This is a genomic window from Streptomyces sp. NPDC018693, from assembly GCF_044391385.1.
In the GTDB taxonomy this organism is placed as follows: Bacteria; Actinomycetota; Actinomycetes; order Streptomycetales; family Streptomycetaceae; genus Streptomyces.
On record NZ_JBIRZZ010000004.1, the window covers coordinates 485941 to 541947 of the forward strand.

Sequence of the window (56007 nt, forward strand, 5' to 3'; positions counted from 1 at the left end):
CCCCGCCGGGGGGGGGTTAGGCCCGGGGGCGGGGGGGGGGGTTGCGGGGGCGCCAGCGGGTCCGGTGGGGGGGGGGGGGCGCGCCCCCCCGGGGGGGCCCCCGCCCCCGGGCGGTCCCGCACCGGCCCCCCGGACGTTCAGACCCCGCAGCCGGCCAGGATCTCCCGCTCCAGCCGGGTCGCCAGGGCCAGGTAGCGGGGCCGGCGGGTCACCGGCACCAGCCCTCTGATGAGGACGTACCACATCTCCGCCATTCTGCGCGGCAGCCGGGTCGCCGGTTCGCGGGAGCGGCCGACGACCCGGGTGCCGACGAAGAAGCAGACGAGGGAGTGGGCGACGGCGTCGACGTCGATGTCCGGATGGATGTCGGCCTCGCGGACCGCGCCCATGAGCCCTCGGGAGATCAACTCCAGCCATTCGGTGAAGGGATGCCGCAGCGGCGGCCTTATCGGCACTCCCCCGGTGGCCAGTCGCAGGCCCGCGCGGGTGATGGGCCCCTCGACGGACAGCCGGGTGATGCCGAACGTGAGCCGCATCAGCGCCTCGAGCGACGAGTAGCCCCGGTCGTCGATCTCGCCGGCCACCCGGCGCGATGCCTGGGACTGCAGTTCCAGGATCGCGTGGGCCAGGTCCTCCTTGGCCGCGAAGTGGAAGTACAGGGCGCCTTTGGTGACGTGGGCGTGCTCGACGATGTCACTCAGGCTGGTCGACTCGTAGCCGCGCCGGTCGAACAGGTCGGCCGCGGCCCTGATGATCGTCGCGCGGGTCTGTTCGGCGCGTAATTGCCTCGCCATCGAGTGAACTCTCCTGGGCCAGTAAAGAACGGGTCATGCCGTTTGTTTCTTACCCCCCGCACACCATAGCTCACGCCCCGACGGTCCCGACGCGGCACTCGAAAACAGCCGACTCGCCCTGCGTCCCGACGACTTGAACATCCTCCTCGCCAACGCCCTTGGCCTCGACCCAGATAGGTTCGTCCAGCTCGGCGTAGCGATGGAAGAGCGCTTGATACGACGCCGGGGAGCGGTTCGGGTCGGTTCGCCGCCGGGTCGCCTGGCGGGCCGCCTCCAGCAGGAGCATGCCCGGAACATGGTCGAGGGGATGGTCGAAGAAAACGGGGTGTGCGGTATGTACTCGGAGCTGCCAGCGGCCCGAGGAATCGGGTCGCCCCAGGACGACGTCCGTGGGCAGCGCTCGGCCCACGGCGGCCGGGGGCAGCCCGGGCGGCACGGGGACGGCGGTCACCGTCTCCGGGGTGCGTCCGCCGCGCAGCCGCCCGTAGACGGCCGGGCTCACACAGGTGAACGCGACGTCGGCGGTGGCGACCTGGACGCCGTCGCGGGTCACCCGCGCGGTGTAGCGGGCGGCGGCAGGGCGCCTGCCGCGGTACTGGACGTGGGTGAAGACGAGTTCGATCTCCGGCTCGGCCGGCAGCGCCCCCACCGCCAACTCCGCGGGTACAGTGCTTACTTGGAATTCCTGGAGGACGAACTGGTAATCCAACGGCACGTGGTACTCGGCATGCGAGATCAGGGTGCCGCCCTGCCTGATGGTCTCCACGACGAGCAGCGGATCGTACGCCGACCAGTCCGGCGACACGTGTAACCCGTGGGCGCGCGGCCACTGGGCGGACACGGTGAAACGGTCGGCGCCGGTCCGGCGCCAGCCGGTGGGGAGGGTCTCCGCGACCGCCGCGCGATGGACCAGTTGGCGGGGGACGGCTGCCGTCATGGACGGGGTGTCGGCAAGCTGCCGCGGTCGAGTCATCTCTCTCCCTACGGTCCCCCGGAAGGCCACGGCGGACAGCGAACCGTCCGCTCCGGTGAGCGCTAGAGTACGAGGCGACCGGTTTGTTTTCAATGAGATCAGTCGACGGCATCCTATGATCGGCCCGGACCCCGCACGCGATCGCGGGAGAAGGCCGACTCGGCGCCGTGAAGGGGCTCTTATGGCGAAACAGGAGCGCGCGATCAGAACGCGCAGGGCGATCCTGGAAGCGGCCGGCGCGGTCTTCGACGAACACGGCTACACCTCCACCACCATCGCCATGGTCCTGGAACGGGCCGAAGTCACCAAGGGCGCCCTGTACTTCCACTTCAACTCCAAGGAGTCGCTCGCCCAGGCGGTACTGGAGGCGCAGGTCCCCTTCGGCGCCGTACCGCCGCAGCCGTGCAAGCTCCAGGAGATCATCGACATCACGTTCGTGGTCGGCGAGCGGCTGCTGACCAACTCCCTGCTGCGGGGCGGTGTGCGGCTCGCGGTGGACCAGGAGACACCGACCGTCGTCGATCACGGCGAGCCGTTCCGGCAGTGGGCGGACCGGCTGGAACCGTTGCTCGAACTGGCCCGGGAGCGCGGTGAGTTGCTCCCTACGGTGCGGCCACGGGAGACGGTGGAGCTGCTCGTCGGGTCCTTCACCGGCATACAGCTGATGGCTCGTGCGATGTCCGGCCGCGCGGACATCGCCGAGCGGCTGGCGGTGATGTGGGCCCATCTTCTGCCGAGCGTCGCGGTGCCCGGTCTGCTCCCCGGGCTGGACACCCGGGCCGACCGGGGCACCCGGGTCCTCGCCACCCTGGAGCGCACGGACCTGGCCGCTTCCTGACAACGCGAAGGCGGGCCGGCCGGTGTCCATCCACACCGGCCGGCCCGCCCGCTTCACGGGACTCGTCTGTCAGTCGGGGTTTCTGTCAGTCGAGACCTGTCAGAAGGTCAGCTTCCAGCTGTTGAGCGTGCCCGTGTCCTGCGCGTACACGTCCTGCACCCGCAGCTTCCAGGTGCCGTTGGCGACCTCGCTGGAGGCGTTCACCGTGTAGGTGGTGTTGACGTTGTCCGCGGAGTCCGAGGAGCTGGACGCCTTCAGACGGTAGGCGGTGCCGTCCGGTGCGATCAGGTCGATGACCAGGTCGCCGCGGTAGGTGTGGGTGATGTTCACGCCGACCTGGAGGCTGGACGGGGCGTTGCCGCTGATGCCGCTGACGGTGATCGGGGACTCGATGGCCGAGCCGGCGTCCGGGATGGCGACGGCCGAGGAGCTGGAGAAGGTGGTGCCGCCGGTGGAGCCGCCGGAGCCGCTCACCGCCTGCACCGTCTTGGCCGCGTCGGCGAGACCGGCGCCGCAGCCGCCCGAGCAGGAGCCGGGCAGCGGACGGGCGTTGGCCTTGATGGCCGACTCGATCTGCGCGGGGGTCAGCGAGGAGTTCACCGACTTCATCAGCGCGACCAGGCCCGCGATGTGCGGGGTGGCCATGCTGGTGCCCTGGTAGTAGGTGTAGTTCTCGCTGGACGGCGTCCGGGTGCCGGAGTTCAGCGTGGACAGGATGCCGTTGGCGGTGCCGGTGCTGGTCTGGCCGCCGGGGGCCGAGATGTCCACCAGGGAGCCGTAGTTGGAGTAGGACGCCTTGGCGCCGGTGCGGCTGGTGGCGGCGACCGAGATGATGTTGCTGCAGTTGCCCGGCGAGTGGCCGGACACGTTCTCGTTGTCGTTGCCGGCGGCCACCACGATGGTGGTGCCGCGGTTCACGGCCGCGTTGATGGCGCTCTGGGTCGCCGAGGTGCAGGCGCCGTCGCCGCCGAGGCTCATGTTGATGACCTTGGCGACGTTCTGGTTGGCCGGGACGCCGGAGACGGAGCCGCCGGACGCCCAGGTGATGGCGTCGATGATGTCTGAGTCGTAGCCACCGCACTTGCCGAGGACGCGGATCGGGGAGATCTTCGCGCCGTAGGCGATACCGGCGACACCCTTGTTGTTGTTGGTGACGGCGGCGATCGTGCCGGCCACGTGGGTGCCGTGCCAGGAGGAGTTGGAGGCCGGGATGCCGGAGCCGCACTCGTTGGCGTTGTACCAGTCACCCGGGTCCGACGGGTCGCTGTCGCGGCCGTTGCCGTCGACGGAGACGAAGGTGTCGGCGATGAAGTCGTAGCCGCCGACGATGTTCGCGGCGAGGTCCGAGTGGGCGACGTAGCCGGTGTCGATGACGGCGACGGTGACGCCGGAGCCGTTGGTGATGTCCCAGGCGCCCGGCACACGCATGCCGGCGGTCTCCTCGAACAGGTCCCACTGCTTGCTGTACTCGGTGTCGTTCGGCGTGGCCTTCGCCTGGTTCAGGCGGTCCGGCACGACGTAGGCGACGTTCGGGTCGGCCTTGTACTCGGCGACGACCTCCGCGACGTCCGCCGAGGTGCGCACGTCACCGAGGTCGACGAGGGCGGCGCCGGTGCCGAGGCGGCGCTGGAAGTCGACGTCCGCGCCGGCCTCCTTGCCCTTGGCGACGGCGTCGGCCTCGGCGGCCTGGTTCGACGTGGCCTCCTCGGCGCCGGACTTGTAGCCGACGATGAGGCGCTCGGCCGGGATGCCCGGGGCGGCCTCGGTCTGGGCCGTGGGGACGGCGGCGGCCGGATCGGGGGTGGGCTGCTGGGCGACGGCGGCCGAGGCGGTCGTCGCGGCGGTCAGCAGGGCCGCGGAGACCGCGGCGACGGATATCAGCTTCCGTCGGATGTGGGGTGAGGTGCGCAAGGCGTGCCTTTCGTGGCCCGCTCCGGGCAGGGCGGAGCAGCGGTCGATTCGCTTCGTCGTCGAAGCGGCGGGGGGTGAATCGAGGAGCAGCGCGTTGGCCGGCCAGGCGTTGGTCGCCGACCGTCTCAGGGGTTACCTGCCGGTCAGCTGTGCACGAACGATAGGCAAAGCGAAGGTCATCGGGATACAGGGGAAACCCTTGATCCGGCCGGAAACACACCCTCGACGACAGTGACTCGACCGCAAATACCCCACTTCGCCCCGGGTCCGGGGAGCAACGGCGGTGGCGCAGACGAGGGCATGCGAGGGCGGCGTCGCCACCGCGCCGTTGCGCGGCGGGCGACGCCGTCCGAACTGGGCAGCTACGACACTCAGTTGACGAAGACCGCGGCGCCGCCCGAGGTCACCGGTGCGTACTTCGCCGTGAAGTAGCCGTTGGCGAAGCACAGGGACGAGCCGGAAACGCGGGCGAACTCCTCGTTGACGAAGCTGATGCTGTTGTCGGCGTTGTCGGAGACACCGGTCAGGCTGGGCGCCTCGTAGACGCAGTTGATGGTGCCCAGCAGGGTGCGCAGCACGACCGTCGTGCGGATGGTGGAGCCCGCGGCCGGGGTCACGGTGAGGGTGCCGTCGGAGTCCGCGGTGGCGGCGTAGGGCAGGTTGTTGACCGTGATGCTGTTGACTCCGAGGACACCGAAGACGTTCGAGGTGCAGCTGCCGAAGCTGTGCGCGGTGAGCGACTCGGTGGCCGCGCCGGGGGCGGTGGGGTTGTCGGTGACGGTGGCCGTGAACTCCGACGCCGAGCAGGTGACACCGCTGGTGCCGGTGGGGCTGGAGTAGAGGGTGGCGGTGGTGCCGGCGGCCAGGGACGCGTTGAGGACGTCACCGACGGCGACGGCGTCACCGCCGGCGGCGCCGGTGGTCAGCACGGTGTCGGCGGCGCCGGCCGGCGTGATCGCCGGGATCGAGAGGGCGGCGACGGTACCGGCGACGGCGAGAACGGAGCGAGCGCGCATGCGGGTGCCTCTTTCGTGGTGGGGAGTGATGCGACGTACCGAGAGGTGAAGGACGTACGTCTTGGGGAGTGGAGCGTGGGGGTGGGGTCGTGAGTGGGGGGGTGGGGTCGTGAGTGGGGGGTGGGGGGTGGCGAGTGGGGGGTGACGGCCGTCGCCGGCCCGTGACGCCTTCTCCGTACGTGACGGACCGGCGACGGCGGTCGGCCGGTCTCCGGCCGAGGGAACTGGAGGGGATCGCCTGCGGCCGGGCCGGGCGGAGGGGTGCACGCCGATCAGGGCGGTTGCGCCCATGGTGATGAAGGGCCCGGGAGAGCGCGCGGCGTCTCGCCGCACGACGGATCCGGCGCCACGGATCCGGGCGGAGCCACGGCCCGTTGTAGACCTGATGCTCAGTCAACGTCAAGGCGTCGTAGGTAAGTTGATGGTGGCGGCCACACAACGGACACCGTTTTTCCACACCTCCCTTGACCCCCCGCTGTAACCATCGGTAACTTCCGAATTGGCTACTGCCGCGTAACGAGAAAGCCCTTGCGATTTCCGGGAGGTCGCCAGGAGTCGTGCGCGGCAGCCGCTGTCCGCGCCAGGACAACGTGCCACGGAAGCCCAACCGCATGACTATGCCCATGGGAGCAGACATGGCCTCGTCCGCCGACAACCACCCCGAGACCGCCGGGGAGCCAGTGAGCGGTTCCGAAGACAGACGCGGCCGGGTCCGGCTGCGCCGGGCCGCGATCATGGCGGTGCCCGCCACCGCGATCACCGCGGGCCTCGCGATCCTGACCGCCCAGGGAGCCCTGGGTGTGCAGTTCGCGATCTCCGGCATGCCGTTCGTGGTCACCGCCGACAAACTCGAAGGCAACGGCTTCGCCCAGTTCGGCTCGCTGGACCACATGATCGAGAACAGCCCCAACGAGGGCGACACCGGCGGCCAGGTCCTGGTCGTCACCTCGGTGGTGAAGGACGGCAAGCTGACCAACCTGTGCCAGAGCGTCGACCTCGGCGGCATCCAGCTCGTCCTCACCGCCGGCAACAAGGGCACCAAGGTGAGCGTGAAGAACCTCGCCATCGACTCCGACGACATCACCGGCAACGCCGACTTCAACAACATCGAGATCGGCCGCGACGCCAGCACGCTCGACAAGGTCGACCAGAAGGGCTTCCCGGGCGTCTACAGCCAGCAGGCGGACAAGGTCGTCATCACCGACCTGTACCAGCGCAACTACGCCGCCACCGCGGCCGTCTTCAAACTTCCCGATCTGCACATGCGGTTCGGGGGCAAGGGCTGCCCGCAGTGAGGCTCCGCTTCCGGCGGTGGCGGGGGCAGCGGCCCTTCGTGGGCGGGCTGCTGCTCGTCCTGGGCGGCGGGGAGATCCTGCTGACCATGAAGGCACCGCTCGGAGTCATGCTGCACATCGGCATCCAGGGTGTGGCGGGTTACCTCCTGCCCACCCTGATGGTGGTGCTCGGGCTGCTGATCCTCTTCAACCCGTCCCAGCGCCTCTTCTACTCCATCGTCGCGGTGATGGTCTCCCTGGGCACCTGGGTCACCTCGAACCTGGGAGGCTTCCTCGTCGGTCTGCTCCTCGGGGTCACGGGCAGTTGTATGGCCTTCGGCTGGCTGCCGGACCAGGAGTCCCGCCGCAGCCGCCGCCGGCGCCGCAAGGCGGAAAGGGCGGCGAAGGCGCTGCGGCCGTCCCCTGCTCTGCCGGAGGCGGGCGAACCGGCCTGACCCCAGGGCGCGTCGAAGGGGCGAACCCCCCTCGGCGCGCCCTTCCTTTTCTCTACGTCAGTGCCTTATCGGGCCTCAGTGCCTTCTCTACGTCGGCGCCCGCCGCGAGCAGCGCGTCGATCGTGTCGGGGTACGGGCCGGTGCGGGCCCACTCCAGCGGGGTGAGGCCGGTGCCGCCGTCCTCCCGCAGCCCTGGGTCGGCGCCATGGGCGAGGAGGACGCGGACCGTCCCGGTGTGCCCCCAGCAGGACGCCGCGCACAGGGGCAGGCCGTCGGATCCCATGCCGCCGCTCTCCGCGTCGGGGGGCGCGCCCGCCTCCAGCAGCAGCCGGGCGGCGTCCGCGTTGCCGTTGACCGACGCGGCGTACAGGGGTGTCTCGCCGTCCCCGTCCGCCGCCGCCGGGTCGGCGCCGGCGCGCAGCAGCGCCTTGATCGCGGGACCGTCGCCGCACATCGCCGCCCCGACGAGACGCCTTGCCAGTTTCTTTTGCCGCCGTCTGTTCACGGGCGCCGAGCGTATCCGTTCCTTCCCCGGCTCAGCCCAGGCCGACCGACTTCAGCCAGGACTTGGCGACGTCGAGCGGGTCCTTGTTCTCCAACTGGACCTGGGAGTCCAGCTCGAGGAGGGTCTTGGTGTCGAGCTTGGCGGAGACGGCGTTGAGCGCGTCGACGCCCTCCTGGGACAGGCCGCTCTTGTAGACCAGCGGGGTCACGTTGGCGAAGCCGAAGAGGTTCTCCGGGTCCTTCAGGACGACGAACTTCTCCTTGGTGATGGTCGGGTCGGTGGTGAAGATGTCCGCGGCCTGCACCGTGTTCTTCTTGAGCGCGGCCTGGGTCAGCGGGCCACCGGCGTCAAGTGCCTTGAAGGACTTGAACTTCAGGCCGTACACCTTCTCCAGACCGACCATGCCCTGCTGCCGGGTCTGGAACTCGGGCGACCCGCCGAGTATCAGTTCGGGCGCGATGTCCTTGAGGTCGGCGAGCGTGGACTCGGAGGTGAGGTTGTACTTCTTCGCGGTCTCCGCGTTGATCGAGACGGAGTCCTTGTCCTCGGCCGGCGACGACTCCAGAAGCGTCAGCTTGGGGTCGAGCTTTGCCTTCGCGGCAGCGTTCACGGTCTCGACGGAGGTCTGCTCGGCGTCCGGGTCGAGGTAGGCGAGCAGGGACCCGTTGTACTCCGGCAGGACGGTGATGGAGCCGTTCTTGAGCAGGCCGTACGTGGTCTCGCGGCTGCCGATGTTCGGCTTGTAGGACACCTTGATGCCCTTGGCCTTCAGTGCCTCGCCGTAGATGTCGGCGAGGAGGATGCTCTCCGCGAAGTTGTTGGAGCCGACGACGACCGTGCCGCCGTCCGCCGCCTTGCCCTCGTCGAGCGGGTTGTCCGAGGTGCCGTCGGAGGAGCCGCAACCCGCCAGCAGGGCAGCCGCCGCGGCGAGCGCGAGGGCCGTCGCGACGGGGTGTCTCCGGATGGACCTGCTGCTGTGCGCTTTGGAAGTCACAATTCCGTTCCGAGCTCTGGGGGTCGGTGAAGCACGCTGGCCCCGATCCAATCCAGCCGCTTCTCGATCAGTCAAGGGCGGCCGTGTTAACGATTCTCTTCGTACCAGGGGTGATCGACGACCGAAGAGCGGCGAAGGCGCTTCGTAATTGATTCTTGACGTAGGGCGACTGCTCGCCTGTTCGAAGAGGCGATAGTGTCGCGGCAGTTGGCGGCGGTCACGTGACCCACTGAAACCGCACGACGTCGCACACCACGAAGGAGGCCCGGTGTCCACGACAGAGGTGGACGCGCCAGCCCGGCCGGCACCCTCGTCCGAACACCCGGGGCTGCGGGGCTTCGCCGACCGGTGGCCCTTCCAGCGCAAGCTCACCCTCCTCGTCGGCGTGCCGCTCACGGTGATCCTGATGCTGCTGGCGTACCTCGTCACCGACCTCGTCCAGGAGTCCGAGCGGGCCGAGAGCGCCGCCGAACTGGTACGGAACAGCGCCGAGGTCGCCAAGCTGGTCTCCCTCGTGGAGGCCGAGCACCAGCAGGCCATCCTGCTGTCGGTGCGCCACCAGGCGTCCTTCGACGGCGGCACCCCGCCCTCCAGCGCCTACCGGGTCGCCCAGGTCACCGTCGACGACCAGGTCCGCGCCGTGCGTGAGGCATTCGGCGACCGGCTGCCGGCCGGTGAGGCGCAGGCGCTCAAGGAGATCGAGGGACTGGCCGCCCTGCGCCACACCGTCGAGCAGGGCTATCTGCCCGCCGACAACATCGACCCGGCGTACGCCGGCGCCGCCCGGGGCCTGATCGACGGCCTCGGCCTGGACCGCGACTCCGGGCTCGCCACCACCTTCACCGGCAACCTGCTCGACTCGCTGCTGCGCGCCGACGCCGCGCACGGCGCTTATGAGACGGCCGTGTTCTCGGCGCTCACCGGGGACTCCAACGCGCTGATCCAGTTCACCGGCGCGATCGGCGCCCAGAAGCTGTACACCTACCAGGCGGATCGTTTCGCCCGGTTCGCCACCGAGGCGCAGGCCGACGAGCTCGGCGGGGTCGAGCACAACCCCGCGCAGGCGGTGATCGGCCGGCACTTCGCCGAGCTGGCGGTCGAACCCGGGGCGCTGCAGGCCGAGTCCACCGACGACATCCGCGTGGCGCTGCGCGACGCGCTCGCCGCCTACGGCGACTACCAGCAACAGGCGGAGACCCGGCTGGAGATCACCGGATCGCTCATCGACCAGATCGCCGACCGGGCCGAGGACGCCGCCAGCAGCGCGCAGTGGCGGGTCGGGGTGCTGCTCAGCCTGGCGCTGCTCGGCTTCGCCCTGTGGATCGGCTTCTCCGTCCTGGTGCGCCGCTCCGTGATCCGGCCCGTGCTGGCCCTCACCGGGGCCGCGCAGGAGGTGGCCGACGTGGCGGGGCGGGAGCTGGCGCGGGTCGCCGACGACGACGCGGAGGAGAGCGGGCCGCCGCGGCTGCGGGAGCTGCCGGTCACCGCGGACGACGAGATCGGTGAGCTCGCCGAGGCGTTCAACAACGTACAGACCACGGCGGCCGCGCTGCTCGAACGCCAGGTGCTCAGCCGGCGCAACACCGCCGAGATGTTCGGCAACGTCGGGCGCCGCGTCAGCAACTTGACGACACGTCAGCTTGCCTTGATCGACGCGGTGGAGCGGGGCGAGACCGACCCGGCCCTGTTGGAGCGGCTCTACTCCATCGACCACATCGCGGTACGCCTGCGGCGCAACGCCGACAGTCTGATGCTGCTGGCCGGCATCCGTGAGACGGTCCTGAACGCGGGGCCGACGGCCCTCACGAACGTCGTACGGGCCGCGCTCGGGCAGATCGAGGGGTACCAGCGGGTGCGGCTGCATGCCGGGACCGAGGTCATGGTCGAGCCCGACATGATCGGCGACCTCACGCTGATGGTGGCCGAACTCCTGGAGAACGCCGTGTCGTTCTCCCCCGCGGGCAGCCCCGTGGAGGTCACCGTCAGCTCCGGGGCCGACGGCGCGTCGATCATCATCGCCGACCACGGCCTCGGCATGAGCGCGGAGCGCCTCGCGGAGGAGAACGCCCGTCTGGTCCGCCGCGAACGCCTCGACCTCGTCCCCACCAAGGTCCTCGGCCTCTTCGTGGTCGGCGCCCTGGCCCGCCGCTGGGACGTCACCGTCACCCTGACGCGTACGCCGGGGGGCGGGGTGACGGCGGAGGTGGCCCTGCCGTCCTCGCTGCTACTGACGCTGAGTGCAGTGGAGACGGGCCCGGGGGCCAGGGCGGCCACCGGATCAGGGGGTACTGCCGGAGCGGGGGCCGCCGCCGGATCGGAGGGTGTTGCCGGACCGGGGACCACCGCCGGGCCGGGAACCCCCTCTGGATCCGGGGTCGCAGCCGGATCGGGAACCACCACCGAGTCCGGGGCCACCACCGAGTCCGGGGCCGCCACCGAAGCCGGCACCACCGCCGGGCCGGGGATCACTGCCGCATCGGGAACCCCCACCCCATCCGGGACCACCGCCGGGCCGGGAACCACCGCCAGGCCGGGAACCCCCTCTGGATCCCAGGTCGCAGCCGGATCGGGAACCGCCGCCGAAGCCGGGGCCGCCACCGAAGCCGGGACCACCGCCGGGTCGGGGGTGACTGCCGCATCGGGAACCCCCACCCCATCCGGGACCGCCACCCGAACCGGGACCACCGCCGGGCCGGGAACCACCGCCGGGCCGGGGGTCACTGCCGGGAGGACCGCTGCCGGTTCAGGGGCTGCTACGGGCTCGGACTCAGGTCCCGACTCAAGCTCCAGCCTTGGTCCCGATTCGGGCTCCAGCACCGACCGCAGCTCCGACACTGGTCCCGGCTCAGGCTCCAGCCTCGGAAAGAACCTCAGCACCGACCCGATTCACGAGCCCGACTTCAGGTCCGGCCTCGACTCAGGCAACGGCGCCCGCTCCAGCTCCGGCACGCGCTCCGGCTCCAGCACCCGCTCCGGCACCGACTCCAGCACCCGCTCCGGCACCCCCGCCGGCGCACCCAGGGGGGCTCAAGAACCCGAAGGTTCCCCCGTACCCCCCGCTCCCGTGACCGGCCCGACGCCTTCCGAGCCCGCCGTGGCCGGGGACCCGGGTGCCCTTCCCCGTCGTACGCCCCGTCGGCAGGCCGCCGTCCAGGACGCGGCTGGTCCCATCCCCCGGGCTCGCGCCGAGGAGCGGCCCGCCTCGGCGGACGGCGTCGGGGGGCGGCCGCTGCGGCGGCGGGTGCGCGGGGCGACCCTTCGTACGACCGTCGACGCGGGCGCCCAGCAGGCCGACCGGCAGACCGTGCGGCCCGCCGACGCCGAGGCAGTGCGCCGTGCGCTGGAGGAGTTCGAGGCGGCGGTGGAGCGCGCGCACCGCGACACGGCGGAGATCCCCATCGGCAGGCTGCGCGACCTCGACGACACCGGCGCACTCCCGGACCCGGCGGGCCCCCACCCGACCGACACGGACGGCGCCCACCACCGCCCCCACACACCCCCGGACCCGGCTGACGTCCACCCCACCGGCACCGACGGCGCCCACCACCACACCCGTACACCACGGGACCCGGCCGACCCCTGCCCGACCGACACGGACGCCCACCACCGCCCCCACACACCCCAGGATCCGACCGACCCCCACCCCACCGGCACCGACGGCGCCCACCACCACACCCGTACACCACGGGACCCGGCCGACCCCCACCCCACCGGCGCGAACAGCGCCCACACACCCCCGGACCCGGCGGGCCCCCACCCCACTGCCCCCGGCACTCGTACCGGCGCCGGCCCGGCGGAGGCCGACGGGGGCGGCGTGCCGAGGTGCGGTCCTGTGGTGGGCGCCCGCGAGCCGCAGTCCGCGCAGTACCAGAACCACCTTCCGGAAGGAGCCGAGCAGTGAGTACGTCGACAGGTGGCAGCCCGACGGGCGACGCCACGCCGACCGATCTGCGGGCCGCCGCAGCCGACTTCACCTGGCTGCTCAACCGTTTCGCCACCGAGACCGCGGGCGTCGTGGACGCCATCGCGGTCTCCTCCGACGGTCTGCTGATCGCCGTGTCGGAGCTGCGTGAGCACGCCGACTCGGAGCGGCTGGCCGCGATCGTCTCCGGCATCACCAGCCTCGCGGCCGGCGCCTCCGGCAACTACGGTCTGGGCGGCCTGAACAAGGTCATCATCGATCTGGAGGGCGGCCATGTGCTGGTCTCCGCGATCGGCAGCGGCGCCGTCCTCGGTGTGGTCACCGACAAGGAGGCCAAGCTGGGCAACATCGCCTACGAGATGACCGTGTTCGCCAACCGCGCCGGCGCCGCCCTCAGCCCCCAGCTGGTGCTGGAGCTGAAGAACTCCGTCAGCGCCGCCCAGCACCAGGCCAAGAGCAAGAGCAGACTGCGCTGACCGGCCGCCGGCCCGACGAGCGAGCAGAGGAAGAGGACCACCGATGGCGGACGGCCGTACTCCGCGCGACGCCGGCGAGGACGGCCCCGCCCCCGCCGTACGGCCCTTCCTGGTGACCGCCGGCCGGGTGGCGGGCGCGGACCGTGCCGCGGCCGGCCGGCCGATGCCCGTGGAGACCCAGGTGGTGACGACCGCGGAGGGGCTCGCCGCGCTCGACCGGCTCTCCTTCGAGCAGCACGACATCGTCGCCGCCTGCCGTCGCCCGCAGTCCATCGCGGAGATCGCGGCCCGGCTGCGGCTCCACCTGAACGTGGTGCGGGTCCTCGCCGAGGATCTGCGCGCGGCCGGGCATCTGACGGTGCATGTGCCCGACTCCGGCGCCACCCATGACGCCTCCGTCCTGCGCAGGGTTATCGATGGCCTGCGGGCCATCCCCGACTCCCGAGGGGTACTCCGTGACACCGACTGACCCGACCGCCGGCGCCGCGGCCGCGCAGAGCGCCGTACGGCCGCCGCTGCCGGTGAAGCTGGTCATCGCGGGCGGTTTCGGCGTGGGCAAGACCACCGCCGTGGGGTCGATCTCCGAGATCGAGCCGCTGACCACGGAGGCGGCCATCACCGAGGTGGCGGCGGGTGTCGACGACCTCACACACACCCCGCGCAAGACGACGACCACGGTGGCGATGGACTTCGGCTGCATCACCATCGACCCGACGCTGAAGCTGTATCTGTTCGGCACGCCCGGGCAGGAGCGGTTCGGGTTCATGTGGGACGACATCGTGGAGGGGGCGGTCGGCGGGCTGGTCATCGTCGACACCCGGCGCCTGGACGACTGCTACGCGGCCGTCGACTACTTCGAGCACAAGGGCCTGCCGTTCGCCGTCGCGATCAACGCCTTCGACGGCAAGGTCGAGCACGGCCTGGACGATGTCCGCTGGGCGCTGGACGTCTCCGACGGCGTCCCGGTCCTCGTGTTCGACGCCCGGGAGCGCGGCTCGGTGCGGGACGCGCTGCTCGTCGTACTGGAACAGGCCCTGCACCGCGCGGAGAGCTGACGGCGGCCGGCGACCGCTACGCCCCGCGCCGCACCCCCGGCGACACCGCGAGCCTCCCCACCGCCCAGAACACGCCGAGGGTGACCAGGGCGAGGGCGGCGACCAGGGTGGCGCCGCCGACGACCTTCTCGTAGTCGCGCTGGTAGAGACCGTCGACGATGTAGCGGCCGAGGCCGCCGAGCGCGACGTACGCGGCGATGGTGGCCGTGGAGACGATCTGGATGGCCGCCGAGCGCAGACCGCTGAGGATCAGCGGCAGGGCCGCCGGCAGCTCCACCTGGAGCAGTACCCCGGCCTCGCTCATGCCCATGCCCCGCGCGGCGTCCACCGGGGAGGGGTCGACGGAGCGCATCGCCTCGTACGTCGTCACCAGGATCGGCGGGACCGCGAGCACGACCAGCGGGACCATCACGGGCAGCATGCCGAACCCGAACAGCATGACCATCAGCACCAGCAGTCCGAAGCTGGGCAGCGCCCGCCCGGCCGTGGCGATCAGTGCGAGCGCGTTGCCGCCGCGCCCGTAGTGGCCGGTGACCAGCCCGATCGGCAGCCCGATCGCGGCCGCGATCGCCAGCGCCTGGAGGGTGTAGCGGATGTGCTCGGCGAGGCGGGTGGGGATGCCGTTGTAGCCGTGCCAGTGGGCGCTGTCGCTGAAGAAGGCGTGGGCGAAGTCGAGTACGTTCACCGGGCCGGCTCCTTGTGGTGCGTACCGCTCGGCATCCAGGGCGTCAGCAGCCGGCGTACGAGGACGAGCAGGGCGTCCGCGAGGACGGCGAGGGCGGCCGTGGTGAGCACGGAGTTCCAGGCGAGTTCGGGCCGGTTGTAGATCTGCGCGTCGTGCAGCAGGTTGCCCAGCGCGCCCTGGTTGCCGATGAGCATGCCGACGCTGACCAGGCTGATGCTGGAGACGGTGGCGATCCTGAGCCCGGCCACGATGGCGGGCACGGCGATCGGCAACTGCACCTGGACGTACCGGCGTACGGGCCCGAAGCCCATCGCGGTGGCCGCGGCGAGCGTCTCCTGCGACACCGACCGCACCCCGTCGACGATCGCCGGGACGAGCACCACCAGGCTGTACACGGTCAGCGGGATCATCACGGTGAGTTCGGTCTGGCCGGTGTAGTCGATGAGCACGACGAAGAAGGCCAGCGAGGGGATGGCGTACAAGACGGTGGTCACACCCAGCACCGGCGGGTACAACCAGCGGACACGCGCGCACAGTTGGGCGATCGGCAGTGACAGCAGCAGCCCGGCCAGCACCGGCAGCAGGGCCAGCCGCAGATGCAGTCCGATCAGGCCGAGCCAGCTGTGCTGGAGGTCGCTCGGGATGTCGAAGAAGCGGTTCATCCGGCGACCTTCGCGTCGGTGCGTCCCTCCGCGTGGGCGCCGCGGATCGCCTCGGCGATGGTCTGCTGCGAGACGACACCTGCGGCCCGTCCCTCGTCGTCCACGGCGACGGCCCAGCCGGTGGGCGAGAGCACCGCGCAGTCCAGCGCGGCGCGCAGCGAGTCGGTGCGGGTGTCGAAGGGCCGCCCGCACGGCAGCAATTGCTCCGGCGTGAGGTCCCCGGCGGTCAGGTCTCGCGGCGCCGCCCACCCAAGTGGCCTGCCGTCCACGTCCGTTACGAGGAGATGGGGGACGTCTCCGGTGTCGCGCGCGGCGATCTGTTCGGCGGTGGCGTCGATCGCGACGATCGGCGCGGTCAGCAACTCCAGTCCGGCGGCGGGGAAGAAGGACAGCCGGCGGATGCCGCGGTCGGCGCCGAGGAAGTCCTCGACGAAGGCGTCGGCGGGCCGGGTCAGCAGCTCGGCGGGCGGCGCGTACTGGGCGAGCCGACCGCCGGTGCGCATCACGGCGACCATGGTGCCGAGCTTGACGGCCTCGTCGATGTCATGGGTGACGAAGACGATGGTCTTGCCCAACTCCTCCTGGATGCGAAGGAGTTCGTCCTGGAGTCCCTTGCGGACGACGGGGTCGACGGCGGAGAACGGCTCGTCCATGAGCAGCACGGGCGGGTCGGCGGCGAGCGCCCGGGCCACGCCGACGCGCTGCTGCTGACCGCCGGAGAGCTGGTAGGGATACCGCTTGGCGAGCGAGCCGTCGAGGCCGACGCGCTCCATCAGTTCGCGGGCCCGTGCCCGGGCCTTCTCCTTGCGCCAGCCGAGCAGGCGGGGCACGGTGGCGATGTTGTCGAGGATGGTGCGGTGCTGGAACAGGCCGGCGTTCTGGATGACGTATCCCATGGACCGGCGCAGCGTGTTGACGGGCTGTCGCCGGCTGTCGACGCCGTCGATGAGGATCGTGCCCTCGCTGGGTTCGACCATCCGGTTGATCATCCGCAGGGTGGTCGTCTTGCCGCAGCCCGAGGGGCCGACGAGCACGGTGATGGATCGGTCCGGTATCTCCAGGGAGAGCCGGTCGACCGCCACCGTGCCGTCCGGATACCGCTTGGTGACTGAGTCTATCCGTATCAAAACGCCGAACGCCCTTCGGGTTTGGCAGAATCCGCCCGCTCCTGACCGCGCTCGCACGGGCCGTTGCGGGTCGAGTCTATGCCCCCGGTGCTGCGGCGCTCCGGGCCGCCGCCACCGGCAACCCGCCGGTGCGCAGCACCCGCCGCTCGGCGTCCACGGCGTACACCTCGCAGCCCGCCCTCCCGGCCGCCCACTCGACGCCCTCGGCGCCCATCGCGAAACCGGCCGTCGCCACGGTGTCCGCCTCGGTCAGCGTCGGGGCGACCACGCTGAGGCTGAGCAGTCCGGTCGCCGGGCGTCCGGTGCGCCCGTCGAGGATGTGGTCACCGCGCTCGTAGCGCGCGGAGGTCGCGACCGCCCCCTCGGTCAGCTCCAGGACGGTGCACAGCTTGTCGGCGTGTTCGGGGTGCCGTATGCCGATCCGCCAGGGCCCGCCGGAGACGACGACATCGCCCCCGGCGTTCAGACAGAACCTCCGCACCCCGGCCGCCGTCAGCAGCTCCGCCGCCCGCTGCACCGACCAGCCCTTGACCACCGCGCAGGGGTCGAGGCCGCGCCCGGGCAGCCGTACGTCGAAGGCGCCGCCGGAGGCGACCCGGTACTCCTCGCACAGCCCGAGCACCTCGGCGAGGTCGGCGCTCACTTCGCCCTTTGCCAGTTCGCCCCGGCCCAGCCGGGACACCTCGCTGCCGGCCTTGAAGGGGCTGAACCGGGTGTCGACCTCACGCAGCCAGCCGTAGACGGCGTCGGCGAGAGCCTCGCACTCCCCCTCGTCGTCGATCCGCAGGGACACCGGGAACCCCATGACGTGCTCGACCCTGTGCACGTCAGGCGCCCTTCGCGTCGATGGCCACCTGCAGCGACTCCTTGTCGCCCTCGCTGGTGACCGTCGAGCCCGCGACGACCTCGGACGTCGTGTCCGCCGGGGCCGACGCCGTGTTCTCCGTGTTCTCCGTGCTCTCCGTGCTCTCCGTGCTCTCCGCGGTTGCCGTGTTCTGCGCGTTCGCGTCGATGGCGGCCTGGAGGGAATCCCGGTAGCCCTCGCTGGTGATCGTCGCCCCGGACACCGCGTCGACGTCCGCGCTCTGCGCCTCCAGCGTCGCCTCGATCAGCTTCGGCACCGCGGCGGTCGTCTGCGGGTGATTCGGCTGCTGGAGCAGCTTCACGGCGGTGATCTTCTCGCCTTGGAAGGTCACCTGGACCTGCACGGGTCCCTTCTCGGTCTGCACGGTCGTGCCCGTGACGACGGTGCTGTCGGACCCGGCGGAGGACGACACCGAGGGCGTCGAGGCCGGTTCGGCGGCCTCCGTGACGGTCGTGCCGAGCGACGGCTCGTAGCGCCAGACCGGGATGAGGCCCGCGATGCTGAGGACCAGGACGGGGATGGCTCGCTTCATGGTTGTCCCTCTCATCCCGCCAGGCTGAAACGCTCGAAGTGGACCTGCTGCTTGGGCACGCCCAGCTCGCGCAGGCTGCCGATGACCGCGTTCATCATGGGCGGCGGTCCGCACAGGAAGACGTCCCGGTCGGTGATGTCCGGCACCAGCCGTGCCAGTTCGGCCGGGGCGAGCCTGTCGGGGACGGGCGGGCCCGTCACCAGGTGCAGCTCGGCACCCTTGGCGTGGGCGAGTTCCACCAATTCGCCGTACAGGACAGCGTCCTGGTCCGTGGCCACCCGGTAGATGACGACCGCGTGGCCGTGCAGCTCCTCCAGCAGGGCGCGGATGGGGGTGACGCCGACGCCGCCGGCGATCAGGACGGCCTCCGGGCGGGTGCGGTGCATCGCGGTGAAGGCGCCGTAGGGGCCCTCGGCGAAGACGCGCGTGCCGGGCTTGAGGTGGCGCAGGGCCGCTGAGCCGTCGCCGGCCGCCTTGGCGGTGAGCCGCAGCCGGTCGCCGTCGGGCGCGGCCGACAGGGAGAAGGGGTTGGCCTGCCACCAGCGGTCCTTGGTCAGGAACCGCCACAGGAAGAACTGGCCGGCCCGCGCGGGCAGTTTGTCCAGGTCGCGGCCGGTGATGTAGACCGACACGACGTTGTCGGACTCGGGGACGACGGCCTCCACACGCAGCTGGTGGCGCAGGTTCCGCCACAGCGGGAGGACGAGGCGGCCGACGAACACCGCGCCGAGGGCGACGTACCACAGGGCGTTCCAGTAGGCCGTGGCGACGGAGGACGTGGCGAAGGACGTGCCGACCGCGACCTGGTGTGTGAGGGCGAGGACCACCGCGACGTACGTGTACAGGTGGATGAAGTGCCACGTCTCGTAGGCCAGCCGACGCCGCGCGGAGCGGGCCGAGACGACACCGATCACGATGATGATCCCCAGCGCGACGACGGCCCGCAGCACGCCCTCGACCGTCTCGGCGAGATCGATCAGCTGGTTCACCGGGTCCAGCGAGGACGCCTCGGCGTAGCCGAAGGTGATGAACACGACGTGGGCGAGCAGGAGCCACAGGACGCCGAAGCCGGTCCAGCGGTGCCAGGAGGTCAGCCGGTCCATGCCGATGCGCCGGTCGAGCCACGGCAGCCGGGCCACCAGCAGCAGCTGGAACGCCATGAGCAGCGCGCCGAACAGACCGGTGAGCCGGCCCAGCACGATGAGCGTGTTCGAGGCGAAGCCCGCCTGGGTGAAGAAGTACAGCACCGCGGCCACGTTCGCGGCCAGCACGGCGTACAGACCCGTGCGGGCCACCACCTTGGGGCGTATCGCCGTGGAGGGCGCGGGGGGTGAGGGGGCGGTCGTCGTCACGGGCGGCAGCTCCTTGCTCTCGTCTGCTGGTCTGCTCATCTGCTCGTCAGGGATACCGAGCTTGTCCCTGGAGAGCTGTCGGAAGGCTGTCGTTGTTCTTTCAACTGTTTATCGATGTGGTCGCGGTACCCGACCCGGTCCCGGCGACGGGGCTCCGGTGGCGCAGTATGGGCGGGTGGAGAAAGTACGCCTTCTGGTCGTGGACGACGACCCGCCCATCGCCGATCTCGTCGCGACGGTCGCCCGCTACGAGGGCTGGGAGGCGGTGACCGCCAACTCCGGTGAGGAGGCGCTGCGGCTGGCCGCCGAGTTCCGTCCGGACATCGTGGTGCTCGACCTGATGCTGCCCGACGTGGACGGCTTCGGCGTCCTGGACCGGCTGCGCCGCTCCGGCACGATGGTGCCCGTGGTGTTCCTGACCGCCCGCGACGGGGTCGCCGACCGGGTGGCGGGGCTCACCCGCGGCGGTGACGACTACCTGGTCAAGCCGTTCGCGGTGGAGGAGTTGATGGCCCGGCTGCGCACCGTGCTGCGGCGCAGCGCCGGGCCGGGCTTCCAGCGGTCGGTGCTGCGGGTGGGGGACCTGACGATGGACGAGGACACGCGCGAGGTACGGCGCGGCGACCGGGTGCTGACCCTCACCCCCACCGAGTACGAGGTGCTGCGCTATCTGATGCGCAGGTCACCGACCGTGCTGACCAAGGCGCAGATCCTCGACCATGTGTGGGAGTACGGCTTCGGCGGCCGCTCCAACGTCGTCGAACTCGTCGTCAGCCGGCTGCGCCGCAAGCTCGACGCGACCGGCGAACCGCTGATCCACACGGTGCGCGGCTTCGGGTACGTGATCCGGCAGGCGCCTCAGTGATCGGGCGGCTGCGGCGCACGTACCGCAGACTGCGGCTCGGCACCCGGCTGGCGCTGGGGCTGGGGGCGCTGGCCCTGGTGGTGTTCGCCGTCGTGGGCACGGCCCTGACGACGTACATGCGGGACTACCTGTCGGCGCAGCTCGACACACAGCTGGCGCAGGCGCAGGTCGCCCAGTCCAAGAACATCCAGATCCACGGCACGCTCGCGGGCAAGAAGTACTACAGCTGGTTCTACGCCGTCTACGACGTGTCGGACGGCACGCCCGTGCTGCGCAGGCCCGAGGACCCCGCCGACCTGCCGGAGGACGTGGGCGACTTCACCGCCCTGGCCCGGGCGCAGACCGCCTCGGACCGGGAGCTGCTGCGCAGCGAGTACCTGGGGGACGCGGGCCTGTACCGGCTGCGGGCCTGCGAGGTCGAGCCCGGTGTCGTCCTGGTCAGTGCCGCGCCCATGGGTGAGATCGAGGACACCGTGAACCAACTGGTCACAATCCAGGTCGTCACCTTCGGGCTCGCGCTGCTGGCCCTCGTGGTGTGCGGCCGGGGCATGCTGCGGCGCGGCCTGAAGCCGCTCAGCGACATGGCGCACACGGCCCGCGGTATCACCTCGCACGACCTGACGGACTCGGCACGGCTGCCGGTGCGGCACGACGGGCGCAGCGGCGGTCCCGAGGTCGAGGAGCTGCGCACCGCGTTCAACACGATGCTGGAGCACATCGACGACGCGCTGGCGGTGCGCGCGCAGGCCGAACAGCGACTGCGCCGCTTCGTCGCGGACGCCTCGCACGAGCTGCGGACGCCGCTGATGTCCGTACGGGGCTATGCGGACCTCTTCCAGTACGCGGCCGCCAACGCCCCCGAGGAACGCGACCGGCATCTGGCCCGGCTGCGCGCCGAGGCGGCCCGGATGGGCGTGCTGCTGGACGACCTGCTGCTGCTCGCCCGGCTGGACGCGGCGGAGGTGGAGGCGCCGCTGCGGATGGCCGACGCGGACCTGGTGGACCTGGTGGAACAGGCGGCGGACGCGTTCCGGGCGAGCCGCCCCGACCATCCGCTGACCGTGCTCCCGGGCCCGGAGTCGCTCACGCTCCGCCTGGACGCGCAGCGCATCCGCCAGGTCCTGGACAACCTCCTCACCAACGCGGCCGTGCACACCCCCGCCGGTACACCGGTCTCCGTCGAGGTGTCGGCCGGCCCGGACGCGGCGCTGGTCCACGTCACCGACAAGGGCCCCGGCATCCCGCCCGCGGACCGCGACCGCGTCTTCGACCGTTTCTACCGCGTCGACAAGGCCCGCAGCCGCGACCGCGGCGGCAGCGGCCTCGGCCTCGCCGTGGCGAGTTCCCTGGTACGGGCCCACGGCGGCACGATCGCCCTGGCCGGGGAACCGGGGCGCACGGTGTTCACGGTCGGCCTGCCGCTGCGCCGCGGGCGGCCGGGCTTGGGGTGAGCGGTGGGCAGGTAGGGCAGAACCCTCTCAGGCAGCGTCGCTGTCGTCGGCCGGACAGTGCCGCGGTCGGCCGCACAGTGCCGCGGTCGCCCCTCCGCCCGCACGGCACGGCTTCCGGAGACCGTGCCGTCACCCCGGAGGGGAACGCCTCCCCCGTCCCCCTCCCCGCGAGGGCCCTTGGCCCTGCCCCGATCCGTCACGCGCGCCGTGCGCGGCGCGGCCGTGACGCGGAAGGACGACATGCCCCGTGTCCCCGCCCCCGCTCGACGACACCGCCTCCCCACTCCCCGCCCCAGCCGACCGTGTCCGCCCCGGTCCGCCAACTGCCGCGCGGCGCACGCTTCAAGCCCGCTATGCCCGCCATGCGCTGAGCCTCCTCCCCCTCCTCTTCCTGGCCGTCTGGGCGGCGTTCGACTGGCGTAGCGTCCGCGACGGTGTCGCTCACCTCGCCGGCGCCGATCCGTGGTGGCTGCTGGCAGGGGCGGGCTTCACGTTCCTGGGCAGTGTGGCCGCCGCCTGCATACGGCAGGGCGCGGTACCGGACCGGTTGCCGCCCGGTCTGCTGGTCGCCTCGCAGGTCGCCGCCGGCGCCGCCAACCACGTACTGCCGGCGAGCCTGGGCGCGCAAGCGGTGACGCTGCGCTTCCTGCGCCGCCAGGGCGTCCCGCTGCCCCGGGCGACCGCGTCGCTCGCCCTGTACTCGCTGGTCAGAGCGGTTGCGAAGACCCCGGTGGTGCTGGTGTTCCTGCTGGCCGCGCCGCACGCCGTACGCCCCGAGGCGCTCCTGCCGCACGGGCGGGCCCTGCTCATGGCCGTGGCCGGCATCCTGCTCGCACCCGCCGTGGCCGTCCTGCTCCTGGCGGCGATCCCGCCCCTGCGTCGCCCGGCCCTGAACTCCCTGCGCACGGCCCTGACCGACGTACGCCGACTGCACACCCGCCCGAGCCGCTACCTGCCCCTGTGGGGCGGGGCGATCGCCGCACCCCTGATCCAGGCGGGCATCGTCGCCTCGGTCGGCACCGCGCTCGCCCTGCCGCTGTCCTGGCCCCAACTCGCCTTCGCCTACCTGGCCGCGAGCACGGCGGCGGGCGCGGTCCCCGCCCCCGGCGGCATCGGCCCCATGGACGCGGCCCTCATCCTCACCCTCGCCGGCTACGGCACCCCCCTCCCCCTGGCCACGGCCACGGTCATCGGCTACCGCGTCCTGACGGTCTGGCTCCCCCTGCTGCCCGGGATGCTGGTGATGTCGGCGCTGGTGCGGCGGCAGGCGCTGTGAGGGGATGACGCTCCGCCTGCCATGATCGTCATCTTTCCGGCCCTGCTGCAGGAGTTCGGTTCCACCTGCTGGGTCGCCCGGGCCGAGGACGGAATCCGCGGGTACGTCAACGGTCTGGGGCGTCGTCTGTACACGGCGTTCGCTGAAGCAGCGGAACGTCACGGTGCGCGGAGGCTGAAGGCGACCACGTCAGTCGAGAACACCGGCTCGATCACCTTCCATCGCAGCCTCGGCATCGACACGAAGACCGTCGACGACTACAACGGCCCCGGCCGAACCATGGTCGTCTTCCACCGAGACCTACCGCTCGACGTCTCGCGCCCCTGAATGGGCGGTGCTGGAGCCGTAGTTGCCGACGTACTGGCCCGACGACAACTCGAACACCCGCACTCGCCGACCGCAGGTGGGATTGACGGTCTCACGGACCGGACGCATCCCCAGTTTGGTCATGATCCGTTCGGAGGCGTCGTTGCCCACTTGAGCGATGCTGACGATCCGCTCCAGCCCCCGCTCCTCGAACCCGAACCGTACAGCGGCCACAGCGGCTTCGGTGGCCAAGCCCCGCCCCCAGTGGGAACGTCCCAGCCGCCAGCCGACCTCAACCGCCGGCAGCACCTCCGGCAAGAAGTGAGGCACCGAGAGGCCGGTGAACCCGGCCAGCTCGCCAGTGGACCGGATCTCCACGGCGAACAGGCCGAAGCCCTCTGACTCCCACTCCCTCTCCCATGCCTGGACCCCGCCGCGCGTCTGCTGTTCGTCCCGGACACTGCCGTCACGGATCCACCGCATGACCTCGGGGTCGGCATTGATGGCAGCCATGGGCACAACGTCTTCCTCACGCCACCGACGCAGGATCAAACGGGGAGTCTCCAGCATGACCATCCCATCATTCTGGATCACAAAGGGACTCTCCTCCTTCGGCCTCGGCTGTGCCGCGCAGTCGGATGCTCGGGCACAGGTAGAAGAGTTCGGGATCGCCTTCGTCCAGGCCGTGGAGCAGGCCAACGGGGCTCCAGCCGACGAACTGCAGCAGGCGCTGCATGGGGTGGTTGGAGACGTTAGTCGAAGTGAACAGCTTCGGGGTGGTGCACGCGGCTTCGGTGGCCTTCAGGAGATGTGTGCCCACGCCTTGTCGGCGGGCGGTGGGCGCGACCATCAACATGCTGACGAAGCCCTGCTCGAAGAAGGTGTACTCCAGCACGCTGTAGCCCAAGGGGCCGGATGCGTCCTGGGCAAGCAGGACCATGCCTTGTTCGCACCAGCGTCGGATGCTCACGCCTCGCGCATGGTCGCCCGCTGCGGCGATGGAGTCGATCCTGGCCAATCCGGTCCAGTCCGAGGCATTCGCGCGCCGTGTCACCAGCCCGCCGGGGTTCTCAGGATCCATGGGGTGCATCGTGGCAGCTGCGGGGGCGGGGCGCTCACCCATTGAGTTCGGCGGGGCTTCGTGCCCTTCCAGCGGAGTCGAGTTGAGCCACCCGGCATGCGCCGGGGGACTTCGGGTTGTGCAGTACGGGCCCCTCCCGCTGGCGTCTTGCGGGACACCGGCGGGAGGCGCGTTCTGGGTGCGACCATTCGTGTGTGCGGGATGCGGCGCCGAGTTGACCACCCCGCTGTCCCAGGTTTCACTGCCTGTCCACACCCGTCAGAAGTACGGGAACGGGGCCCAGCTTCCGGTGCTCATGCAATCAGGGGCGTTTGCCGTGGACCCGGACCCCTGGGGAGGGCCGTGGCGGATGTGGGACGAGATCGATCCGGGCGAGGCGGAGGCACGCGGCATCTACGCGCCGGTCCACGCCCTGTCCGACAGCACGCCCGGGGCGAGTGTCATCGCACCCGGTGACATCCGTGGAACCCGGCTGATTCCTGAGAAGCGCGGCGGTGCCTGCTGCGGCCTCGACGGAGCCGACGGGCCCAACGCGGCCTGCGAGGCATGCGACCTCCCCGTGGCGACCAGGGTCGACGACTGCTCGCTCTGGCAGGCAGTGCGACTCAGCTCGGACGCCGTGCACCGCGTCCCCGTTGACGGTATCCACTCTCGGCCGCATCGGTGTCCTTCAGGTCGCAGAAGGGCGGTCGGCCACACATCCTCGCCCTCTCGTCCTGAAGCGCACCGACCTCCTGCGGCATCCCATGGTCAGACGGCAACCACATGCACGTCCGGCGGAGCCAACACCGCCAGGTACGCGTGGATGTCCTCCGGATCGCTGGTGAAGATGACCGCGCTGCCGTGCCGGGCCGCGGCGAGGGCCACCCAGGCATCGACCGCGTCCGGCCGCTTCTTCGCCGGCTGAGCCGCCTGCCCCAGCGCGGTGCCGATGCGCCGCCAGTCGACCAGATCCGGGCCCGTGGCACAGGCCAGGCACTCCGGACGACCCGCCTTCGTCTTCCGCATCGGCGGCTCGGACGTACGGGCCTGAGGGACGGTGCAGTCTTCGAGCGCCCCCGACAGGGAGTGCACCAGCGCCGGACGGGGGCGCCACACCTGGGCAAGAACCGGGCCGAGCACGAGCGCTCGATGCGGGGCCGCCCGCAGTCCTTCATGGAGCGCCATCGCCTTCGCCTTGCGATCGGCGAGCGCGATGAGCATGCCGGTGTCATAGACCGGCACTCGAGCGCTCACGCGGCATGCCCCCGCCGCCGACCCTGCCGGTCCCGGCCGTGAACGAGCCCGAGGGCCTCCTCGACCTCGCGGCGCTCCTGCTCCGTCAGCTCCACAGACGCCTCAGCGGGCTCTTCGGGCAGGTCGGCCGCTTCCCGCTCCGCCCGAGCGATCAGCTCATCCACCCCGGCAAACTGTTCCTCTATGGCATCGCTCTCAGCCATCTGCCGGGTCGCGGCATGCACCAGGTACGCCGAGACGTCCATGCCTGCACGCTCCGCGTGCTGCCTGATGCGCTCGGCCTGCGCCTGCTCCAGGCTGATGCTGATCCGAGTCTTCGCCATACAGCAACCGTATGACGCGTATTACGGGGGGGCAAGCGGCCATGCCTCCGAAGCTCCGACCCACCGGCACGAGGTGCCCGCCGGACGCACCTGATGCCTACGCCCAGGTCCGCTCTCCCCAGGCGGTGAGCGGCTCAGCCCTCGCTCGGCCTCAGCCGCAGCGAGATGCTGTTGATGCAGTACCGCTGGTCGGTCGGGGTCGGGTAGCCCTCGCCCTCGAAGACGTGGCCGAGGTGGGAGCCGCAGCGGGCGCAGCGGACCTCGGTGCGGATCATGCCGTGGGAGCGGTCCTCGATCAGCTCCACGGCGTCGGTGTCCTTCGGGTCGTAGAAGGACGGCCAGCCGCAGTGCGAGGCGAACTTGGTGTCGGAGGTGAACAGTTCGGCGCCGCAGGCGCGGCAGGAGTAGACGCCCTCGGTCTTGGTGTCGGTGTACTCACCGGTGAACGCGGGCTCCGTACCGGCCTGCCGCAGGACGGCGTACTCGGCCGGGGTCAGCTCCGCGCGCCATTGCTCGTCGGTCTTCTCGACGTCGTACGACATGAGGCCAACCCCTAACTTCGGTTCAGTGCTGGGCGAGACGGTCCAGGATCTTCGGGCCGAGGTCCGTCACGTCCCCGGCGCCCATGGTCAGAACGAGATCACCGGGTCCGGCCATTCCCGCGACGACGTCCGGCACGGCGTCCTTGTCGTGCACCGGCGTCACGTCCGCCCCGGCCGCCCGCGCGGCGTCGATGATCAGCTCGCTGGTCACGCCCGGGATCGGGTCCTCGCGGGCCGGGTAGATGTCGAGGACGACCGAGGCGTCCGCGAGGGCCAGCGCCTGGCCCATCTCCGTGCCCAGCTCCTGGGTGCGGGAGAACAGGTGGGGCTGGAAGACGACGAGGATCCGCGCGTCACCCGCCGCCCCCCGCATGGCCTCCAGGTCGGCGGTCATCTCGGTGGGGTGATGGGCGTAGGAGTCGATCACCTGGACGCCCGCCGCCTCGCCTTTGAGCTGGAGCCGCCGCTTCACGCCCGTGTAGGCGGCCAGGGCCGGCGCCAGCCACGTCGCCGGGATGCCCATGGCGGCGCCGGCGGCGAGGGCCGCGACGGCGTTGTGCGCGTAGTGACGGCCCGGCACGGACACCGTGAAGACGATCTCCTGCCCGTCCAGCACCACGGTGACCTCGCTCTTCATGCCCTGCGCGACGACCGACAGCACCCGTACGTCGGCGTCCTCGGCCTCGCCGTACGTCACCACCCGCACGCCCTCGACCCGCCGGGTCAGCTCCCGCGCGCCCTCGTGGTCGGCGGAGATCACCAGCGTACCGCCGGGCACGATCTTCCCGGCGAAGGTCTCGAAGGACTCGTAGATCTCGTCCATCGACGCGTAGTTGGCGTGGTGGTCCAGCTCCACGTTGAGGACGATGGCGACCTCGGGGGCGTACTTGTGGAAGCTGCGGTCCGATTCGTCCGCCTCGGCGACGAAGACCGCCCCGTCGTCGTGCTGCGCGTTGGAGCCGGGGCCGTCGAGGTCGCCGCCGATCGCGTACGACGGCCGCAGCCCCAGCTCGGACAGGGCCACCGCGAGCATCGACGTCGTGGTCGTCTTGCCGTGGGTCCCGGCGACGGCGATCGCCCGGTCCCCCTCCATCAGCGCCGCCAGCGCGTCGGACCGGTGCACCACCGGAATCCCGAGCTCAGCGGCGCGGGCAAGCTCCGGATTGTCGTCGCGGATCGCCGAGGACACGACGACACAGCTCGCGTCGTCCGCCAGGTGCTCGGTGGCATGCCCGATGTGCACGGTCACACCGAGGCCCCGCAGCGCGTCGGCGGTAGCCGACTCCTTGGCGTCACTCCCGGCCACTTTGGCCCCCCGCTGGGCCAGAATCTTGGCGATCCCGGACATCCCGGCCCCGCCGATGCCGATGAAGTGCGGTCGGTCCATGGCGGTAGGGATGCCGGGTGCCATGCGTGATCTCCAAAGCTGCGGTGCGTACGAGACTGAAGCGGGCCCAGCCTATTGGGTGCCGGAGGTGCGCTCCCACCCAAGGTGGCGCACTACGCCTTGCTGTGCGAGAACAGCTTCAGCACCGGCACCCCCACCCGGTGCCGCGCACGAGAAGCCCAGTCCCGGTGGAAGAACTCCTCCACGTAATGGGGGTCGGTCAGCACGATCACCTCATCGGCCCCCACCTCCTCGACCACCCCCTTCAGCACATCCAGCGGATGATCCTCGACCAGCCGCCCCTCCGCCCGGCTCCCCGCGGAGCGCAACGCCGTGAGGGACACCTCCAGCGCGCGCTGTCCCACGCTCAGGGCGGCCTCCCCCTCCGGCGTCTCCCCTTCCCGTACCGCCTCGTCCAACTCCCCGAGAGCGATGTCGTCGATGGCCCGCAGCAACCGGTCGGCCTGCTCGCCGCGCGGCTGGAGCAGCACATGGAAGGAGACCGGCTCGTCGCCGTGCAAGGTGGTGACGAACTCCACGTCGGCGGACGTCAGGGCCTTCTCGATCATCAAAACGCTTGTGAACACCAGCGCCCCATTCTCCTGGGCCGTGTCCGGCCCCTGCGGAAACCATCCTTCCCCGTGCTCGCACGGGCGTCGCGGTCCTAGTCTGCCCACCCGAAGCTAAACGGAACGACACATTCCGTCGATTTCGGGACCCGGGGGTGTCGGATCAGGACCTCCGGTACCTGCTGAAGAGGAAACCGTCCTCTTCCAGCAGCGACACCAGCGCGAACCGATGCGGAACCGCCACCGACGGCCCGCCGGCGATCCGCTGCGCGTCCCCGGCGGTGAGCATCGGCGAGACGGTCAGACACAGCTCGTCGAGTACCCCGGCGGCCACCAGCTGCCCGAGCAGCCGGGGCCCGCCCTCGGTGAGCAGCCGGGTGTGCCCCAGCTCGGCGAGGGCGCGTACGGCCCGGGCGGGCTCCACGCCGACGCCGTCCCCGGCGACGACCACCCGCGCGCCCGACTTCTCCGCCGTCGCGATCCGGTCGGGGGCCGCCGCGGCACCGGTGAGGACCAGCGTGGGCACCAGCGGGGAGGTGAACAGCGGCAGCGAGAAGTCGAGGTCCAGGCTCGCCGAGACCACGGCGATCGCCGGAGCCGGCCCCTGCCCGGCGGCCGCGCGCCGCTCGGCGAACTCCGCACGCGCGCGTGCGGGCCGATATCCCTCCTGGCGTACCGTCTCCGCGCCGACCACCACCACGTCCGCCAGCGCCCGCAGCGTGCCGAAGATCCGCATGTCGACCGCGTTGGAGATGGGCTGCGAACGACCGTCGTGCTGGGCGGCGCCGTCGAGCGTGGAGACCATGTTGGCGCGCAGCCAGGCCCGGGGCTCCCCGGGCGCGGCCTCCGGGTAGGCGTAGGCGTCGGCCAGCTCGGCGAGGCTCCACTCGCGGTCCTCGCGGTCCTCACCGCCCTCGTGGTCTTCAGGGCCATGGCGGTCCTCACGGCCCGCGCCGTACTCAGTGGCACCCCCGGCCTCAGGCGTCTCACCGAGGTCCGTCGCCGCTGTCTGGTCGGTCACAGGGAACAGGCGTCGCATGTTCCGCAGTCTGGCACGACCCTTAGCATGGTGAACCGTGTCCTCCTCCCCCGCCGCAAGCTCTCCGGTCCCCGGCACCGAGGCGATAGCCGACGTGACCCCGCTGTCCCTGTGCACCCGTGAGCCGCGCGTCCCCGCGGACCGGCTGGTCGCCGAGATGGTGCCGCCGCCGCGCTTCGACTCGGTGCGCTTCGGCACGTATCTGCCGGACCCGAACCAGCCGAGCCAGACCGAGGCGGTCGCGGTCCTGGAGGGCTTCGCGGGCGGCCTCGGCGGGGCGCACGCGACCGGTAGCGCCAAGCGGGGGTTCTTCGGCTTCGGCCGCACGAAGGCGCCCAAGGTCCCGTCCGGCCCCCGCGGTGTCTACCTCGACGGCGGCTACGGCGTCGGCAAGACCCATCTGCTGGCCTCCCTGTGGCACGCCACCCCGGCCGATCCCTCCCTGAAGGCGTTCGGCACGTTCGTGGAGCTGACCAACCTGGTCGGCGCGCTCGGCTTCCAGCAGACCGTGCAGACCCTCTCCGGTCACCGCCTGCTGTGCATCGACGAGTTCGAGCTGGACGACCCGGGCGACACCGTCCTCGTCTCGACGCTCCTGGGCCGGCTGGTCGAGGCGGGCGTCGCGCTCGCCGCCACCTCCAACACCCTGCCGGGCAAGCTCGGCGAGGGCCGGTTCGCGGCCACCGACTTCCTGCGTGAGATCCAGGGCCTGTCCGCGCACTTCCGCACCCTGCGCATCGACGGCGAGGACTACCGCCACCGCGGGCTGCCCGAGGCGCCGGCGCCCTACTCCGACGAACAGGTGACCAAGGCGGCGTACGCCACCGAGGGCGCCTCCCTCGACGACTTCCCGCATCTGCTGGAGCACCTCGCCCGGGTGCACCCGAGCCGCTACGGCGCGCTGACCGACGGGGTGCGGGCGGTCTGTCTCACGGACGTCGGCCCGGTGCCCGACCAGTCGACCGCCCTGCGGCTGGTCGTCCTGGCCGACCGGCTCTACGACCGTGAGGTGCCGGTGCTGGCCTCCGGACTGCCGTTCGACCGCCTGTTCAGCGAGGAGATGCTGAAGGGTGGCTACCGCAAGAAGTACTTCCGGGCGATCTCCCGGCTCACCGCGCTGGCCCGCGACGCGAAGGACCTCGTCGCGAACATCTGATCGAGTGGATCACGCCACCGGTCCACCCTTTTGAGGCGCACTTCCGTCGGAAACGCCGCGTTAACCCTGCAAATGACTTTGCAGGGTTAACGTGTTTCTTGACCAGTTGTTGACCAACTGTTGGTACGGACTGGAGGCGTGGACCGCCTGACGGGAGGCGCACGTTCCGAGGTACGACGGCCAGGACCGCGATGTCGGTACGCGCTGCCGCGCCTGCCGCACTTCCCTCCTCTCCCCTTCCCAGCTGCGTACCACCCTGTCCTGTCCGTCCGACGCGCCTTCCACGGCGCGCCAGGAGGAGTCACCACAGATGCAGCCCCTCATCGACAACGCCCGTGCATTCGGACACCGCCCTGAGGAGTTCGCCCCGCTCGCGGAGGGCCAGTCACCCGAAGTCCTGTTCATCACCTGTTCCGACTCACGGGTCGTCCCGGCCCTGATCACCGGCGCCCGCCCCGGCCAGCTCTTCGAGCTGCGCACCGCCGGCAACATCGTTCCCCCCTACGACCTGCGCCGCCCCACCTCCGAGGCCGCCACCGTCGAGTACGCCGTGAACGTGCTCGGCGTCCAGGACATCGTCGTCTGCGGCCACTCGCACTGCGGCGCGGTCGGCGCGCTGGTGCGCGGCGACGACCTCGACGCCGTACCCGCCGTCCGGGACTGGCTCGCGCACGCCGCGGGCGAGCCGCGCGCGACCGACACCACGGATCCGACGGTCGCCGAGGCCGTGCAGAACCATGTGCTGACGCAGCTGCTCCGGCTGCGCTCCTACCCGTGTGTCGAGGAACGGCTCACCGACGGCCGGCTCCGGCTGCGCGGCTGGTACTACGAGGTGCACACAGGCGCCGTACTCGAGCACCGGGGCGACACGGACGCGTTCACAGCGCTCTGAGCCGGGCCTCGCCTCCGGGCCGCGGCATGGCCCCGGGCCGGAGGGCGGGCATATCGTTACAGCAGCGGACATTCTGGCCTCTCGTGGAGGAGGTCGCCATGCTGGAGGAGCTGCTGGGGGCGTTCGCGGCGGCCGGCGCCGTGGGCCTGACGTATCTCGTGGCGGCCGCGCGGGTCGTCAAGCAGTACGAGCGCGGTGTGGTCTTCCGGCTGGGGCGGGTGCGGGGCACCGTCAAGCCGCCGGGGTTCACCCTGATCATCCCGGCCGTGGACCGGCTGCGGAAGGTCAACATGCAGATCGTGACGATGCCCGTGCCCGCCCAGGAGGGCATCACCCGCGACAACGTGACCGTGCGCGTCGACGCGGTGGTGTACTTCCGGGTCGTGGACGCGGCGGCGGCGATCGTCAACGTCGAGGACTACCGGTTCGCCGTCTCGCAGATGGCGCAGACCTCGCTGCGGTCCATCATCGGCAAGAGCGAGCTCGACGACCTGCTGTCCAACCGCGAGAAGCTCAACGAAGGTCTGGAGCTGATGATCGACAGCCCCGCGGTGGGCTGGGGCGTGCAGATCGACCGGGTCGAGATCAAGGACGTGTCACTGCCGGACACCATGAAGCGGTCCATGGCCCGCCAGGCCGAGGCCGACCGCGAGCGGCGCGCCCGTGTCATCAACGCCGACGCCGAGCTGCAGGCGTCGAAGAAGCTCGCCGAGGCCGCCCAGCAGATGGCGGAGACACCCGCCGCGCTCCAACTGCGGCTGCTGCAGACGGTGATGGCGGTGGCCGCCGAGAAGAACTCGACGCTGGTCCTGCCCATCCCGGTGGAGCTGCTGCGGTTCCTGGAGAAGGGCCACCCGCAGGAGCTGCCGTCGCCCGCTCCGCCATCCACCGCCGACCCGTGACAGCTGCTTCAGGCGTGGTTCCCGGGGCCCGTGTGGGGTGGTAGACACAGCGGGGTCACTTCCCTGTCCGCCAGCAGGAAGGTTCCCGCATGTCCGCAACACGACGTCAGGTCCTTGCCCGCACCGGTGCCCTGGGAGCGGGCATCGCGTTCTCCGGAGCCCTCACCGACCTCTTCGCGGGCACCGCCGCCGCGCAGCCGCTCGGCGACCACGGATACGGCCCTCTCGTCCCCGACCCGGGCGGCCTGCTCGACCTGCCGGAAGGTTTCCGCTATCGGGTCCTGTCCCGCGAGGGCGACCCCCTGCGCTCCGGTGAGGGCCCTGTCCCCTCGAACCACGACGGCATGACGGCCCTCCCGGGCAGACACGGCCGCGTCCACCTGGTCCGCAACCACGAGAACCGCGTCACCGCCACCCACCCCGTGCCGGCCGTCGAGGGCCTCACCTACGACCCGGCGGGCAAGGGCGGCTGCACGGCCCTGACCCTGGACGCACACGACAACGTCCTGTCCGAACGCGTCGCCGTCGCCGGTACGGCCGTCAACTGCGCGGGCGGACCGACCCCTTGGGGCACCTGGCTGACCTGCGAGGAGACCGAGGACAAGGCCGGCACCAACGGCTACGCCAAGGACCACGGCTTCATCTTCGAGGTCGACCCCGCGTACCCGCGGCGCACCGGCGCGGTCCCGCTCACCACGATGGGCCGCTTCCAGCACGAGGCGATCGCGATCGACCCGCACCGCGGGATCGTCTACGAGACCGAGGACGCGTTCCAGCGGCCGTTCGGCCTCTTCTACCGCTTCCTGCCCGACCGGCCGCTGGGCGGCACGGGATCGCTGCGCGCGGGCGGCCGGCTCCAGGCGATGCGCGTGCCCGGCATACCGGACCTGTCCTCGATCCAGGAGACCGGCGCCTCCTTCGACGGCGTCGAGTGGGTCGACGTACCGGACCCGCTCGCCGTGCACACCCCGACCCGCCTCCAGGACTACGGCCCGAGGGGCATCACCCACGCCCAGAAGCTGGAGGGCTGTTACTGGGGCGGGCGCAGCGTGTACTTCGTGTCGTCGTACGCGCGCGGCTCCGAGGGCTCGGCGGCCGACCACCACGGCCAGGTCTGGCGCTACGACCCCGCCCGCCGCCGTCTCACCCTGGTGGTGGTCTTCGGCCCGGACACGGACGTCCGGCTGCCCGGCGAGTCCCCCGACAACATCTGCCTCACCCCCAGCGGCGGTCTGATGGTCTGCGAGGACGGCGACGGCGTCCAGCACGTGTACGGGGTGACCAGGAAGGGCGAGGTGTACGCGATGGCCCGCAACCGCCAGAACATCGGCACTCCGCAGTCGCCGGAGTGGGGCGAGTTCGCGGGGGTCGCCTTCTCACCCGACGGCGAGACGATGTACGTCAACTGCTACACACCGGGGACGACGTTCGCCGTGACGGGCCCCTGGCGCCGCCGCTAGCCCCGCGTCCCGCGGGGCGGTTCCGAGGCGGACCGCAGGTCGGCCAGCAGTTCGGCCTGGCCGGCCAGCACCCCGGAGAGGATCGTACGGGCCACCCGCAGCAGCTCGGCGATGTGCGGGCTGGTCAGCGAGTAGTAGACGTTCGATCCCTCCTTGCGGGTCACCACCAGGTTGGCCCGCCGCAGGACGGCGAGCTGCTGGGACAGATGGGCCGGCTCGATCCCGACCACGGGAAGCATCTCGGCCACCGCGTGCTCCCGCTCGCTGAGCAGCTCCAGCACACGGATCCGCGCGGGGTGCCCGAGTGTCTTGAAGAACTCGGCCTTCAGCTGGTACAGCGGCGTGCTCACAAACCGCTCCTCGTCGACGACATGGGATACATCCTCGCTCACCCGGTCCCCGGCGGACCCGGCCGGGTGACATCACCGGAGGGGCACGGGCCCGACCCCACGCATCTCGGCATTCCCCTCATATGGTCATACGGTGATCATTTCCGTACGTCGTGTCGTCGCCGTCTGCGCCGCCTGCGCCGTGGGCGCCGTCCTCGCCGCCTGCGGTTCCGCCGACCGGGCGCCGCACGCCGCCGGACCGGCCTCCACCTCCTCGCCGTCGGCGGCCGTGCCCTCCCGGCCGCCGACGCTCGCACCGGGCCCGGCCGGGCTGACGCCGGTGTTCCAGCACGCGCCCCGCGGCCGCGACCGGACGGTCGCGCTCACCTTCGACGCCGACATGACCGCCGACCAGGGCCCCCGGGCCGCCGCCGGGGAACGCTTCGACAACCCCGGGCTGATCGCGGCGCTGCGGACGCTCAAGGTCCCCGCGACCGTGTTCATGACCGGCCGGTGGGCCGAGGAGTACCCCGACCAGGCCCGCTCGATCGGCCACGACCCGCTGTTCGAGATCGCCAACCACTCCTACAGCCACCACGCCTTCACCGCCGACTGCTACGGCCTGCCCACCGTCCCCGAGCACCGGATGCGCGCGGACGTGGAGCGGGCCTACGCCGCGTTCCGCACGGCCGGGGTGACCGACGCGATGCCGTACTTCCGCTTCCCCGGCGGCTGCTACGACCAGCGGGCACTGCGCGCGGTGAGCGGCGCCGGGGTCACGGCCGTGCAGTGGGACGTGGTCAGCGGGGACGCCTTCGCGACGGACGCGGAGGCCGTGGCCCGGCAGGTGCTGGAGGGGGTGAAGCCCGGGTCGGTCGTGGTCATGCACTGCACCCGCAGCGCCGCTCCGGCCACCGAGCGGGCGGTACGGGCGATCGTGCCCGAGCTGCGGCGGCAGGGGTACCGGTTCGTGAAGGTGTCGGAGCTGATCGGGTCGGCGCCCGGGCGCGGGTGAGGCTCGTGCACGGGCCGCTGACGCTCGTACGCTGGACGTATGAGCGACGAGGACTACTGTCTGATCGACGCGACCCGGCCCCCCAAGGCCGACGGCCCGCCGTACGCCGAGTGCGTGCTGTGCCGGGAGCCGACGGAGTACCCGGAGTCGTACAAGGGGATCACGCTGTGCCCGGTGTGCGAGTGGCAGGAGGCCCAGCGGACGGCCTGTTCGGGCTGATCTAGGGTGGGGCGGTGTGAGCGAGTCAGTCAGTGACAGTCCGTTTCAGTCCGCGGCCAACGCACGTGATCAGGCGCGGCAGTTCGTGTTGCCGCTGGTCGTGCGGATGGAGAAGACGGCACCGCCCGCCCGTACCGATGCCCTCGAAACCGCCGCGCGCGCCGTGCTGCGCATGCTCAGTGACGAGCGGTCGGTCGGGGAAGGCGCATGGGCGCGGGCCCTGCGGGACTGGGAGGACGCGCGCATCCGGAAGGTCGTGCGGCGGGCCCGGGGGGCCGAGTGGCGGCGGGCGGAGGGACTGCCGGGGATCACGGTGACCGGGAAGTCGGCCGAGGTGCGGGTGTTTCCGCCGGTGCCGCTCGACGGGTGGCCGAAGGAGCTGGCGAAGCTGCAGGTGTCCGGGACCGAGCTGGACGATCCCGAGGCACCGGCGGATGTGGAGCCGGGGACTCCGGTGCTGTGGCTGAACCCCGAGGTGGAGATGTCCGCCGGCAAGGCGATGGCGCAGGCCGGGCACGGGGCGCAGCTCGCCTGGTGGGGGCTGCCTGACGAGGAGCGGGCCGCCTGGCAGGAGTCGGGATTTCCGCTCGCCGTGCGCACGGCCGCGCCGCAACGGTGGCGCGAGCTGACCAGCAGCGGGCTGCCGCTGGTGCGTGACGCCGGTTTCACCGAGATCGCGCCGGGTTCCTGCACGGTCGTGGCGGAGCATCCGGCGCTGCGGTAGCGGCCCGTGCCGTGGTGGCGGCCCGAAGCTCAAATGTTGCTCTGAAGGTGGGGGGCGGACGGTTCGGGGGCGGGTGGTGGGGTCATACCTCGGTCACCACTGAAGGGGGCTCTCGGGAGGGGGACGGGGACCATGGCGGGAGACGGGGTGCGGCTCGGGGCGGGGATCGGGTGGCGGCCGGAGATCGCGGACGCGGTGGAGCGGATGCCGGGGATCGACTGGGTCGAGGTCGTCGCCGAGAACGTCTGTCCCGGGCATCTGCCGGACTCGCTGGTGCGGCTGCGTGAGCGCGGGGTCACCGTCGTACCCCATGGTGTCTCCCTGGGGCTCGGTGGTGCCGAGCGGCCCGACGAGGGGCGGCTGGCCGCGCTCGCCGAGCGGGCCGAGGCGCTGAGGTCGCCGCTGGTCACCGAGCACATCGCGTTCGTCCGGGCGGGCGGTCCGCTGACCGCGTCCCCGCGGCTGGAGGCCGGCCATCTGCTGCCGGTGCCGCGCACCCGTGACGCCCTCGACGTGCTGTGCGAGAACGTGCGGATCGCGCAGGAGGCGCTGCCCGTGCCGCTGGCCGTGGAGAACATCGCGGCGCTCATCTCCTGGCCGGGCGAGGACATGACGGAGGGTCAGTTCCTGTACGAGCTGGCCGACCGCACGGGTGTCCGGCTGCTGATCGACGTGGCCAACCTGCACACCAACCACGTCAACCGCGGCGAGGACCCGGCCAAGGCGCTCGCCGAACTCCCGTTGGAGGCCCTGGCGTACGTCCATGTCGCGGGCGGCTTCGAACGGGACGGCGTCTGGCACGACAGCCACGCGCATCCGGTGCCGGGCCCGGTGCTCGACATCCTGACCGACCTGGCCTCCCGGGTCAGCCCGCCCGGGGTGCTCCTCGAACGCGACGAGAACTTCCCCGAACCGGCCGAGCTGGAGCGGGAGTTGGCGAAGATCGAGGAGGCGGTGCGAGTCGGCGCCCGGCAGCGGGGGACTCCGGCCGAGACGCCGATCCGCACGGCTGCCGGGCAGGTCGCGGCGTCGGACCTCGGTGCGGCCCAGAACCTCCTCGCCGAGGTGAGAGGCCCACGGCCCTTCGGCACGGGGGCGGGCACGACACCGGACCCCGGCACTGGAACGGGCGCGGTGCCGGATCTCTGCGAGGCCGCAGGTCCGTCGTCGGCCTCCGACGCGGGAGTGAGCCCGACGCCGGACCCCGGCGCGGGAGGCGGCGCCGCCGGGGGCGCATCGTCGGCCTCCCGGGCGGATGCGGGCGCGCCCGACGCCGATGTGCCGGTGGCCGGAGCGGGTGTCGGCGAGGGCGGCCGGGTGCGGTTGGCGCTTGCCCAGACGGCGTTGCTGTCCGCGCTGGTCGCGGGGACGCCCGCGCCGGAGGGGTTCGATCGGGCGCGGCTCGCCGTGCAGGCGCGGGCGTTGGCGGGGAAGCGGGCGGGGGTGGTGGCGAAGGTGGCGCCGGAGTTGCCGGAGATCCTGGGGGCCGGGTACCGGCCCGCGTTTCTCGCGTACGCCCATCTGCGGCCCCTGCGCGGCGGATACCGCCGGGACGCCCTGGACTTCGCCGAGCATCTGCTGCGGAACGTCGATGTACGGGACGTCCGTACGGAGCGGGCCCTGCGGGAGTGGTGGCTGGATCGCTCGGGTCCGGCTCCGAGGCGCCGCTCGCGGCTGGCCCGGGTGGGGCGGGTGCTGATCCGCCGGTGAGAGGCGTCGGCGAGCGGGCGTGAGTGTGCCCGGGTCGACACGCCTCGCGGGCCCGGTCGCACCCGTTCCCGCCGACCCCGCGCCCGAGCCGAGCGCCACGCTGCCCCCGGCCGCCGCGAGCCCGCCGCCGCCCGAGGAGCCCTGACGGGCGCCGGACCACAGGCGGAACATCACTCGGGGACGCGGGGCACGCCGGGGGCGCACGGGGGGCATTGGGCGCGACACCCGGGGCCGGTGCTTGCCTTCCCCCACAGCCGAACGAAACATCCCTTTTGTCGCCGCCGCGCTTCGAAGGGACACGCGATGAGAGCCGCCGCCCTCTATACGGCCGCCGGAGCCCTGCTCCTGACCAGCCTCACCGCCGCCCCGGCGGACGGCGCCGCCGGTGTGGCCGAACGGCACGGCACCGCGATCGCCGCCGCCCGCGCCGCGGCCGCCGGGATCACCTTCGGCAAGTGCCCCGACGCCTCGGAACTGCCGGTCAGCATGGAGTGCGGCACGGTCCGGGTGCCGCTCGACTACTCGCGTCCGGACGGCACACAGATCGAGCTGGCCGTCAGCCGGGTCAGAGCCACTCAGAGCGACCCGCACAACAGCAAGCGCATGGTGCCCCGGCAGGGCGCGCTGGTCTTCAACCCGGGCGGCCCGGGCGGCTCCGGCCGGTACTTCCCGCTGATCGGCCTGATGCCGCAGTGGAAGCGCATCGGGGCCGCGTACGACCTCGTCGGCTACGACCCGCGCGGCGTGGGCCGCTCGGCGCCGCTGTCCTGCCAGGATCCCCAACGCTTCTTCAAGGGCCCGTCGATGGCGCCCACGCACCCCTCCGAGACGTACAAGCAGGAACGCATCGCGCAGGCGAAGGCGTACGCGCGCGGCTGCGCCGAACGCGGCGGTGAGGCGCTGCGGCACATCCACTCCCTGAACAACGCCCGCGACCTCGACGTCCTGCGGGCCGCGCTGGGCGAGGAACGGCTGACCTTCATGGGCGCCTCGTACGGCACCTACTTCGGGGCGCTGTACGCGACGCTGTTCCCCTCGCACGTACGGCGGATGGTCTTCGACGCGGCGGTCGACCCGGACCCCGAGCGGATCTGGTACCGCAACAACCTCGCCCAGTCCGCGGCGTTCGAGGGCCGCTGGGCGGACTTCCGGGAGTGGATCGCCCGGCACGACGACGTGTACGGGCTGGGCGACACCTCGGAGGCGGTGCTGCGCAGCTACGAGCGCGCGCGGGCCCAGCTGGCCGCCGAGCCGGCCGGCGGCAAGGTCGGGCCCGGGCAGCTGCAGGCGGCTCTCCTCCAGGCCGGGTACTACGACGACTACTGGCCGCATCGCGCGAAGGCGCTGTCGGACTACCTCGTCAGGGACGATCCTCGGCAGCTGATCGCCCAGGCCGGGCCGGTCGCCGAGGCGGCGGCGGAGGCGGAGAACGCGCGCGCCGTCTACACGGCCGTGGAGTGCAATGACGCGCCCTGGCCGACGGACTGGACGGTGTGGGACCGCGACAACACGCGGCTGGCGCGGGTGGCGCCGTTCGAGACGTGGGACAACGTGTGGACGAACCTGCCCTGCGCCTACTGGGCCGCGCCCCGGCAGAGCCCGCTGAACGTGCGGGCCGGGCGCGGGGAGCTGCCGCCGACGTTGATCCTGGCGGCGGAGCGGGACGCGGCCGCGCCGTACGAGGGGGCGCTGGAGTTGCAGCGGCGGTTGTCGGGGGCGGTGCTGGTGACCGAGCGGGACTCGGGGACGCACGGGATTGCGGGCGGGCCGAATCCCTGCGTCAACGGTCACCTTGAGGCGTACCTGTTGGAAGGGCGGCTTCCGGTGCGGCGCGCCGCCTGTGCGGCGCGCTCCGCGCCGGAGCCGAGCAGCTCACGGTAGCCCACGCGGGGCCGCATATTGACACGGCCCCGCGCCCCCAAAGGCGTTACGCCAGCCCTGCGACCAGGTCGGCCACGGACTTGCGGCGGCCCGTGAAGAACGGGACCTCCTCGCGGACGTGCATGCGGGCCTCCGAGGCGCGCAGGTGGCGCATGAGGTCGACGATGCGGTAGAGCTCGTCGGCCTCGAAGGCGAGGAGCCACTCGTAGTCGCCCAGCGAGAACGAGGCGACCGTGTTGGCGCGGACGTCCGGGAAGCCGCGGGCCATCTTGCCGTGGTCGGCAAGCATGCGGCGGCGGTCCTCCTCCGGGAGGAGGTACCAGTCGTAGGAGCGGACGAAGGGGTAGACGCTCACATAGTTGCGCGGCGTCTCGTCGGCGAGGAACGCCGGGATGTGCGAGCGGTTGAACTCGGCGGGGCGGTGCAGCGCCATGTTCGACCAGACCGGCGTGAGGGCGCGGCCCAGCCTGGTGCGGCGGAAGAGGTTGTACGCCTCCTGCAGCTGGTCGCTGGTCTCGGCGTGCCACCAGATCATGAGGTCGGCGTCGGCGCGCAGGCCCGACACGTCGTACGTGCCGCGGATCGTCACGTCCTTGGCGGCGAGCTGGTCGAACAGCTCCTGGACCTCGTCGGCGTACCCCGCGCGGTCCTCGGGCAGCGTGTCCTTCAGCTTGAAGACGGACCACAGCGTGTAACGGATGACCTCGTTGAGGTCCTTGGCCAGCTTGCCCTTGTTCGGGATACGGCCGGACTCGGTGGTGGGGGCGTCGTCACTCATGTCCCTTATTCTCCTGCTTCTCCGTGCAGACTCTGCACCGGGTCGGCGGTGAGCCGCTGCACACCGCCGAAGTCCAGCTGGTCGACCGCCGCGTAGGCGCTCGCGATGCACGCCGGGATGCCGACACCGTCGTACGGCGCGCCGCACACCGCGAGGCCGGGCAGCTTCGCGATGTGCTCGCGGATGCGGGTCACGCGCGTGTGGTGGCCGACCGGGTACTGGGGCAGGCCGTCGGTCCAGCGGGTGACGCGGGTTTCGAGGGGGGTGGCGTCGAGGCCGGTGGCCGCTTCGAGGTCGTGTCGGGAGACCTCCACCAGGTGGGCGTCGTCGCGCCGCAGGATCTCCGTCTCGCCGTACCGCCCGACGGAGGTGCGCAGGACGATCACGTCCGGGTCCTGCTCTGCGAGCCAGCCCCACTTCTGGGAGGCGAACGTGGACGCCTTGATGGTGCGGCCGTCGACCGGCGGGACGAGGAAGCCGCTGCCCTCGGGCAGGGTGATGTCGGCGCGGCGGTAGGCGAGGGTGATCAGGGCCATCGAGGCGTACTCGACGGCGCGCAGTTCGGCGGCGGCCTCGGGGGACTCGGCGGCCAGCAGTGCGGCGGCGGCCGGGGCGGGGGCGGCGAGGACGACGGAGTCGGCGGGCAGGACCTGGTCGCCGGCCGTCACCTGCCAGCCGCCGCCGGACACGTCGCGCCGCAGGGCGGTCACCGGTGTCCCGGTGTGGATCTCGCCGCCGCGCGCGCGGACGGAGTCGGCGACCGCGAGCGGGAGCGAGCCGACGCCGCCCTCGATGCCCATGAAGACCGGTCCGGGCTGCTGGTGCGCGGCGGCCCTGGCCTGGATGTCGCGGACGGCCTCGGTGAGGGAGGTGTGGGTCTGCGCGGCCTGGAAGAGCTGCGGGACCGCCGCGCGCATCGAGATGCGGTAGGCGTCACCGGCGTAGACCCCGCCGAGCAGGGGCTCGACCAGGCGGTCGACGACCTCGCGGCCGAGCCGCGCCGCCACGTACTCCCCCACCGCCACGTCGTCGCCGACCTCGGTGCGGGGCAGGTCGGCGTCGCGCTCGATGCGGGCGAGGCCCTCCTCGGACAGCACGCCGGACAGGGCCGCGGCGGTGCCCGGGACGCCCATCACATGGCCCTTGGGCATGGGGCGCAGGGCGCCGCGGGTCCAGATCGAGGCCGTGGCGGTGGCCGGCGGCCGCAGCCGGTCGGCGAGGCCCACCGCACGCGCCAGGCCGACCGCCTCCGGGCGGCGGGCCAGCATCGACTCGGCGCCCAGGTCCACGCGCAGGCCCGCGATCTCGCCGGCGAGCAGCTTGCCGCCGACTCCGCCGGACGCCTCCAGGACGGTCACGCGCGCCCCGCGCTCCAGCAGCCGGTGCGCCGCGGCCAGCCCCGCGATCCCGGCTCCGACGACGACGACGTGACCTGTGCCCTTGCCTGCTGCGCCCGTGCCCGCTGTGCTCATGGCTCCACCCTCTCAAACGCCACTGACAGTCACGCCAGGGCCATCCGGCCCTGCCGCTCCGGGACCCCGTGGCCGCGTCGAGTCCGGACCGTGACCTCTTCGGGACGCCGGCCCGCCAACGTTCCGCCCGCCCCCGGCGTCGAAGGAGCGTTCAGTCGTCACCAGCCGGGGGGTCATCCCGTTATGCGCACACGTCATCCCGTACGACACCCGGCCCGGGTCCTGGCCGGGCTACTGCTCGCCGTCGGTCTGGCGCTCACCGGGTGCGCCGGCGACGCCGATGACGGCGGCGGCAGCAGCGGCTCCGCGGCCCGGGGACTCGCCGGGGACGAGGCGGCCGACCTGGGCGCCGAGGCAGGCACCCGGGAGGACACCGCGGAGGGCGCCGGGTCGGACGGCGCGCGGTCGGAACCGGAGGCCGGTGCGAGGGCGAGTGCCGCGCCCGCGCTCACCGTCAACCGGATCATCCGTACCGCCACCCTGACCGTGCAGGTCAAGGACGTGCCGAAGGCGCTGGAGCAGGCCCGCGCCGCCACCGAGGACGCGGGCGGCTACGTCGGCGACGAGACCACCACCCGGGACGAGGACGGCAGCGAGCACACCCGCGTGGTGCTGCGGGTGCCCGTCGACAAGTACGAGGCGGTGCTCACCGGCCTGCAGGGCACCGGCAAGCTCGTGGAGCGCACCGCGAAGGCCCAGGACGTCACCGACCAGGTCGTCGACGTCGACAGCCGGGTCCAGTCGCAGCGTGCCAGCGTCGCCCGGGTGCGTGAGCTGATGGAGCGGGCCACCCAGCTCAGCGACGTGCTGGCGCTGGAGGGCGAGCTGAGCAACCGGCAGGCCGAGCTGGAGTCGCTGCTCGCCCGGCAGGCGTCCCTGAAGGACCGCACCACCCTGGCGACGATCACCCTGACGCTGGACGAGAACCCGGTGCGGGAGAAGACCGAGGACGACGAGCCGGGCTTCCTGGACGCGCTGAGCGGCGGCTGGGACGCGTTCGTGGCGATGCTGCGGTGGGTCGCGATGGCCCTCGGCGCGGTGCTGCCGTTCGCCGCGGTGGCCCTGCTGCTGGCGGTGGTGTGGCGGCGGCTCGTCCGGCCCCGGCTGCGCCGCGCCGCGCCACCGGCGCCCGCGCCCGCCGTGCCCGGACCGCTGCCGACGGCACCGCCCGTCACCGCCCTCGCGGAGGAGGAGCGCGGCGACGGGCAGGACTGAAATGCCGGGCGCCCGTAGCGTGTTCGCATGAGCATGAGCGGCAGCGGAAGCGGAAGCGCCAGAGGTGGCGGCAGCGGCAGCGACGGCGGGGGTTCCCGGGAGCGGCTGGTCGTGATCGGCGGGGACGCGGCGGGCATGTCCGCCGCGTCCCAGGCCCGGCGGATGAAGGGCCCGGACGACCTGGAGATCGTGGCCTTCGAGCGCGGCCACTTCACCTCGTTCTCCGCGTGCGGCATCCCCTACTGGGTGGGCGGCGACGTCCCCGAACGCGACCGGCTGATCGCCCGTACGCCCGAGGAGCACCGCGCCCGCGACATCGACCTGCGCCTGCGCACCGAGGTCACCGAGATCGACGTGGCCGGGCAGCGGGTACGCGCGCGTGACGTCGATTCCGGGGCGGAGTCCTGGACGTCGTACGACAAACTCGTCATCGCGACCGGGGCCCGACCGGTCCGCCCCGACATGCCGGGCGCCGAGGCCCTCGGGGTGCACGGTGTGCAGACCCTCGACGACGGTCAGGCCCTGCTGGACACGCTGGCACGCGCGCGTGGACGGCGCGCGGTCGTCGTCGGCGCGGGCTACATCGGTGTGGAGATGGCCGAGGCGCTGATCAACCGCGGCTACGAGGTGACCGTCGTCAACCAGGGCAGCGAGCCGATGGCCACCCTCGACCCGGACATGGGCCACCTGGTGCACACCGCCATGGAGGGGCTCGGCATCACCATGGTCAACAACGCCGAGGTCACCAAGGTCCTCACGGACGACGACGGCTGGGCGCGGGCGGTGGCCACGCAGGACGCGGAGTTCCCGGCGGACGTGGTGGTCCTCGGCATCGGCGTCCGCCCGGAGACCACGCTCGCCGAGGCCGCCGGTCTCCCCCTGGGCGCCCACCGCGGCCTGCTCACCGACCTGGCCATGCGGGTGCGCGGCCACGAGAACATCTGGGCCGGCGGCGACTGCGTCGAGGTCCTGGACCTGGTCTCCGGTCAGGAACGCCACCTCGCCCTGGGCACCCACGCCAACAAGCACGGCCAGGTCATCGGCACCAATGTCGGCGGCGGCTACGCCACCTTCCCCGGCGTCGTCGGCACGGCCGTCAGCAAGGTCTGCGACCTGGAGATCGCCCGTACCGGCCTGCGCGAGAAGGACGCCCGCCGGGCCGGCCTGCAGTACGAGACCGTCACCATCGAGTCCACCAGCCGGGCCGGCTACTACCCCGGCGCCTCCCCCATGACCGTGAAGATGCTCGCCGAGCGCCGCACCGGGCGGCTGCTCGGCGTGCAGATCGTGGGCAGGGAGGGCGCGGCGAAGCGGGTCGACATCGCGGCGGTGGCCCTCACGGCCGGCATGACGGTGGAACAGATGACGTCCCTGGACCTGGGCTACGCGCCCCCGTTCTCACCGGTCTGGGACCCCGTGCTGGTGGCTGCCCGCAAGGCGACGGGAAAGGTGACTAGGCCGTCCCGCTGAGCCGCGGCAGGGCGGAGACCGCGGCCGGCTGCTCGGCCGGTTTGGCGTGCGCTGCGGCCGCGGGCCGCGACCGCAGCCGGTGGCTCACCGCCTCGTCCAGCGTCACCGGCCGCTGCATCTGCGCGGCCAGGCGCCCCGCCTCCTGGCCCAGCCGGGCCACGTCCTCCCACGGCAGCCGCACCACAAGAGAGAGCTCCGCCTCGCCGTCGGGCAGAGCCTGCATCGGAAGAGCAACTCGGTCGTTCATCGCCTGTTCCTCACGTCGGTTGCCGACTGATACGCACGGACGGGGGACGGCGTTCACCGATTCACCGATCGGATCGGGGGCAGTACCTTTCTGTGGTCATCCCCGTCCATGACGTGAATCCGGCGCGCCGCACCCCCTGGGTGACGTACGCGCTGATCGGCGTGAACGTCTTCGCCTTCCTGTTCATGCCCGGCCTGGCCGGCTCCGTCGCGGGCGACAGCACCCTGGCGCAGACGTGCCATCTGCACGCGTTCCTGGAGCAGTACGCGGCCGTACCGCGGGAACTGATCCACAACCAGCTGCCGCGCCTGGTGCCGACCGGCGAGGTCGGCCTCGGTCCGCAGGGCCCCGGGTGTCTCGTGGGACCGCCGGACTACGACAAGTCCCCGCTGTTCAGCGTCTTCACCTCGCTGTTCCTGCACGGCGGCTGGCTGCACCTGCTGGGCAACATGCTGTTCCTGCTGATCTTCGGGAACAACATCGAGGACCGCATGGGCCACATCCCCTACGCCGTGTTCTACGTCGCCTGCGGTTACGCGGCGGCCTACGGCTTCGCGCTGCTGAACGACGACTCCACCGACCCCCTGATCGGCGCGTCGGGGGCGATCGCCGGCGTGCTCGGCGCCTATCTGGTGCTGTATCCGAAGGCCCGCGTCTGGGTCCTCGTACCGTTTCTGATCTTCCTGCCGCTGCGGCTGCCGGCCTGGCTGGTGCTGGGCTTCTGGTTCGGGCTGCAGGCGGTGTACTCCGCCGGCGAGGGCGTCTCCGACGCGGGCACGGTGGCGTACGCGGCGCATGTGACCGGGTTCCTCGTGGGCATGCTGTTCGCCTGGCCGCTCAAACCGGGCACTCCGCAGCCGCCGGAGCCGCGCGGCCTGCTGTTCGGCCGGCGCGCGCGGCCGGGTGCGCCGGGATCGGGGTGGTGAGGACGACCGCCTGAAGGCGGCGCGGCTCGGGCACGGCCGGGCCGCGTGGAACGTGGCCTCGGTCTCCCAGCGGCGCGGCGGCGACCCGCAGTTGGCGGAGCGCGGGTGGGTGCGGGCGGCGGAGACGGGGCTGTCCCGGCCCCACCTGGGCCGGGCCCGCGGGGGCGGGGGCGGACCGCGGAGGCCGAGGAGTGGCTGCGGCGCGCCGTCCGGACGGTGCGACGGGTTCGAGCTGGAGCAGGACCGGGGCTGGGCAGGTCACGGGCCGACGCCCGGCCGGGGCCGGCCGGGCCGCTGGTCGAGGCGAGCGGGACGAGGAGGTGGCCGGTGCGGTCGCGGAGCTCCTGGAGCAGGATCCGCGGCATGTCGAGGCCACCGCCTGGCGGGGATCCCGGCCCGCCCCACTTCGAGGTGGTCGCCGGCTGGAACGACGACGCCGACACGAGGATGACCCTGAGCCAGATCCGCGCTCTGATGCGGCAGCTCACCCACCCGCACCGAGGCGTCGTCGCCGGGGTCAGCCGTGCTCGACCCCGGCGGGCCGTGCCGTGTCGGCCAGCCAGTGGTAGCGGCGCTCGGGCCGGCCGGTGGTGCCGTAGCGGAGGAAGACCCGGGCCTGGCCGGTGGAGACGAAGAACTCCAGGTAGCGGCGGGCGCTGACCCGGGACAGCCCGGTCGCTCCCGCGCACTCCGAGGCGGACATCCCCTCGGCGTGCGCGGTGAGGTTACGGCGGACCAGGTCGGCGGTCTGCTCGGTGACGCCCTTGGGCAGCCGCGCCGCGACCGGACCGGCGGCACCGACGCTGCTGGAACCGGCAGCTCCCGATCCGCCTGGTGCGGCGGCCGGCGCCGGGATGCCGGGCAGGTACCCGGACCCCGCCGACGCGTCCCCGGTCCCGCCGCCCGGGCCGGAGTCGGGTGCGGCCGTGCCGAAGACCCGGTCGACGTCGTCCTGCTCGGGGACCGCGAGGGCCGCCAGCTCGCGACGCCGCTCGGCGTACTGCTGAAGCCGCTCGTGCAGTACGGAGCTGTCGAACGGCTTGATGATGTAGTGCACGGCGCCGCCGCGCAGCGCGCCCCGCAGCGTGGCGACGTCCTGCGCGGCGGTCACCACCATCACGTCGACCTCCGCCCCGGGCACCTCCCCGCCGCGCAGTTCGCGCAGCACGTCGAGGCCGCCGATGTCGGGCAGATAGATGTCGAGCAGCACCAGATCCGGGCGTAGCTCACGCACCGAGCGCAGGGCGTCCGCGCCGGTGCGGGCCTCGCCGACGACGGTGAACCCGGGCAGCCGCTCCACCAGCTTGCGGTGGATGCGCGCCACCATGAAGTCGTCGTCGACGACCAGCACGCGAATCATGGTGGCTCCCTTCCGCCCCGTCGTGGTGTCGAGCGCATTCTGCATGAGAGTCCCCATGCAGTCACCAGGCCGGACAAACGCGATACCGCATCGATGCGAGGGGCGACGCGTGAACAGAAATTACAAAAGCCCGGTGACCACTACCTTCAAAACGTTCGTTACAGCCAATAGCTGCACAACGCTCAGTTCTCTTTCCGGCCGTATCCAGCGCTGTTTCCATGACGCGGCAACACCGCAGAAACACCTGAGCAAGCTGGAGGAAGCGTGTTCCGCTCAGCCCCCCGAGCAGTCATGGCGGCCGCGGCCGCCGGTTCGGCCACTCTGCTGCTCGCCGCGTGCAGCGAGCAGCAGGCCACCGGCGCGAGTGGCGGCGGCGCCTGGAAGCCGACCAAGGCCATCGAGTACATCGCGCCCGCGGGCACCGGCGGAGGCTGGGACACCCTCGCCCGCACCAGCGCCCGGGTCCTGGACGAGGAGAACCTCGTCGACAAGCAGATGCGCGTGGTGAACAAGCCGGGTGGCGGCGGCGCCATCGGCTGGTCGTACATCGCCCAGTACGAGGGCGACGCGCACAAGCTGTTCGTGACCAGCCCGCCCATCCTGCTGGTGCCGCTGGCCGGCGAGTCGAAGCAGACGTACAAGGACTTCACGCCGATCGCCCGGCTGAACACCGAGCCGCTGGCCTATGTGGTGAAGGCGAGCTCGCCCTTCAAGTCGTTCGGTGACCTGGCGGCGAAGCTGAAGGCCGACCCGAAGAGCGTGAGCATCGCGGGCGGCTCGGGCCCGGGCAGCCTGGACCACGTCGGTCTCGCGGGCGCCGTGAAGGCGGCCGGCGCGGACGCCTCGAAGGTGAAGTACGTGCCGTTCGACGGCGGCGGTGAGGCTCTGACCGCGCTGCTCGGCGGGCACGCCGACGCGGCGGTCGCCGGTGCCTCGGAGGTGACCGGCCTGGTGAAGTCGGGCGATGTGCGGGTGCTCGCGGTGTCCACCGCGGAGCGCTCCGCGATCGTGCCGGACGCGCCCACGCTCACCGAGAGCGGCGTGGACTACGTCTTCGACATCTGGCGCGGGGTGATGGGTCCGAAGGGGCTGAGCGAGAGCCAGGTCGCGTACTACGAGGACGCGTACAAGAAGATGGTCGAGACCGACGCCTGGAAGAAGGAGAGCGAGAAGCTCGGCTGGACCAACGCCTTCCTCGGCAGCGCCGAGTTCGGGGCCTTCCTCGACGAGCAGAACACGGCGCTCGGCGGCATCCTCACCGACGTCGGTCTGAAGAAGTAGCGGCGGGGGACGGCAGGACGATGCATCACTTCCGCTTCTCGCAGCGCACGCTGGCGGTCGTACTCGGCCTCGTGGCGATCGCTTACACGATCGGGGCGTACCGCATCCCCGAGTTCACGGCGGTGGAGGTGCCGGTGCAGCCCGGCACCCTGCCGCGGGGGCTGGGGCTGGTGCTGATCGCCCTGTCCGTGGCCCTGTTCTTCCAGAAGTCCAAGGCGCAGGAGCCGGAGACGGAGGCGAAGGCGGCGGACACGGCCGACGAGGCCGGCGCGGAGGCCGCTCAGGCGCCCCGCGCCCGCTTCGGCCGTGTCTCCGACCCCCGGTTGCAGCTGGCCGTGCTGCTGGGCGCGATCTGCCTCTACGTGGCGCTGTTCGTGCCGCTCGGGTTCGTGATCTCGACCAGCCTCTTCGTGGTCGGCACCGCCTGGTTCCTGGGCTTCGCGCGGCACTGGGTGAGCGCGCTGGTGGCCGTCGGGGTGGCCCTCACGCTGTACCTGGCCATGTCCGAGGGGCTCGACGTGGCCCTGCCGACCGGGCCGCTGCCCTTCTGACCTGGAGACGGACGGACGTACGGCATGGACGCTCTCAACGGACTCATCGACGGCTTCGGGGTGGCCTTCACCCCGGCCAATCTTCTCTACGTCTTCCTCGGCGTACTCATGGGCACGGTCATCGGCATGCTGCCGGGCCTCGGCCCGATCAGCGCGATCTCGCTGATGATCCCGATCGCCTTCACCATGGACCCCGTCTCGGCGATCATCATGCTCTCCGGGGTCTACTACGGCGCGATCTTCGGCGGTTCCACGTCGTCGATCCTGCTGAACGCGCCCGGTGTGGCGGGCACGGTCGCCACGTCCTTCGACGGCTACCCGATGGCCAAGCAGGGCAAGGCGGGCAAGGCGCTGGCGATCGCCGCGATCGCCTCCTTCGCCGGCGGCACGATCGGTGTGATCGGGCTGATGCTCGTCGCGCCGTCGCTGTCGGCGGTCGCCGTCAGCTTCGGCCCGGCCGAGTACTTCTCGCTGATGGTCCTCGGTCTGACCGCGGTGGTCTCGCTGGCCGGCAACAACCTCGTCAAGGGCCTGATCTCCGGCACCGTCGGCGTGATGATCGCCCTGATCGGCATCGACTCCCAGACCTCCACGCAGCGGTTCACCTTCGGGAAGATCGAGCTGTTCGAAGGCGTCGAGTTCCTGATCGTGGCCCTGGGTGTGTTCGCGCTCGCCGAGGTCTTCGTGATGCTGATGAACGGCGGCAAGGGCAGCGGCAAGGAGGGCACCATCACCACGCTGCGGCTGAGCCGCAGGGAGCTGAAGGAGATCAGCGGGCCGACCGGGCGCGGCTCGGTGCTGGGCTTCTTCATCGGCGTCCTGCCGGGTGCCGGTGCCACGGTGGCCTCCTTCCTGTCGTACGCGTTCGAGAAGCGGCTGGCCAAGGACGGCGGCAGGACGTTCGGCAAGGGCAACCCCAAGGGTGTCGCGGCGCCCGAGTCCGCCAACAACTCGGCGGCCGTCGGTTCCTTCGTGCCGCTGATGACGCTGGGCGTGCCGGGGTCGGGTACGACGGCGGTCCTGCTGGGTGCGCTGCTGGTGCTCGGGGTGCAGCCGGGTCCGCTGCTGATGGACGAGAACCCGGACATGTTCTGGGGTGTCATCGCCAGCATGTACATCGGCAACATCGTGCTGCTGATCCTGAACCTGCCGCTGATCCCGCTGTTCGCCAAGGTGCTGAAGACCCCGCAGACGCTGCTGCTGCCGCTGGTCGTGGTCTTCTGCGTGGTCGGTGTCTACGGGCAGTCCTTCAGCACCTTCGACCTGTGGCTGCTGGTCGCCTTCGGGGCGCTGGGCTTCCTGATGCGGGCGAACGACTTCCCGGCGGCCCCGCTGATCCTGGGGCTCATCCTGGGCGGTCTGATGGAGAAGTCGATGCGGCAGGCGCTGCTGATCTCCGACGGCTCCTTCAGCACCTTCGTCACCAAGCCGATCTCCGGTGTGCTGCTGGCGCTGGCGGTGCTCTCGATGGCGACCCCGCTGCTCGGTGCCTGGCGGCGTGCCCGCAGGGCCCGGCAGGTCACGGCGCCGGCGCCTCAGGAGCGGGTCGACGCGTGACGGTGTGACGGGAACCGTCCTCGGGCGGCAGTGCCGGGCGTACGGCACTGCCGCCCGGGTGCGTCATCGGGCCGTCTGGGCGTGGACATACTCGACGAGGTGGGTCAGCGCGTCCGGGTCGGTGGACGGCAGGACGCCGTGGCCGAGGTTGAAGACGTGGCCCTCCAGCCCGGCGGCCGCGTCGAGGACCTCGCGGGTCCTGGTCTCGACGGCCTCGCGGGTGGAGAACAGGAGCGTCGGGTCGAGGTTGCCCTGGAGCGCCTTGCCGGGGCCGACGCGGCGGGCGGCCTCGTCGAGCGGGACGCGCCAGTCGACGCCGACGACGTCCGCGCCGGCCTCGCCCATGAGCTTCAGCAGTTCGCCGGTGCCGACGCCGAAGTGGATGCGCGGGACGCCGTACTCCGCGACGGCCTGGAAGACCTTGGCGGAGGCGGGCATCACCGAGCGGCGGTAGTCGGCGGGGGCGAGCGCGCCGACCCAGGAGTCGAACAGCTGGACGGCGCTGGCGCCGGCCTCGATCTGCACCTTCAGGAAGGCGGCCGTGATCTCGGCGAGGCGGTCGAGCAGGTCGGCCCACAGCTCGGGGTCGCCGTACATCATCGCCTTGGCGTTCTCGTAGGTGCGGGACGGGCCGCCCTCGACGAGGTAGCTCGCGAGGGTGAAAGGTGCGCCGGCGAAGCCGATGAGGGGCGTGGCGCCGAGCTCCCGGGTCAGCAGGCCGATCGCCTCGGTGACGTAGGAGACGTCCTCGGGGGTGAGGTCACGGAGCTGGGCGAGGTCGGCACGGGTGCGGATCGGGCGCTCGACGACCGGGCCGACGCCGGGCTTGATGTCGAGGTCGATGCCGATGGCCTTGAGCGGGACGACGATGTCGCTGAAGTAGATCGCCGCGTCCACGTGGTGCCGGCGCACGGGCTGGAGCGTGATCTCGGTGACCAGCTCGGGCAGCATGCAGGACTCCAGCATGGGGATGCCCTCGCGGACCTTGCGGTACTCCGGCAGGGAGCGCCCGGCCTGCCGCATGAACCACACCGGCGTGTGCGGGACGGGTTCACGCCTGCACGCCTTCAGGAAGGGGCTGTCGTACGTCGCTGTCGGCTGCTTGCCCGAAGGGCTTCCGTTGGCACTCACGCCGGCAAGTCTCCCACGGGCCGCGGACCGACGTCGGCGGGGCCCAGCTGGTGTCTTGCCCTGCGGAAAGGTGCTGTTCCCCTTAATCTTCCCCGCATGGCTGCGGCTCAGGGACGACTGTCGGACGGCGCTGACGGAATGGACGATGTGAACGAGGGGGACGGGGATGGGAACAGGACGGCTCCGGTGCCTTTCCGGGCCGCCGTCGACGCGCTGAGGGCGGCGCGGCTGCGGCCGCAGATCGAGATGGAGCAGACGCCGGCGCCCAAGCGGCTCGCCCCCTTCTCGTACGCCCTGGAGGCGACGGTGGTCGACGGTGACCAGGACCTGGCCGACGGGCGGCTGGTGCTGCTGCACGATCCGGCCGGGCATGACGCCTGGCGCGGAACGTTCCGGCTGGTGACGCTGATCCGGGCCGAGCTGGAGCCGGAGATGGCGGTCGACCCGCTGCTGCCGGACGTGTGCTGGTCGTGGCTGACGGGGGCGCTGCAGGCGCGCGGGCTGACGTACGGGGAGCCGAGCGGCACCGTCACGCGTGCGAGTTCGCACTACTTCGGCGGGCTGTCCGCGCGCCCGGCGGCCTCGCAGATCGAGATCCGGGCCTCGTGGACCCCGCGTGAGGGGCTGGGCGGGGTGCCGGACACCGCCGCCCATCTGGGGTCCTGGTGCGATCTTCTGGCGCAGGTGGCGGGGCTGCCGCCGGCCGGTCCCGGGGACGCGTCGGTGGTGACGCTGCCGCAGCGGCGGGGACCGCAGTCGCGCTGAGCCAGGTATCCCTGTTCCAACCCTCCGTGGGTGATTTTTGAGGATCACTTTGTCGATACGGACACTTTCTGACCTGTCTCGCCACACAAACGGCCTCATTCGCACCCGTCCGATCCGATTCGATCTTCGGATGATCGAGCACATGTCCTAATTGCACCGATTGTTACTCACTAGATCGTGATCATTCCCTAAAGGACACCGGGGTCGGTGCCGAAGACGACTGTGACCTTGAAAACCAGGGTTCGTCCCCATCCCGCACCCCAGGAGGCCTGGTGTCCGTTCTTCTCGAGCAGCCCGCAAGCCTGGTCGCCTACCGCCCGAACAAGCCCACCGCCATGGTCGTCGTGGCCGATCCCCGTGTCCGTTCCACCGTCACCCGCCACCTCTGGGCGCTCGGTGTGCGCGATGTCATCGAGGCGTCGTCCGTCGCGGAAGCCCGCCCCCGCATCGGCAACCCACGTGACATCTGCGTCGCCGACGTCCACCTCCCCGACGGCTCCGGGCTGACCCTCCTGTCGGAGACCCGCGCCGCCGGCTGGCCCAACGGGCTGGCCCTCTCCGCCGCCGACGACATCGGCGCCGTCCGCAACGCACTCGCGGGCGGTGTCAAGGGCTACGTCGTCACCGGCACCCGCACCAACGTCGGGCTCCCCACCCGGCCCGGTGCCGCCCCCATCGGCGCGGCCGCCGCCCGCCTGCACCGCCGCCCCCCGGGTGCCCCGAGCCACCCGGGCGGCTACCGCGAGCTCTCCGGCCGCGAGGTCGAGGTCCTGCGCCTCGTCGCCGAGGGCCAGTCGAACAAGGCGATCGGCGTCTCCATGGGCCTGTCCGCGCTGACCGTCAAGAGCCACCTCGCCCGCATCGCCCGCAAGCTGGGCACCGGTGACCGCGCCGGGATGGTGGCGGTGGCCCTGCGGACCGGCATCATCCACTGACCGACCCCTGCCCCTGCCCCCCTACCGCTGTTTCCCCAACCGATCGTGAATCTCCTCTTTCACCGACCTGACTGGTTTACAACCCTCCGGTGCCCGTCGACGGAACGTTCCGTCGGCGGGCGCCGTCCGTACACGGATACCCTTGACAGGTGACCGACGCCCAAGAAACCGCAGCAGCCAGCTCACTGCGAACCACCGGAGGCGCCCCTCCGGACGACGGCGGAACTACTGCTCAGGGGGCGCCGACACCGTTGCTGGAACCCCGTGAGGGCATCCCGGCGGTGATCGCCGACCAGGCCGCCCTCGCCGAGGTGATCGCCGCCTTCGCCGACGGCACCGGACCCGTCGCCGTCGACGCCGAGCGCGCCTCCGGATACCGGTACGGCCAGCGCGCGTATCTGGTGCAGCTACGGCGCGAGGGCGCCGGCACCGCGTTGATCGACCCCGTCGCCTGTCCCGATCTGTCCGGGCTCGGCGCGGCCCTCTCCGACACCGAGTGGGTGCTGCACGCCGCCACCCAGGACCTGCCCTGCCTCCGTGAGATAGGCATGGTGCCGACCGGGCTGTTCGACACCGAGCTGGCCGGGCGCCTCGCCGGGTTCCCCCGGGTCGGCCTCGGCGCGATGGTCGAGAGCGTGCTCGGCTTCGTCCTGGAGAAGGGGCACTCCGCCGTCGACTGGTCCACCCGGCCGCTGCCCGAGCCGTGGCTGCGGTACGCCGCGCTGGACGTCGAGCTGCTCGTCGATCTGCGCGACGCGCTGGAGAAGGAGCTGGACCGGCAGGGGAAGCTGGAGTGGGCGCGGCAGGAGTTCGACGCGATCGCGGCCGCGCCGCCGGCTGAGCCGCGCAAGGATCCCTGGCGGCGGACCTCCGGGATGCACAAGGTGCGGCGGCGGCGACAGCTTGCCGTCGTACGGGAGCTGTGGCAGACGCGGGATCGCATCGCCCAGCGGCGGGATGTGTCGCCGGGGAAGGTGCTGAGCGACGCGGCCATCGTGGAGGCCGCGCTGTCCCTGCCGGGCAATGCGCACGCGCTGGCTGCCCTGAACGGCTTCGGACCACGGATCGGACGGCGGCAGCTGGAGCAGTGGCAGGCCGCGGTCGATCGCGCCAGGGCGCTTCCCGACGCGCAGCTTCCGCAGCCGGGGCAGCCGATCGCCGGGCCTCCGCCGCCGCGCGCCTGGGCCGACAAGGATCCGGCGGCCGCGGCACGCCTGTCGGCGGCTCGGGCCGGGGTGTCGGCGCTGGCCGAGGAGCTGAACATGCCCCAGGAGAACCTGATCACTCCGGACACCGTCCGGCGGGTCTGCTGGGAGCCGCCGAAGGTTGTCAGCGCGGAGTCGGTTGCCGAGGCGCTGGTTGGTTACGGGGCTCGGGCCTGGCAGGTCGAGCAGGTGACGCCGGTTCTTGTTGCGGCGTTGTCCGCGTAGCCGCCGTATCGATTTCTGTCGTACGGCGGCTGCGGGCCGTTGTGTGTAGCTCGCGCAGTTCCCCGCGCCCCTAAAGGCACCTCACCTGGTCGCGCCTTTCATGAAGCCGTTGTAGATGTAGCGCTGCAGGGTGAGGAAGACGATCAAAGTCGGGAGGATCACCAGGATCGCGCCCGCTGAGATGGTCTCCCAGTGGGCACCGAAGGGGCCCTTGAAGCGGAACAGGGACGTCGAGATCACGCCAAGATCCTGGGAGGGCATGTAGAGGAAGGGGATGTAGAAGTCGTTGTAGACGGTGATGCCCTTCACGATCACGACCGTCGCGATGGCGGGTTTGAGGAGCGGGAAGATGATCTTGCGGTAGATCGTGAAGGCGTTGGCGCCGTCCAGGCGGGCCGCCTCGTCCAGGGAGGTCGGGATGGACCGGACGAACTGCAGGAAGATGTAGATCGAGACGATGTCCGTGCCCATGTAGAGGGCGATGGGCGCCCACAGCGTGTCGAACATGCCGAAGCCGTTGACGATCTGGAAGGTCGCCACCTGGGTGGTGACGCCGGGGACCAGGGCGGCCAGCAGGAACAGGGCCACGACCAGCTTCCTGAAGCGGAACGTGAAGCGGTCGACCGCGTAGGCCGTCATCGAGCCGATGAGGACGGTCCCTCCGATCGAGAACAGCAGGATGATCGCGGTGTGGCCGAAGGCGGAGAACATCCGGCCGTCCTGGAACGCGGTCACGTAGTTGTCGAAGTTCAGCAGGTTGTCGGGGAGCGTGAGCGCCCCGCTGTCGTCCGCCAGCTCCTGCTCGGTCTTCAGGGACGTCAGCAGGACCACGCCCAGCGGCAGCAGGACGACCAGCGTGGCGAGGACCAGGGACAGGTACACCAGCGTGCGGGCTGCGGCGCGGCGGGTCATACGAGGTCCACCCTGTCGTCGGGGACGAGGCGGCGCTGCAGCCAGGTCACCGCCAGGATGATCAGCAGCAGGACCACGGCGGCGGCCGAGGCGAGGCCCGTCTTGTTGAACTGGAAGGCCAGCTTCACGGTCTGGATCACGAAGGTCTCGGTGCCGGTCGCCCCGCCGGTCATGATGT

Annotated in this window: 56 protein-coding genes and 2 pseudogenes (1 of these 58 only partly in view); 30 read left to right on the forward strand and 28 right to left on the reverse strand. The window is 71.6% G+C overall.

Annotated features, from left to right (window positions below; all coding sequences use genetic code 11):
• Positions 1–137: 137 nt before the first annotated feature.
• Both ACH5AC_RS14110 and ACH5AC_RS14115 read right to left on the reverse strand, forming a co-directional pair.
• A complete protein-coding gene (locus tag ACH5AC_RS14110; RefSeq protein WP_398862009.1) occupies positions 138–794 on the reverse strand; it encodes a ScbR family autoregulator-binding transcription factor in 657 nt (218 codons plus the stop codon).
• 70 nt (positions 795–864) lie between these two features.
• Entirely contained in the window at positions 865–1767 is a 903-nt protein-coding gene (locus ACH5AC_RS14115; RefSeq protein ID WP_398862010.1) for a ScbA/BarX family gamma-butyrolactone biosynthesis protein, read from the reverse strand.
• Positions 1768–1948: 181 nt separating this feature from the next.
• On the opposite strand from ACH5AC_RS14115, the gene ACH5AC_RS14120 reads away from it, so the two are divergent.
• The gene (locus tag ACH5AC_RS14120; protein ID WP_398862011.1) at positions 1949–2605 is read left to right on the forward strand and encodes a ScbR family autoregulator-binding transcription factor; all 657 of its coding nucleotides are present in this window, start codon (positions 1949–1951) and stop codon (positions 2603–2605) included.
• Between the two features lie 99 nt (positions 2606–2704).
• Here ACH5AC_RS14120 and ACH5AC_RS14125 read toward each other — a convergent pair whose 3' ends face one another.
• Positions 2705–4516, reverse strand: coding sequence for a S8 family peptidase (locus tag ACH5AC_RS14125; RefSeq protein WP_398862012.1), 1812 nt, complete (start codon positions 4514–4516; stop codon positions 2705–2707).
• A 371-nt stretch (positions 4517–4887) separates the two neighbouring features.
• Positions 4888–5532, reverse strand: coding sequence for a Tat pathway signal sequence domain protein (locus tag ACH5AC_RS14130; protein ID WP_398862013.1), 645 nt, complete (start codon positions 5530–5532; stop codon positions 4888–4890).
• Positions 5533–6149: 617 nt separating this feature from the next.
• Here ACH5AC_RS14130 and ACH5AC_RS14135 point away from each other — a divergent pair.
• Together ACH5AC_RS14135 and ACH5AC_RS14140 are read left to right on the forward strand one after the other, a co-directional pair.
• Positions 6150–6827, forward strand: coding sequence for a DUF6230 family protein (locus ACH5AC_RS14135; RefSeq protein WP_398862221.1), 678 nt, complete (start codon positions 6150–6152; stop codon positions 6825–6827).
• Complete coding sequence (locus ACH5AC_RS14140) at positions 6815–7261, forward strand: DUF6114 domain-containing protein (RefSeq protein WP_398862222.1); 447 nt, start codon at positions 6815–6817, stop codon at positions 7259–7261. Before ACH5AC_RS14135 ends, ACH5AC_RS14140 begins: the two co-directional genes overlap by 13 nt.
• A 52-nt stretch (positions 7262–7313) precedes the next feature.
• Here ACH5AC_RS14140 and ACH5AC_RS14145 read toward each other — a convergent pair whose 3' ends face one another.
• Both ACH5AC_RS14145 and ACH5AC_RS14150 read right to left on the reverse strand, forming a co-directional pair.
• Positions 7314–7766, reverse strand: a complete 453-nt coding sequence (locus ACH5AC_RS14145; RefSeq protein WP_398862014.1) for an ankyrin repeat domain-containing protein — start codon at positions 7764–7766, stop codon at positions 7314–7316.
• Positions 7767–7797: 31 nt separating this feature from the next.
• Positions 7798–8760: an ABC transporter substrate-binding protein gene (locus ACH5AC_RS14150; protein WP_398862015.1), complete on the reverse strand. Its 963-nt coding sequence runs from the start codon at positions 8758–8760 to the stop codon at positions 7798–7800.
• A 268-nt stretch (positions 8761–9028) separates the two neighbouring features.
• On the opposite strand from ACH5AC_RS14150, the gene ACH5AC_RS14155 reads away from it, so the two are divergent.
• Genes ACH5AC_RS14155 through ACH5AC_RS14170 form a run of 4 tightly spaced genes read left to right on the forward strand, consistent with a single transcriptional unit; the run spans position 9029 to position 14213 of the window.
• Positions 9029–12661 carry an ATP-binding protein gene (locus tag ACH5AC_RS14155; protein ID WP_398862016.1) on the forward strand — a complete coding sequence of 1211 codons (3633 nt, stop codon included), beginning with the start codon at positions 9029–9031 and terminating at the stop codon, positions 12659–12661.
• Positions 12658–13158, forward strand: coding sequence for a roadblock/LC7 domain-containing protein (locus tag ACH5AC_RS14160; protein WP_398862017.1), 501 nt, complete (start codon positions 12658–12660; stop codon positions 13156–13158). The genes ACH5AC_RS14155 and ACH5AC_RS14160 overlap by 4 nt, the downstream gene beginning before the upstream one ends.
• A gap of 43 nt (positions 13159–13201) precedes the next feature.
• Positions 13202–13627: a DUF742 domain-containing protein gene (locus tag ACH5AC_RS14165; protein WP_398862018.1), complete on the forward strand. Its 426-nt coding sequence runs from the start codon at positions 13202–13204 to the stop codon at positions 13625–13627.
• Positions 13614–14213, forward strand: a complete 600-nt coding sequence (locus ACH5AC_RS14170) for a GTP-binding protein (RefSeq protein ID WP_398862019.1) — start codon at positions 13614–13616, stop codon at positions 14211–14213. Before ACH5AC_RS14165 ends, ACH5AC_RS14170 begins: the two co-directional genes overlap by 14 nt.
• Before the next feature lie 16 nt (positions 14214–14229).
• On the opposite strand, the gene ACH5AC_RS14175 is transcribed toward ACH5AC_RS14170, so the two are convergent.
• The 6 genes from ACH5AC_RS14175 to ACH5AC_RS14200 form a co-directional block, all read right to left on the reverse strand.
• Positions 14230–14898, reverse strand: coding sequence for an ABC transporter permease (locus ACH5AC_RS14175; RefSeq protein ID WP_398862020.1), 669 nt, complete (start codon positions 14896–14898; stop codon positions 14230–14232).
• Complete coding sequence (locus ACH5AC_RS14180) at positions 14895–15560, reverse strand: ABC transporter permease (protein ID WP_398862021.1); 666 nt, start codon at positions 15558–15560, stop codon at positions 14895–14897. Before ACH5AC_RS14180 ends, ACH5AC_RS14175 begins: the two co-directional genes overlap by 4 nt.
• Positions 15557–16687, reverse strand: coding sequence for an ABC transporter ATP-binding protein (locus ACH5AC_RS14185; RefSeq protein ID WP_398862022.1), 1131 nt, complete (start codon positions 16685–16687; stop codon positions 15557–15559). The genes ACH5AC_RS14180 and ACH5AC_RS14185 overlap by 4 nt, the downstream gene beginning before the upstream one ends.
• Before the next feature lie 76 nt (positions 16688–16763).
• Entirely contained in the window at positions 16764–17513 is a 750-nt protein-coding gene (locus ACH5AC_RS14190; RefSeq protein WP_398862023.1) for an FAD:protein FMN transferase, read from the reverse strand.
• Between the two features lies 1 nt (position 17514).
• Positions 17515–18084, reverse strand: a complete 570-nt coding sequence (locus ACH5AC_RS14195; RefSeq protein ID WP_398862024.1) for an FMN-binding protein — start codon at positions 18082–18084, stop codon at positions 17515–17517.
• 11 nt (positions 18085–18095) lie between these two features.
• On the reverse strand, positions 18096–19382 hold the full coding sequence (locus tag ACH5AC_RS14200; protein WP_398862224.1) for a ferric reductase-like transmembrane domain-containing protein: 1287 nt from the start codon (positions 19380–19382) through the stop codon (positions 18096–18098).
• A gap of 229 nt (positions 19383–19611) precedes the next feature.
• Between ACH5AC_RS14200 and ACH5AC_RS14205 the strand changes: the two genes are divergently transcribed.
• From ACH5AC_RS14205 to ACH5AC_RS14220, 4 genes and pseudogenes are all read left to right on the forward strand, one after another.
• Entirely contained in the window at positions 19612–20301 is a 690-nt protein-coding gene (locus ACH5AC_RS14205) for a response regulator transcription factor (RefSeq protein ID WP_398862025.1), read from the forward strand.
• Positions 20298–21752, forward strand: coding sequence for an ATP-binding protein (locus tag ACH5AC_RS14210; RefSeq protein WP_398862026.1), 1455 nt, complete (start codon positions 20298–20300; stop codon positions 21750–21752). Before ACH5AC_RS14205 ends, ACH5AC_RS14210 begins: the two co-directional genes overlap by 4 nt.
• A 247-nt stretch (positions 21753–21999) precedes the next feature.
• On the forward strand, positions 22000–23028 hold the full coding sequence (locus ACH5AC_RS14215) for a YbhN family protein (protein ID WP_398862028.1): 1029 nt from the start codon (positions 22000–22002) through the stop codon (positions 23026–23028).
• Positions 23029–23067: 39 nt separating this feature from the next.
• A pseudogene (locus ACH5AC_RS14220) lies at positions 23068–23355 on the forward strand (GNAT family N-acetyltransferase); the annotation flags it as partial.
• Here ACH5AC_RS14220 and ACH5AC_RS14225 read toward each other — a convergent pair.
• Both ACH5AC_RS14225 and ACH5AC_RS14230 read right to left on the reverse strand, forming a co-directional pair.
• Positions 23329–23904, reverse strand: a complete 576-nt coding sequence (locus tag ACH5AC_RS14225) for a GNAT family N-acetyltransferase (RefSeq protein ID WP_398862225.1) — start codon at positions 23902–23904, stop codon at positions 23329–23331. The pseudogene ACH5AC_RS14220 and the gene ACH5AC_RS14225 sit on opposite strands and share 27 nt — an antisense overlap.
• Before the next feature lie 10 nt (positions 23905–23914).
• On the reverse strand, positions 23915–24415 hold the full coding sequence (locus tag ACH5AC_RS14230) for a GNAT family N-acetyltransferase (RefSeq protein ID WP_398862029.1): 501 nt from the start codon (positions 24413–24415) through the stop codon (positions 23915–23917).
• A 214-nt stretch (positions 24416–24629) separates the two neighbouring features.
• On the opposite strand from ACH5AC_RS14230, the pseudogene ACH5AC_RS14235 reads away from it, so the two are divergent.
• Positions 24630–25064 (forward strand): annotated as a pseudogene (locus ACH5AC_RS14235) (hypothetical protein); the annotation flags it as partial.
• Between the two features lie 101 nt (positions 25065–25165).
• On the opposite strand, the gene ACH5AC_RS14240 reads toward ACH5AC_RS14235, so the two are convergent.
• The 6 genes from ACH5AC_RS14240 to ACH5AC_RS14265 all read right to left on the reverse strand — a co-directional run bounded on the left by ACH5AC_RS14240 (position 25166) and on the right by ACH5AC_RS14265 (position 29511).
• Positions 25166–25651: a hypothetical protein gene (locus ACH5AC_RS14240; protein ID WP_398862031.1), complete on the reverse strand. Its 486-nt coding sequence runs from the start codon at positions 25649–25651 to the stop codon at positions 25166–25168.
• The gene (locus ACH5AC_RS14245; protein WP_398862032.1) at positions 25648–25974 is read right to left on the reverse strand and encodes a plasmid mobilization protein; all 327 of its coding nucleotides are present in this window, start codon (positions 25972–25974) and stop codon (positions 25648–25650) included. The genes ACH5AC_RS14240 and ACH5AC_RS14245 overlap by 4 nt, the downstream gene beginning before the upstream one ends.
• 134 nt (positions 25975–26108) lie before the next feature.
• On the reverse strand, positions 26109–26516 hold the full coding sequence (msrB, locus tag ACH5AC_RS14250; protein ID WP_398862033.1) for a peptide-methionine (R)-S-oxide reductase MsrB: 408 nt from the start codon (positions 26514–26516) through the stop codon (positions 26109–26111).
• A 22-nt stretch (positions 26517–26538) separates the two neighbouring features.
• Positions 26539–27927: a UDP-N-acetylmuramate--L-alanine ligase gene (gene murC, locus ACH5AC_RS14255; protein WP_398862034.1), complete on the reverse strand. Its 1389-nt coding sequence runs from the start codon at positions 27925–27927 to the stop codon at positions 26539–26541.
• 89 nt (positions 27928–28016) lie between these two features.
• Complete coding sequence (locus tag ACH5AC_RS14260; protein WP_398862035.1) at positions 28017–28472, reverse strand: indole-3-glycerol phosphate synthase; 456 nt, start codon at positions 28470–28472, stop codon at positions 28017–28019.
• A 163-nt stretch (positions 28473–28635) separates the two neighbouring features.
• A complete protein-coding gene (locus ACH5AC_RS14265; RefSeq protein WP_398862036.1) occupies positions 28636–29511 on the reverse strand; it encodes a pyrimidine reductase family protein in 876 nt (291 codons plus the stop codon).
• A 37-nt stretch (positions 29512–29548) separates the two neighbouring features.
• Here ACH5AC_RS14265 and zapE point away from each other — a divergent pair, with 37 nt between their 5' ends.
• The 4 genes from zapE to ACH5AC_RS14285 all read left to right on the forward strand — a co-directional run bounded on the left by zapE (position 29549) and on the right by ACH5AC_RS14285 (position 33921).
• Positions 29549–30667 carry a cell division protein ZapE gene (zapE, locus tag ACH5AC_RS14270; protein WP_398862037.1) on the forward strand — a complete coding sequence of 373 codons (1119 nt, stop codon included), beginning with the start codon at positions 29549–29551 and terminating at the stop codon, positions 30665–30667.
• Between the two features lie 310 nt (positions 30668–30977).
• Positions 30978–31559, forward strand: coding sequence for a carbonic anhydrase (locus ACH5AC_RS14275; protein WP_398862038.1), 582 nt, complete (start codon positions 30978–30980; stop codon positions 31557–31559).
• Between the two features lie 98 nt (positions 31560–31657).
• Positions 31658–32461 carry a slipin family protein gene (locus ACH5AC_RS14280; RefSeq protein WP_398862039.1) on the forward strand — a complete coding sequence of 268 codons (804 nt, stop codon included), beginning with the start codon at positions 31658–31660 and terminating at the stop codon, positions 32459–32461.
• An 89-nt stretch (positions 32462–32550) separates the two neighbouring features.
• Positions 32551–33921 carry an alkaline phosphatase PhoX gene (locus ACH5AC_RS14285; RefSeq protein ID WP_398862040.1) on the forward strand — a complete coding sequence of 457 codons (1371 nt, stop codon included), beginning with the start codon at positions 32551–32553 and terminating at the stop codon, positions 33919–33921.
• Here the strand turns inward: ACH5AC_RS14285 and ACH5AC_RS14290 are convergent.
• Complete coding sequence (locus ACH5AC_RS14290; RefSeq protein WP_398862041.1) at positions 33918–34271, reverse strand: ArsR/SmtB family transcription factor; 354 nt, start codon at positions 34269–34271, stop codon at positions 33918–33920. The two genes, ACH5AC_RS14285 and ACH5AC_RS14290, sit on opposite strands and share 4 nt — an antisense overlap.
• 133 nt (positions 34272–34404) lie before the next feature.
• Here ACH5AC_RS14290 and ACH5AC_RS14295 point away from each other — a divergent pair, with 133 nt between their 5' ends.
• The 5 genes from ACH5AC_RS14295 to ACH5AC_RS14315 all read left to right on the forward strand — a co-directional run bounded on the left by ACH5AC_RS14295 (position 34405) and on the right by ACH5AC_RS14315 (position 39799).
• Complete coding sequence (locus ACH5AC_RS14295) at positions 34405–35265, forward strand: polysaccharide deacetylase family protein (protein ID WP_398862042.1); 861 nt, start codon at positions 34405–34407, stop codon at positions 35263–35265.
• Positions 35266–35304: 39 nt separating this feature from the next.
• Positions 35305–35484 carry a hypothetical protein gene (locus ACH5AC_RS14300; protein ID WP_398862043.1) on the forward strand — a complete coding sequence of 60 codons (180 nt, stop codon included), beginning with the start codon at positions 35305–35307 and terminating at the stop codon, positions 35482–35484.
• 16 nt (positions 35485–35500) lie between these two features.
• Positions 35501–36208, forward strand: a complete 708-nt coding sequence (locus ACH5AC_RS14305; RefSeq protein ID WP_398862044.1) for a peptidyl-tRNA hydrolase — start codon at positions 35501–35503, stop codon at positions 36206–36208.
• 132 nt (positions 36209–36340) lie between these two features.
• Complete coding sequence (locus ACH5AC_RS14310) at positions 36341–37918, forward strand: DUF692 domain-containing protein (RefSeq protein WP_398862045.1); 1578 nt, start codon at positions 36341–36343, stop codon at positions 37916–37918.
• Between the two features lie 303 nt (positions 37919–38221).
• Positions 38222–39799 (forward strand): alpha/beta hydrolase, encoded by a 1578-nt coding sequence (locus tag ACH5AC_RS14315; protein WP_398862046.1) that lies wholly within the window; start codon positions 38222–38224, stop codon positions 39797–39799.
• A gap of 46 nt (positions 39800–39845) precedes the next feature.
• Here the strand turns inward: ACH5AC_RS14315 and hemQ are convergent, their stop codons facing one another.
• Together hemQ and hemG are read right to left on the reverse strand one after the other, a co-directional pair.
• A complete protein-coding gene (gene hemQ, locus ACH5AC_RS14320) occupies positions 39846–40577 on the reverse strand; it encodes a hydrogen peroxide-dependent heme synthase (RefSeq protein ID WP_398862047.1) in 732 nt (243 codons plus the stop codon).
• Between the two features lie 5 nt (positions 40578–40582).
• Positions 40583–42049 (reverse strand): protoporphyrinogen oxidase, encoded by a 1467-nt coding sequence (hemG, locus tag ACH5AC_RS14325; RefSeq protein WP_398862048.1) that lies wholly within the window; start codon positions 42047–42049, stop codon positions 40583–40585.
• 183 nt (positions 42050–42232) lie between these two features.
• On the opposite strand from hemG, the gene ACH5AC_RS14330 reads away from it, so the two are divergent.
• Together ACH5AC_RS14330 and ACH5AC_RS14335 are read left to right on the forward strand one after the other, a co-directional pair.
• Entirely contained in the window at positions 42233–43264 is a 1032-nt protein-coding gene (locus ACH5AC_RS14330; protein WP_398862049.1) for a DUF4349 domain-containing protein, read from the forward strand.
• Positions 43265–43297: 33 nt separating this feature from the next.
• The gene (locus ACH5AC_RS14335) at positions 43298–44734 is read left to right on the forward strand and encodes an FAD-dependent oxidoreductase (protein WP_398862226.1); all 1437 of its coding nucleotides are present in this window, start codon (positions 43298–43300) and stop codon (positions 44732–44734) included.
• Here ACH5AC_RS14335 and ACH5AC_RS14340 read toward each other — a convergent pair.
• The gene (locus ACH5AC_RS14340) at positions 44718–44981 is read right to left on the reverse strand and encodes a hypothetical protein (RefSeq protein WP_398862050.1); all 264 of its coding nucleotides are present in this window, start codon (positions 44979–44981) and stop codon (positions 44718–44720) included. The genes ACH5AC_RS14335 and ACH5AC_RS14340 overlap by 17 nt on opposite strands.
• A gap of 92 nt (positions 44982–45073) precedes the next feature.
• On the opposite strand from ACH5AC_RS14340, the gene ACH5AC_RS14345 reads away from it, so the two are divergent.
• Positions 45074–45907: a rhomboid family intramembrane serine protease gene (locus ACH5AC_RS14345; RefSeq protein ID WP_398862051.1), complete on the forward strand. Its 834-nt coding sequence runs from the start codon at positions 45074–45076 to the stop codon at positions 45905–45907.
• 517 nt (positions 45908–46424) lie between these two features.
• On the opposite strand, the gene ACH5AC_RS14350 is transcribed toward ACH5AC_RS14345, so the two are convergent.
• Entirely contained in the window at positions 46425–47267 is an 843-nt protein-coding gene (locus tag ACH5AC_RS14350; protein ID WP_398862052.1) for a response regulator, read from the reverse strand.
• A gap of 264 nt (positions 47268–47531) precedes the next feature.
• Between ACH5AC_RS14350 and ACH5AC_RS14355 the strand changes: the two genes are divergently transcribed.
• Genes ACH5AC_RS14355 through ACH5AC_RS14365 form a run of 3 tightly spaced genes read left to right on the forward strand, consistent with a single transcriptional unit; the run spans position 47532 to position 50656 of the window.
• On the forward strand, positions 47532–48548 hold the full coding sequence (locus tag ACH5AC_RS14355) for a tripartite tricarboxylate transporter substrate binding protein (RefSeq protein WP_398862053.1): 1017 nt from the start codon (positions 47532–47534) through the stop codon (positions 48546–48548).
• Positions 48549–48568: 20 nt separating this feature from the next.
• Positions 48569–49099, forward strand: a complete 531-nt coding sequence (locus ACH5AC_RS14360) for a tripartite tricarboxylate transporter TctB family protein (RefSeq protein ID WP_398862054.1) — start codon at positions 48569–48571, stop codon at positions 49097–49099.
• Positions 49100–49123: 24 nt separating this feature from the next.
• Positions 49124–50656, forward strand: coding sequence for a tripartite tricarboxylate transporter permease (locus ACH5AC_RS14365; protein ID WP_398862055.1), 1533 nt, complete (start codon positions 49124–49126; stop codon positions 50654–50656).
• 63 nt (positions 50657–50719) lie between these two features.
• Here ACH5AC_RS14365 and hemE read toward each other — a convergent pair whose 3' ends face one another.
• Positions 50720–51787: a uroporphyrinogen decarboxylase gene (gene hemE, locus ACH5AC_RS14370; RefSeq protein WP_398862056.1), complete on the reverse strand. Its 1068-nt coding sequence runs from the start codon at positions 51785–51787 to the stop codon at positions 50720–50722.
• 138 nt (positions 51788–51925) lie between these two features.
• Here hemE and ACH5AC_RS14375 point away from each other — a divergent pair, with 138 nt between their 5' ends.
• The 3 genes from ACH5AC_RS14375 to ACH5AC_RS14385 all read left to right on the forward strand — a co-directional run bounded on the left by ACH5AC_RS14375 (position 51926) and on the right by ACH5AC_RS14385 (position 54917).
• Entirely contained in the window at positions 51926–52552 is a 627-nt protein-coding gene (locus ACH5AC_RS14375; protein ID WP_398862227.1) for a DUF3000 domain-containing protein, read from the forward strand.
• A 272-nt stretch (positions 52553–52824) separates the two neighbouring features.
• Complete coding sequence (locus ACH5AC_RS14380; RefSeq protein ID WP_003972894.1) at positions 52825–53487, forward strand: response regulator transcription factor; 663 nt, start codon at positions 52825–52827, stop codon at positions 53485–53487.
• Positions 53488–53636: 149 nt separating this feature from the next.
• Positions 53637–54917 carry a ribonuclease D gene (locus tag ACH5AC_RS14385; RefSeq protein ID WP_398862057.1) on the forward strand — a complete coding sequence of 427 codons (1281 nt, stop codon included), beginning with the start codon at positions 53637–53639 and terminating at the stop codon, positions 54915–54917.
• Between the two features lie 81 nt (positions 54918–54998).
• Here ACH5AC_RS14385 and ACH5AC_RS14390 read toward each other — a convergent pair whose 3' ends face one another.
• Entirely contained in the window at positions 54999–55829 is an 831-nt protein-coding gene (locus ACH5AC_RS14390) for a carbohydrate ABC transporter permease (protein ID WP_398862058.1), read from the reverse strand.
• On the reverse strand, positions 55826–56007 hold the final stretch of the coding sequence (locus tag ACH5AC_RS14395; RefSeq protein ID WP_398862059.1) for a carbohydrate ABC transporter permease. Its footprint extends 763 nt past the window's final position; only the last 182 of its 945 coding nucleotides appear in the window; its start codon lies beyond the right edge, outside the window — the gene reads right to left on this strand; it ends in the stop codon at positions 55826–55828. Before ACH5AC_RS14395 ends, ACH5AC_RS14390 begins: the two co-directional genes overlap by 4 nt.

Excerpts from the sequence above, each read along its gene's own strand:
- ACH5AC_RS14110 (WP_398862009.1), bottom strand. The coding sequence starts at position 794 with ATGGCGAGGCAATTACGCGCCGAACAGACCCGCGCGACGATCATCAGG.
- ACH5AC_RS14115 (WP_398862010.1), bottom strand. The coding sequence starts at position 1,767 with ATGACTCGACCGCGGCAGCTTGCCGACACCCCGTCCATGACGGCAGCC.
- ACH5AC_RS14120 (WP_398862011.1), top strand. The coding sequence starts at position 1,949 with ATGGCGAAACAGGAGCGCGCGATCAGAACGCGCAGGGCGATCCTGGAA.
- ACH5AC_RS14130 (WP_398862013.1), bottom strand. The coding sequence starts at position 5,532 with ATGCGCGCTCGCTCCGTTCTCGCCGTCGCCGGTACCGTCGCCGCCCTC.
- ACH5AC_RS14135 (WP_398862221.1), top strand. The coding sequence starts at position 6,150 with ATGCCCATGGGAGCAGACATGGCCTCGTCCGCCGACAACCACCCCGAG.
- ACH5AC_RS14165 (WP_398862018.1), top strand. The coding sequence starts at position 13,202 with ATGGCGGACGGCCGTACTCCGCGCGACGCCGGCGAGGACGGCCCCGCC.
- ACH5AC_RS14180 (WP_398862021.1), bottom strand. The coding sequence starts at position 15,560 with ATGAACCGCTTCTTCGACATCCCGAGCGACCTCCAGCACAGCTGGCTC.
- ACH5AC_RS14195 (WP_398862024.1), bottom strand. The coding sequence starts at position 18,084 with ATGAAGCGAGCCATCCCCGTCCTGGTCCTCAGCATCGCGGGCCTCATC.
- ACH5AC_RS14225 (WP_398862225.1), bottom strand. The coding sequence starts at position 23,904 with ATGCTGGAGACTCCCCGTTTGATCCTGCGTCGGTGGCGTGAGGAAGAC.
- ACH5AC_RS14230 (WP_398862029.1), bottom strand. The coding sequence starts at position 24,415 with ATGGATCCTGAGAACCCCGGCGGGCTGGTGACACGGCGCGCGAATGCC.
- ACH5AC_RS14245 (WP_398862032.1), bottom strand. The coding sequence starts at position 25,974 with ATGGCGAAGACTCGGATCAGCATCAGCCTGGAGCAGGCGCAGGCCGAG.
- msrB (WP_398862033.1), bottom strand. The coding sequence starts at position 26,516 with ATGTCGTACGACGTCGAGAAGACCGACGAGCAATGGCGCGCGGAGCTG.
- murC (WP_398862034.1), bottom strand. The coding sequence starts at position 27,927 with ATGGCACCCGGCATCCCTACCGCCATGGACCGACCGCACTTCATCGGC.
- ACH5AC_RS14260 (WP_398862035.1), bottom strand. The coding sequence starts at position 28,472 with ATGATCGAGAAGGCCCTGACGTCCGCCGACGTGGAGTTCGTCACCACC.
- ACH5AC_RS14265 (WP_398862036.1), bottom strand. The coding sequence starts at position 29,511 with ATGCGACGCCTGTTCCCTGTGACCGACCAGACAGCGGCGACGGACCTC.
- ACH5AC_RS14275 (WP_398862038.1), top strand. The coding sequence starts at position 30,978 with ATGCAGCCCCTCATCGACAACGCCCGTGCATTCGGACACCGCCCTGAG.
- ACH5AC_RS14280 (WP_398862039.1), top strand. The coding sequence starts at position 31,658 with ATGCTGGAGGAGCTGCTGGGGGCGTTCGCGGCGGCCGGCGCCGTGGGC.
- ACH5AC_RS14285 (WP_398862040.1), top strand. The coding sequence starts at position 32,551 with ATGTCCGCAACACGACGTCAGGTCCTTGCCCGCACCGGTGCCCTGGGA.
- ACH5AC_RS14300 (WP_398862043.1), top strand. The coding sequence starts at position 35,305 with ATGAGCGACGAGGACTACTGTCTGATCGACGCGACCCGGCCCCCCAAG.
- ACH5AC_RS14310 (WP_398862045.1), top strand. The coding sequence starts at position 36,341 with ATGGCGGGAGACGGGGTGCGGCTCGGGGCGGGGATCGGGTGGCGGCCG.
- ACH5AC_RS14315 (WP_398862046.1), top strand. The coding sequence starts at position 38,222 with ATGAGAGCCGCCGCCCTCTATACGGCCGCCGGAGCCCTGCTCCTGACC.
- hemQ (WP_398862047.1), bottom strand. The coding sequence starts at position 40,577 with ATGAGTGACGACGCCCCCACCACCGAGTCCGGCCGTATCCCGAACAAG.
- hemG (WP_398862048.1), bottom strand. The coding sequence starts at position 42,049 with ATGAGCACAGCGGGCACGGGCGCAGCAGGCAAGGGCACAGGTCACGTC.
- ACH5AC_RS14330 (WP_398862049.1), top strand. The coding sequence starts at position 42,233 with ATGCGCACACGTCATCCCGTACGACACCCGGCCCGGGTCCTGGCCGGG.
- ACH5AC_RS14335 (WP_398862226.1), top strand. The coding sequence starts at position 43,298 with ATGAGCGGCAGCGGAAGCGGAAGCGCCAGAGGTGGCGGCAGCGGCAGC.
- ACH5AC_RS14340 (WP_398862050.1), bottom strand. The coding sequence starts at position 44,981 with ATGAACGACCGAGTTGCTCTTCCGATGCAGGCTCTGCCCGACGGCGAG.
- ACH5AC_RS14350 (WP_398862052.1), bottom strand. The coding sequence starts at position 47,267 with ATGATTCGCGTGCTGGTCGTCGACGACGACTTCATGGTGGCGCGCATC.
- ACH5AC_RS14360 (WP_398862054.1), top strand. The coding sequence starts at position 48,569 with ATGCATCACTTCCGCTTCTCGCAGCGCACGCTGGCGGTCGTACTCGGC.
- ACH5AC_RS14365 (WP_398862055.1), top strand. The coding sequence starts at position 49,124 with ATGGACGCTCTCAACGGACTCATCGACGGCTTCGGGGTGGCCTTCACC.
- ACH5AC_RS14375 (WP_398862227.1), top strand. The coding sequence starts at position 51,926 with ATGGACGATGTGAACGAGGGGGACGGGGATGGGAACAGGACGGCTCCG.
- ACH5AC_RS14390 (WP_398862058.1), bottom strand. The coding sequence starts at position 55,829 with ATGACCCGCCGCGCCGCAGCCCGCACGCTGGTGTACCTGTCCCTGGTC.